The organism is Ruminococcus sp. (assembly GCF_016287535.1).
Taxonomy (GTDB): Bacteria; Bacillota; Clostridia; order Oscillospirales; family Ruminococcaceae; genus Ruminococcus.
On the sequence record NZ_JAEFAJ010000029.1, the window covers coordinates 1 to 43,340 of the forward strand.

Consider the following 43,340-nt stretch of genomic DNA (forward strand, 5'->3'; position numbering starts at 1 on the left):
AAGTTTTCAATATCGCTCCATGAGCAGGTAAAAGAGCCTGCGCCGGGATTCATTGAAACCTGACCCTGACCGTTCTGGTTCCACATTTCGTAGTCATAACCGCCGATGTTTCCTCGTGTCTGCTGGTCAGCAGCGGAAACAACTGCAGGTATGCTTGCCGCGATCACCATTGCGGAAACTGCGCCAGTGATGATCTTTCCGAATCTTTTCGATCTCACTTCGATCACTCCTTCTGAGTTAAATTTTAAGATTAAGTGATCCCTCAGAAAAATGAACGAGCTCGTATGTCTTTCTGTACATAATTATATTATTTAGCCTGTTTGTAATACAAGTCAAAAATTGCGATTGTTTCAAATTTTTGTCAGATATTGCGGTAAAGCTTCCTGCTGCTCATCGAAACACAGGCTTTTTACAGCCTATTCTACTGCGAATGCAAAGGAAACTGCAACAGGAACAACGAGTGCAAGAATTTACCAAAGCAGTCACCATGCTGATATATATTTTATACAAGACGTTTTCATTAAAATATATATTACGGTATAATGCGACAATTAAGCTGCTTTATCTTATTTCTTAATTTAAACTTAAAGAAAACTTGTTTAAGCACATTTCAGCAAAAATCATTTTGTCTGAGTATCATTTTGATCTCAACAGTACAAAATATTACAGAGCGTAGAAATGTCATAAAATATTATGCAAAATATATGATTATCAACTGCAAAAAACAGTGAAAAAACACTATTCTAACAATTACTGAAAAAATCCCATAAATGGCTTGAAATAGCCTTGTAAGTGTGTTATAATGATTAAGTTGCAAATAATAACATAAAACACCTGACAAACAAGCAGAAAAAGTCAGAACTTTATCTTAATTAACAAAGGAACTATGAGGGTGAATTCAATGGAATTTGGAGGAAGTAATGAGAAACACATCAAAAAGGCGTACCGTCGCAGGTATACTGTGCCTTGGTCTGGTATTCCGGACCGCCGCATACCTTCCGGCAAGTGCCGAAGGCAGCGCACAGGTAACTGTTAACGAGGTATGTCCGAAGAACACGGAAAATCAGGCAAACGACGGAAAATTTTACGACTGGATAGAACTTTACAACAGCAGTAAATCGGAAGCTGATATATCAGGGTGGGGACTTTCCGACAAAGATACAGAACCTTTCAAATATGCGTTCCCTTCAGGAACACATATCCCCGCTGAGGGCAGGCTGATAGTCTACTGTGACAGCGATGCCGCTCTCAATGACAGTAAAATCGCGCCATTCGGATTATCGTCATCGGGTGAGACGATAGTTCTTACAGACAAAAACGGCAATACAGCAAGTACGGTAACTTTCGGCGCACTTGCGTCCGATACTTCATACGGACAGTATCCTGACGGCAGCGGAGAATTCTATACGCTCAGATGCACTCCCGGTAAGGCAAACAGCGCACCTGAGGGCAGCGCTGCGGTGCATACTCCTGTTTTCTCACACGACAGCGGCTTCTATGACAGCGAATTCAAGCTTACGCTCACTGCTGACGAAGGCTGCGACATATATTACACAACGGACGGCAGTGATCCGGTATACGGCTCAAAGAAGTATACCGAGCCGCTTTCCATAAAGGATATGTCTGATACTCAGAACCGCCTCAGCGCTCGCACCGACATAGTACCTGACGGTGCCGAGGCTCCCCGTGAGAATGTGGACAAGGCAGCGTTGATCCGCGCAGTTGCCGTGGACAGTGAGGGACGCGCCAGTGAATATGTAACAAAGACATATTTCATAGGAAAAACCAATTCAGGATACAATAAGCAAATGAAGGTCGTTTCTCTCGTTACCGATCCCGCGAACCTCTTTGACGCTCAGAAGGGAATATACTGCCTCGGACGTGTCTATGAGGAGAACAGGGGAGGCGGCGACAGATGGGCGTGGGAAATACCTGCCAATTACAAGATGAGCGGCAGGGACTGGGAACGCCCGGCTATATTCACTATGTTCGAGAACGGTGAAAAGGTCATCGACCAGAACGTGGGTATCCGTATAAAAGGTGCTTTCTCAAGGGCGCTTCCCCAGAAGAGCTTCAATATCTATACCCGTAAGGACTACGGCCTGACTGAATTCGATTATGACTTCTTCTCAGGAAAGGCGGTCAAAGCCAAGAACGGAAAATCCATAAAGAAGTACGACGGCATCGTGCTCAGAAACGGCGGCAACGACAACACCGGCGCTTTCTTCCGCGACAGCATAAATCAGGGACTTGTCACTGACAGAGCTTTTGCGTCTCAGGCTACCACAGAGTGTATACTGTTCCTCGACGGTGAGTTCTGGGGCATCTATCAGATGATGGAAAAGATCAACAAGAGCTATCTCAGCGATCATTACGGCGTCAAGAAAAGCGATATCGCCATGATCGAGAACGGAAGTCTTGAAGAGGGCACGGAAAACGATCTCAGGGACTGGCGTGAGCTCTGCAACGGTGTGGCAAACGGAAATATATCCTTTGAGGAATTCTGCGGCAAGGTCGATCTGCAGGGCTTCATGGACTATTTCGCGGCTCAGATATACTGGGCGAACGCTGACTGGCCGCAGAACAACTACAGTGTATGGCGCTCTGATGTCATAGACGAGAGCAATCCCTATGCTGACGGCAAATGGAGAATGATACTCTTCGATACCGAATCAGGACAGGGACTCTACGGTACGGAGGACAAGGTCTTTTCTGCCGACTGCTACAGGCGTATACGCGAAAACGGCAGCCAGCTGGCAAGGCTGTTCAACGGTCTTCTGAATAATCCGAGCTTTAAGATGAAGTTCGCAAGGACAATGATGGATCTTGCAAACTATAACTTCAACACTGAAAGAACAAACAGCGTCATAAGCTTCTATAAGAACAAGTACAGACAGCAGGTAATGGATACCTTTGAGCGTTTCCATTCACACAGCCTGTCAGGTGAAAACGCCGGAAGACGCTTTGACGGTGATATGCAAACAGTGACCGAATTCTATGCGCAGCGCTATAGCTATGCTGAGCGCACTACGAGATCGGCTATGGGACTTTCCGCTGAGCCTCACAGGCTCACAGTCGTAAACTCCCCCGAAAACGGAAGTATACAGCTGAACACGCTCAGTCTCGGAAAAATAAACAGCTGGAGCGGCAAATACCATTCGGATTACGATATCCATCTTACAGCAGAGCCTGTGGAGGGAAAGACCTTCTCCCACTGGAACCTTAACGGCGCAACGCTCACAGGCGGAGATCAGAATTCGTCATCAATAAAGATCAGGATAGAGTCTGATGTCACAGTAGAAGCGGTTTACGGTTTTTCATCTCAGACGACCACGACCACTACTACTACGTCCAGGACAACGACCACCACATCAAAGACGACTACCACCACATCAAAGACAACAACGGCTTCAACGACAAAGACAACAGCCCCTGTAACGACTGTAACTACTACCGCTCCGAAACCGGGCATCAAGAAGCTCGGCAAGGTGATACAGGCTGAAAGCTTTGATTACAATTCCGGTACAGACAACGAGAACTGCTCAGAGGGCGGAATTGATGTAGCGTATATCGAAAACGGCGAGTATATCGGCTACAAGGATATCGACCTCTCCGGCACAAGGAAGATAGACTTCCGTATCGGTTCAAACGGTGCAAAGGCAGTGCTTGAGATAAGGATCGACAATCCCGGCGGCAAGGTCATCGGTAAAATGGATATCCAGAGCTCAGGAGGCTGGCAGACATGGAACACCCAGACCTGCAATATAGAGGAGACCAGCGGAAAGCACGATGTATACTTTGTATTCAGCGGCGGCGAAGGCTACCTCTACAACGTGAACTGGTGGAGAGCGGACAATCCTGTCAGGGACTACATCATAGGAGACCTGAACGGAGACGGAAAGATCGACGTATATGACCTCTGTGCCATGAAAAAGGCGGTTCTTTCCGGAGAGACAGAGTCTTTCGGATCGGCTGACATAAATGGCGATGACGTTGTAAACAGCGATGATCTTTCACTGCTGAAAAAATTCATCATGGGCGAGATCAAGTCGTTCTGAACAAAATGATACCTGAAAGACACAATAACAAAAACAAACAATAATAAAAACAAACAACACCCGGACTTTTTCTGCTTGCAATATATCAGGGACCGTCTTTCGTATGAGCCGTGAAGGCTTATACGGGACGGTCCCTGTTCTGATTACAAAAAGCGCTCCCTGCACTGTAAGTACAGGGAGCGCTTGAGTTTACGCATATTTATTTCTGTTAATAATCCGTATCATTTTCATTTCTTGTGAGTCTGTCGCTTATGATCATATAAACAAGGCAGCCTGCGCAGGCACCGAGAGTGTTATGCATAAGATCATCTGATTCAAACAGGCCTCTTCCGGTATAATACTGAGTGAACTCGATGAAAAACGAGAAAAAGAATCCGACGATCAGGGCTGAACCTAAACTTCTGAATCTGTCCGACATTATCGGCAGCAGGAATCCGAGTGGGAACAGCATTATAAGATTACCGCCTATCTGACCTGTCCAGTAGGTGAATTCGCCGCTTCTCACCATTGTGCGTACCTCCCATAAAGGTCTGAGTACATGACGGTGCAGGCCGGGCGTCCTGTCGAGAAGAGTTATATCCAGTACGCAATACAGATATATGAGCAGAGTAAGTGTGCATATCCCCTTTACGATCAGCTCGGAGCGGCTGACGTTTTTCAGCTTGTAAAAAAATTTCGGCACGATACTCCCACCTTTCCTGTTTTTGCTTTCCATATAATAGTATACCATAATGACGGCAAAAATGCAAGCAGATGCACTTTTTATCACAGAAGTTTCACGGAACATTTCAGCTCAGTCTTTTCTTGCTGTTCCCGTCACAGGCTGCTGCTGAACGGCAATAAAGTTTCCGCACCGGTTATTCGCTGAAAACAGCATTTATTTACTTCCGGAGAGGCTGCTGTTCGTTTTGCAATTATTGCCTTTGTTTGAACATTTATTGCTTTTTTTGTGTTTAATCTTTACAAATCTTTGATTACGGTGTATAATATATGTAAAATATGATAGGTTATGATGGGGATGATATCCCACTTTAACTAAAAGGAGGAATGAGAGGGCAGAATATCAAAAAACATAAACAAGAGGCAAAAACACACATAAAACTAAGGAGTTGAGAATTTTGAGATTAAAAACACTAAAAAGAGCGATCAGCGGAACAGTATCAGCATTGATGCTCGCAACAGGAATACCCTCTATTCCGGTAGCAATTGCTGCTGACCAGCAGACCAGAGGAAACATCGGCGGTTATGACTATGAGATGTGGAATCAGAACGGAACGGGCAATGCCCAGATGAACCCCAGCGCAGGTTCATTCACTTGCTCATGGAGCAATATCGAAAACTTCCTTGCACGTATGGGCAAGAACTTCGACAGCCAGAAGAAGCCTTACACAGCTTTCGGAAACATCGTATTAACATATGATGTAGAGTATACACCAAGAGGAAACTCATATATGTGTGTATACGGCTGGACAAGGAATCCTCTTATGGAGTATTACATAGTTGAAGGCTGGGGCGACTGGCGTCCGCCCGGAGACGGAGCGGAAAGAAAGGGCTCTGTAACGCTCAACGGAAATACATATGATATCGCAAAGACAATGCGTTACAATCAGCCATCACTTGACGGAACAGCAACATTCCCTCAGTACTGGAGCATCCGTCAGACAAGCGGCTCAAGGAACAACACCCAGAACAATATGAGCGGAACTATCGACGTATCAAAGCACTTTGACGCGTGGTCAAAGGCAGGACTTGATATGTCAGGTACTCTCTATGAGGTATCACTCAATATCGAGGGCTACAGATCCAACGGTTCTGCGAACGTAAAGAAGGTAACAGTTACAACAGGCTCCAATCCCGATCCTGAGGAAGAGACGACCACACAGCCTGTTGTACAGTCCGAGCCTGACGAGGATGGCTACTGGTTCCACGATACATTCGAGAGCGGCGCAGGCAGCTGGTCCGGCAGAGGCGCGGCTTCTGTTGAGGCAAGCGGCAGCAATAAGTATGCAGGCAGCAAGTCACTTGCTGTTACCGGCAGAACAAACTCATGGAACGGTGCGAGCCTCGCGCTTGGCAGTGCTTTCAAGGCAGGTGAGGAGTACAGCTTCTCCGTAAACGCTTGTTATACAGAGGGCTCTTCCGAGTCTCAGGAGTTCAAGCTTTCACTCCAGTATTCTGACGGTTCATCAACAAAGTACGATCAGATCGCACTTGCTTCAGCACCTAAGGGCGAGTGGGTACAGCTGGCAAATACAAGCTATAAGATACCTTCCGGCGCTTCTGATCTTCAGATCTATGTTGAGACTACAGACACCACCGAGAATGTTGACTTCTATATCGACGAGGCTATCGGAGCTCCCAAGGGCACAGAAGTAGACGGCGCAGGCCAGCCCAAGGTACGCAAGGTAACACCCGGCGACCTCAACTTCGATGAGCAGATCGATGCCCTTGACATGATAGTTGCAAGAAAAGGCCTTATCGCAGGCGGCTTCACTGATTCAATGACCCAGAAGGCAGCCGACGTTGACCAGAGCAAGGAATTCGACATAACAGACCTTGTATGCATACAGGAATTTATTCTTGGCAAGATCAAGGAATTCCCTGTAAACAAGCCGGCAGGTCCCGATGTTGACCTCTCCGCACTTGCAAGCAAGTTCGGCAGCGTATCACTGGCAGAGTCATGGAAGAAGGACAATGAGAACAATCCTCTTACCACACAGCGTTTCGGCGCAGACCCCGGCTGGATGGTATATGACGGCAGACTCTATATCTACACAACGAATGACGCATTTGAATACAACGGAAATACTATACAGGAGAACTCCTACGATGTTGGTACTATCAACTGTATCTCATCTGCTGACCTCGTTAACTGGACAGACCACGGCGCTATCCCGGTAGCAGGCAGAAACGGCAGAACAAAGAACGGTGCTGCAAGCTGGGCATCATGCTCATGGGCACCTGACGCTGCATGGAAGATGATCGACGGCAAGCCTAAGTTCTTCCTCTACTTCGCTAACAGCGGCGGCGGTATCGGCGTACTTACAGCCGACAGCCCGACAGGTCCTTGGAAGGATCCTCTCGGCCACGCACTTATTACAGGTCAGTCACCTAACTGCTCAGACGTTGTATGGATGTTCGACCCCGGCGTATACTACGACGAGGCTACAGACGAAGCATACATCTTCTTCGGCGGCGGTGTTGAGAACAGAGACGTTTCCAACCCGAAGACAGGCCGTGTTGCAAAGCTCGGCAAGGACATGATCTCACTGGACGGCAATCCTCAGACAATGCAGACGCCTTATCTCTTTGAGGACTCCAGCGTTATCAAGATAGGCAACACATGGTACTACTCATACTGTGCTAACTGGAATGTTCCCAACGGCACGAATATCAACGGCGTAGGCTTCGGCAACGCAGATATCCTTTACATGACCTCGACCAATCCTCTCGGACCTTGGACATCGAGCCAGCTCAAGGGCAACGTATTCAAGAACACAGGAACACAGGGTATCGACAACGGCGGTAACAACCACCACTCGATAATCTTCTTCAAGGATAAGTACTACGTAGCATACCACTCACGTCAGCAGGAGATGCGTATGAACGGCGGCAAGGACAGAAACTACCGTTCAACTCAGCTCAATGAGTGTACTTACAACTCATCTAACGGCACACTTAGCGCAAGAGGCGATATGACCGGCGTTAAGCAGATCGAGAACCTTGATCCTACAAAGACAGTACGCGCAGCTACAATGGCTAACGAGTCTAAGGGCATAAGCGTATCAGGTGTAGGCGACACAACAGTAGAGTTCAAGAAGGGCGAATGGGCTAAGGTAAGCAAGGTAGACTTCTCCAATGTCAAGGACGGAGTGCTTACAGCCAAGGCTTCTTCAAAGAACGGCGCTATCATCAAGGTAACAGCCGGTTCAAGAACAGGCGACGCTATCAGCTATATCGAGATACCTGCAGGCGGCTCTATGACAGAGATCGAGACAGTGCTTGCGGATATTCCGGGCAGCGCAACTGACATTTACTTCATCGCAAACGGTGATCTCAGCTTTGACAGCTGGACAATGTCATAATTCTTTTCGATGTTGATCTGTGCGGTGCATCTGCACAAAGCGCCGCACAGATTGATATAATTCCAAAAACAGAATTGTAAGGGACAAATCAGAACAGGAAAGCCGTGCTTAGGCAGCACGGCTTTCTTGTTTTTTATATTTGGGAAGGTATACTCTAAAAAATGTGGCAGCCGGTTCAGGCGGCTGCCCATTTATGTAATGAGGAGTAAAAAACTTATTCGGATATATCAGCCTTTGTCGTGACCGATATTGAGCAGGTAGTTCTGTATAGCCAGAACATCTGTAAGTGTGATACCGTTGACTTTTCCGTCAATATCGCCGTTCAGGCGGCCGTTCTCCGAGATCTGGTACTTGTTCGGATTTGACAGGTACTGCATTATAAGTACAGCGTCCGCCATATCGATACTGCCGTCGCAGTTTACATCGCCGCTTATGAGATCAGGGCTGATGTCGGAGTCTGTATTGCCTGAAGGAATGCTTGCAGAATCGTCTTCACTGAGGAGAACATATATCTGAGCGAAGAATATATCATAGATATCGCCGCTGATGCCGTTCTGATTGAAGTCACATTCTGTGCTGATATGTTTCCACACATCGGCAGGCATTTTCACTGATTTTTCGTCATGCTCCGCCGCGACTTCAAATATATAAGCTCCGGCGAGGTCGTAGTCCTTATGGTCAACATTACCGTCCATATTGAGATCAGGAGCAGACTGTCTGCCGGAAAGGACATTTTCATAGTATGTCCTGAAACCGCTCTCGAACAATTCGTTATCGAATTTGAAATAGCTGTTCTCTTCGGGGATAATACCTATATCCTCAGCGCTGCTGCGGAGGTTGTCTCCGATGGAGTATTCACCGGCGTATTTAACGATATCTTCGTAGTAATCGTTATTGAAGTATTCCGGCATAAGGATCATATGAGAAGCGAAGTATTTTTCAAGACCTGATATGAAGGTCGATACCTCATAGGCGTTGTCGTAATATACGAAAGGTCTTGCGTAGAAAACCTTGTCGCAGTTCTTTCTGATATTGTCCGGAAGCTCGATGACGTGAGGACGCGGAGCTGTTGTAAATCCGCCTTCCACGGGAACAACGTAGTTGTCGAGGTAATTGTCGCCGTTGATCTTGAGGTATGTGAAGTCGGTTATATCCACAGCGCCGTCTTCGTTAACGTCGAGGTCTGTGATGTTCTGATCGACCATATCCTCGATAATGTACTGATCTATCCTCAGCTGGTGGGAGAGATCGCTCACCATTCTTGCGAACGAGGTCTCGTTGCTGTCATAGATCATCGGAAGATTTATGCTTCCGCTGAATGACGGGTCGTAGGTTTTCGGGTGGACGTCGCTGTAGCGTATCCTGTTGTTCAGGAGATAATTGCATATAAGGATATATGAGTCATCGTAGCCGATCCTGCCGTCGCTGTTGTAGTCGGCATTGCGGGAGATGCCCGCATTTATTTCATCAGGGATACATATCCCGTTGTCCGTATCATCTTTCTCGTCCGCTGCCATGCAGTAGAGAGAGAGCAGATAGCAGTCTGTAAGATCGGAACTGCCGTCCTTGTTAAGATCGGTCACGAGATCGTTCCGCAGGATATTTTCGATACCGTTTTTCTGTTTCGGATACCTGTCGCTATTCACATGATAATCGAAGTCGGTATTTGTGAAAACAGTAGACATTGAAGCCGTAAGAGCTGACAGGAACGCAGGGATCCTGTGCATATCCATTCGCTCTTCATGGAGTGACACGCCGGACTGCGTGACTGTTGTTGTCACAGACGGTACAGTCACACGTCCTGAAGATGTTACGGCGTTGTTTTTGCTCGCTGTATCGGAACTCTCATTGTTTTTTAAAGTGACAGTGCAGAAAGCGTCGGACTCAGCCGAGCTTGTCACTATATTTTCATTTGCCCGTTTACGGGTATTTTCCGCAGCAGCCTCAGACAACGCCGTTGTGATCTTTGCAGTGTCGTTTGAGTTATATGTGGTTGTTATGCTCTCATTGTCAGAACTGAAAGTGGTAGTTACAGCAGGCGGGATATCCGTGATATCGGACGGAGCAAGGATGTTCCTATCATGCCTTGCAAGACCAGTACCTATCACGGCGGCAGCGCAGCAACCGGCAGCTGCGGCAGCACAGCGCTTAAAGATAATAGCTCTGCGTCTGTCTCTGGCTATCTGTTCGTCACGCCGTCTGAGAATGTTTTTAGTAACTTCATCATAGTCCCGCATACGTAATTCCCTCCTTTTCAAGTTCAACTTTGAGAGCTCGTTTGGCTTGGTATAAAAGGTTAGTGATCTGGCGATTGCTTTTTTTCATGATGATCGCCGTTTCTGCGTTTGAAAAGCCCTCAAGATAGATCAGGCACACCACCTGACGGTATTCGTCCCTGAGCTTTGAGATCGCTCTGTGTATTATGATCTTTCGTTCTTCGGTAATATACTGTTCTTCGACATCCATACTGTCCGAAAGATCTGTACATTCCTCAACGGATACCGTAGTGAAGCCCTTGCGTTTCCTCAGACTGTCAATAGCAAGGTTCCTTGCAATGGAATAGAGCCAGGTTTTGAAAGAGCTCTTTCCGTTGTATCTGGGCTTTTTATAAGCCAGTCTGAAGAAAGTTTCCTCCATCAGTTCTTCAGCTTCTGAAAGGTTATTGGTAAAGCTGTTCAGAAATACAGTGAGCCCGTCCATGTATTCGCGGACAAGTTCGCCCATAGCGGAATCATCACCGGAAAGATAACGGCTGTAGATATTTGCACCATTATCCATGACAGGCTCCTTTCCGAAAATTTCGCCTTCCAATATATTAGACGAAGAAATTTTCTGATTATCTTAGACTTTTCAGAAATTTTTCTGAAAAATTTTGTTTGCAATGCCAAACGATCCCTGACCACGATCTTTTATGCTGCGGATTTGCTCATACTATGTCATAATAATTATACCATGAAATGCGTCAGAAATCAACGTCTGCCGTGAAAAAAGCCAGAGCTCCCAGACCGCCGGGATGGGTACGAAAAAAAAGCTGTCCTTTGAGCAGTGCACATAAGACAGCTTATTATTCAATTCTCAGCTTTCAGCCGGGATATCTCCCTGCTGTAGAGCCGGTAAGTATATTTTTCCGTGACGAGCTTGCTGAAATAGCTTCCGTTCACCTTGCCTGCGCGTATGAGAGCGCCGACAGAATCCGCGCCGTTGACGGCGAGGGTACGGCACAGCTCGTCGGTAAGGGCTTTGCCGAGCCCCTTGTGCTCAGGCTTGATGCCGAGATATAGCAGAATGTAACGCCTGCATTTTTTCTTTGTACGGAGTATCCGCAGCAGCTTTGAGGGCGTGAGACTTCCTCTTGCGGCATTGCCGATATCGGGTATCGACACGAAGAATCCCACAGCTTCTCCTTTGAAGTATGCCATTTTGACCATTGAGAAGTCGGCGATATGCTTCAGCGGAGAGTAAAGCGCCGTGAATTCCTCCTCAGTAATTGGACTGAAGGTCTGAAAGTCGCTGTAAAGCTCCATTATTAGCCTGTATATCTCGCTGAGTACGCAGCTGAAAGTGCTGCGGTCAGGGCTTTTCAGCTCATAGCCCTTCTGTATGAACTGCGGCAGACGCCTGCTGAATTTACCGTCCCTGTACTCCTCCGGTATCCTGCCGAACTGATTTGATATATACTCGCCGCAGCAGCTGAACCTGCAGTTTTCAAGGAGACCGGCATAGTAGTCGGGATTGTAGGGTTCGCCGGTGTAGGGAGCCCCGAAATTGTCTGTCTTTAGCCTGTATCTTATCCAGAAAGAGCAGTCCACAGGGCCAACGAGGGAATCCTTTCCCTCAATGACCGCGATGCTTTCGGCGCAGTCCAGGAGTTTCTCTGCGGCATCGCTGTCGTTTATGCATTCGAAGAATCCGAAGTAAGCGCAGGAGCGGTCCGGATATATGGTCACGGCGCATCGTCCGGCAGTCTGACCGTTTTCGTCTTTCACGATAACAGGGAACACTTTGAAATACCTGCTAAGGATATGCCTGCCTCGCAGCAGAGCCGTCTCCTCGGACTTGTCCTGCATGAGCTCCTTTTTCTTGTATATTTTTGCCGGCAGCGAAAGAAACTCAGATAGTTCCTTTCTGTTGTCCGCGTGGATTATTTTTGCGGTATATTTCATGTTATATCGCCTCATTCATAGTTATCCTGCGTTCAATGACAGTGACCGTGCCCGTGGAACCGTTTATATGCACCCTGTCGCCGTTCCTTACTGATGAGAAAAGCTCTTTCACTCCGACCACAGCGGGCTTTTTCAGTTCACGTGAGATAATAGCGGTATGAGAAAGCAGAGAGCCTCTTTCCGAAACTATCCCTGCCGACCTGCTGAGCAGGAATACCCAGCCGGGGTCTGTCATTTTAGCGACGATTATCTTGCCGTCGCTGTCAAGGTCGGGAGTGAGCTTGTCCACGACGAGGACCTCGCCCTCAGCGTCACCTGAGGAGCAGGGTATCCCCCTGAGGGTATCCCTGCTGACCGCGCTGCCTGCTGAAGCTTCGGCAAGCTGCTTGTCAACGGGCTCGCCGGTAAAGACGAGTCTTGAATACAGCGGCAGCTTTTCAAAGCCCCTGTAGGTCTCACGGCGCTTTTCCACAAGCTCCCTGAGCTCCATATCCCTGTGTTTTACCGCTTCAAACAGCTCCCCGAACCTGAGATAGTAGATATCCTCGGCATTGCCGAGACGACCCTGAGCGCGGAGAGCCTCAGCGGTCTTGTTGATGATCTCACGCACCAGCCCGAATATCCTTCCTCTTGACATACGGGAGCTTTCCCGCAGTTTTATTCCGGCAGCTGCCCGTTTTGCGAACATTTCCGTGAGTAAGCCATGCTCAGGCAGCTTTTCGGTGTTTGACGTTTCACATTCAGCGGCGCTTACGATATTTTCCGCAAGCAGATAAGGCTTCATGCGGTAGGTAACTGTTTCAAGCTTCAGCTCTTCCGGGCATCTGTCGCCGTAGAGCTTGATATACTGTGATATGAGCCTTGCGCCGCTGCTGCACTTTTTAAGTGCCCGTTCAAAGCTCTCCTCGTCTCTTACTGAGCGGAGGTCTTCGAGAGCGCCGCTCTCTGTGAAGCACTTCTTTATATCCGCCAGCATTTTCACGGGCTTCATGCTTTCGATATCCCGGCTGCCCGCTATAAAGAGATTTGTCAGCTCCGGACCCTCCTCGCCGTACTTCCTTGTAAGGCACTTTTTGAGCAGCCCCGTAAAGATAAAGGTATACAGGTCGTTCACAAGAGTTATGTCCCAGTGCTCAGCCAGCTCGTCCCTGAGACCTTCGTACAGTTCAAGGAGAGCCTCCGGGTCATCGGCAGCGGCTATGGCGTCCGAATATTTTTTATAGACATCGCCGAAGTATTCCTCCAGCTCCTTCATGTTCCTGCGGTTTGCGGAGAGGAGCTGAAAGAATGAAGCCGTTACCCTCAGCTTGGTCATTAATCCCGCTTTTTCATTGCTGTGAGTGACTTCCTTATCCCTTACGCCCAGCATTTCCTGCCATACGGGTATTATCTTCCGGCTGAACGGGAGCAGGGTGATTATATCGTACCAGTTGCTTATGCGGTAGTATATCCTTCCGTTTGCGCAATCGGTCATCTTCCGCAGTGAAGCGTCAATGCGCTCGGCAGTGCCGTCGTTTTTGGCAGCTCTTTTCACGCAGCTCCTGAACACCTGATAGTATACCTCGCTGACGAAGCTTACCGTCATTGGCAGGGAGATACCGGGATAGCTCTCGGAGATATTGCTGCTGTCAAGGACGGTCACTGCTTCATCTGAGAGAGAGGTCACAGGTCTTGCCTGCAAAACGTATATCTTTCCGTCACTGACTGCGAACTCTATATCCTGACGTTTGCCGAAGATACCGCATATCTTTTTTGATATATCAATGAGCTCCTTTAGCTGTTCATCGGTGAGAAGGGGAGAATCGTTCTGTCTCTCATAGCAGTAGAGATCGTCGGTGGTATTGTAATAGTAGTGCGTAACGTCCGTCCTGTCCTCCACCACATTGCAGCCGAGACCTCTTCCCACGACGATCACCGTCTCGTTGAGAATGCCCTGAGGGTTGGCGGTAAAGATGACGCCTGAGAGCTCCGACGCTACCATTTTCTGTATTATCACCGTTATATGCGTATCCTCCGGGTCTTTGCCCATACTTATCATGTACTCCTCAGCCGTTTCTGCGGAAGCGAGACATTTCGCAGTGTATTTTTCCAGTTCTGTACCTTTTATGTTAAGGCAGGTGCTGAACTGTCCCGCAAACGACATTGAAGCGCCGTCCTCGCAGTCCGCCGAGGAGCGTACCGAGTAAAGCCCGTTTCTGTCGAAAGGGAAGTCCCTGAGGCTGTCTGCGCTCTGAACACAGACCAGCTCCGGGACATTGAGACCGTTCTCACGCATGATGAAAAGTCTCTGCGCCTTTGTGCCGGTTTTGTATTCCCTGAAATTATTCTCTGTTATCATCATATCATTTTAAACCCGAATCTCTGTGAGGCGATATAGCCTGCAACTGTAGCGAGCATAATGCTCTCCTGTATGTATGTGTATTTTTCCACCTTGTCAACGAGCCTGAACTTTTCCGGCTCGTCCATGAACTCCACGAACTTATAGGTCATCCATGCGGTATTTATGAGCAGAGCTGCCACGGATAACATACTGAGCCTGTACACAAGGAGTATATTCGTTACAATATCAACTATAGTGAGAATGAGTACGAATCTTACCGGCTTTTTGTAGCCGAAGAGCTTTGAGTAGGTAACGTATTCCGTTTCGTCCTTTGGAGCTCTTATCTTTCTTGATATCTCCCAGATAAGCGCCGGGAAATAGAGGGTCATCATCGCGAGGAAGTTTGTGAGAGTAAACGCGGAAAGACCGTACTTTATGCAGGTGAAGGAAATGATATAGATATTCAGTATCATCTGCACCGGATTATGTGTCACCAGCGCCAGCGGCAGACTTTTCTGTATCTTCTTTTTCTGGAAGAACCACAGCGACATGAGAGTGCCGTAGATATAAAGGAACAGGAAGAACAGGAAGTTATTGAGAAAAACGAAGTTGAGCAGTACAGTTACCGCTATAAGCGATGTGATAAATATTGCGAGGTCCTTTTTTGTAACTCTTCCCGAGGGGAGGGGACGGTGTGAAAAGAGGCGGCAGTCCAGCTCATAGTCCTTGAAGTCGTCCGCTATCCTGAGCCAGCACAGAAAGCTGAACACAGTGAAGCCGCCTATGAATTCGGCTAATGATATCCTGAAATCCGTGACTCCGTTATTGAGCAGTACGATGAAGTATATCTCACCGAAAACAATAAAACCGAGAATGAGCCGCGGCAGGAGCGGATACATTTCCTTAAAGTAGATATCGAGTCGTTTCAACATGGTAGTTACCCCCCCTTAGATGTTGCGGCGTATCCTGATAGCATAAAGTATCAGGTTTACAGCCGAATGTGTAAAAAATCCCACAAGAATGTAAAGCCAGTACTGAGCGAAGCTGACGGGGCAGAGAAGACTGAGGCAGAGGACTACTCCGAGGAGTGAGTCGATCTGGTCGATTATATAAAATAATGCGCCTCTAATGCCCTTGTCCGTTTTTCCTGCTGCAATGCCGAGCCTGCGCTTTATGAAGCTGTTCGGCAGCTCAAAGAGAGCGTAAGCCAGTCCGAAGAGCAGTCCTGCGCCGAGATTTACCGCAGGGCTGCTGCCGTGAGCGGCGATGAACTGGTTCTTTTCCGCCAGAGCGGGTACAGAACAGCATACCGCTGTCCAGATCACCTGAGATATGCCGCCGAAGGCGACCATTCCCCAGAATCCCTTCCAGGTCTTGTTGTCACCGAAGAGCCGCCTGCTGTCGTTAAGGCATAACCCTCTGTCGATGGGCTTGTTCAGACCACTGCATACCGGCAGCTTCACGAATATCATGTTCAGCACACCTGCGAATATCACTGACATCAGCGTTGCATAGATCTGTGCTATTTCAGAAGCAAGTCTCATTTTATCAGCGCCAGAGCTTTTGGTATGAGTATGACAGCTTCAGATGCGAAGAAAGCCGCGGATATTATAAGGACTCCGCCTGCAGCCGCGTCTTTGATGAAGCGGTTCTTTTCGCTGATGGTATCATCATATGTATCGATAACACGTTCAATGGCTGTGTTCAGGAACTCTGCCGAAAAAGTGGCTGTAACCAGCGCAAAGAATACGATATACTCCCATACCGCGCAGCGTAGCAGGATATTGAGTATAAGCATGAAAAGGGCGATAGCCGTGTACTCCATGAAGTTCCTTTCGTTTTTATAACATTCTGCGATACCGTGGGCAGCGCATCTTATGCTCTGAAAGATATTTTTGTTTTTCATAAAAGCACCTCCAAAGTGTTTGTCGTTGATTATATTATATTTATCCGGTGCTTCTTTCTCAAGTAATGAATGTCACTTTCTCGGTGACAATTGTCACTTTTTACCCACAGTGAAAAATGATACTGATATCTTACCTGTATATGCGCAGGCTGTTTCGCTTGATTTTTAATGAGCATTGTGGTATACTTAAAAAGTATTATAAATATCCGATTGCGCATGATACAGCTTTTTGCGGCGAAGCTATTGACCAATATTCACTTATGGCAGCCGGAAAAAGCTGACAAGGAGGAAATGATAATGGATTCACAGAAAAAAGCGGTAAACTACGATCCCGGTGTGGAAAAACCTCTGGTATCGGCAGTTATAACTACACATAACAGGATTGATATGCTCAGAAGAGCGATCGGCAGTGTATTATCGCAGGATTACGAAAATCTGGAGCTCGTTGTTGTTGACGATGCTTCATCTGACGATACACAGGAATATATGGAAGCGCTTTCAAAGAAGGATAAACGTGTGAACTATGTCAGGATATCTCCGGAGGATACAAAAGGAGCCAATTATGCAAGGAATACTGGTATAAAAGTGGCAAATGGCGACTTTGTTGCATTTCTTGATGATGATGATGAGTGGCTCCCCAGAAAGGTGAGTGAACAGGTAGCTTTTTTCAGAAGACATCCGGATCATGGAGCCGTATCAGCGGACTGGATAAATGTGTACTGCTTTGAGAAAAAGACATATCAATTCAGGAAGCGCTATACATTCAACCGCGGAAAGAACGAGTATTTCATTACTCCTTATCTGGGCATTACCAGCGGATTGATGGTAAAGAAAAGTGTTCTGGAAAAAGTAGGCGGATTTGATGAAAAGCTGCCGCGAATACACGAGGTGGAACTGGAATACAGGATATGCATGAATTATAAAGCAGGTCATATAAGCAAGCCTCTGTTCAGGTATTATCATTATTTCAACAAAAAAAGCATTTCAAGCAATGTTGACAGTTACATCAAAGCTTTTGAAATGATAAAAGAAAAATATTCTGATGAAATATCACAGTTTACTGAGCAGCAGAAAAAACGGTTCTATGCTGTAGCTATCAAAGAGACAGCTTACAGGTATCTGATAAGCGGTGATAAAAAAATGTACCGGAAAACGATCTCACCGCATCTCAGACTTTACGGAATAACGGAAAGAGCAGTTTATTATTGTTCATATTTCTGTGATTATGATACATTTATAAGGGTAAAAGCATTTCTGAAGAATATGCTTGGAAAATAAAAAAGGGGAATAAATAACCATGCCGGCAGTTAATAGTTTGATTTCGGTTGTTGTACCGGTATATAATGTTGAAAAATATCTCCGTGAAAGTGTTGAAAGTATTCTTGCACAGACATATAAGGAGCTGGAGATCATTCTTGTAGATGACGGTTCTGCTGATGAAAGCGGAAAAATATGTGATGAATATGCGTCTGCGGACAACAGGATCACAGTTATCCATAAAGAGAACGGCGGACTGTCTGATGCAAGGAATACCGGCTTGAAAAATTCTCATGGAAAGTATATATATTTTTTGGACAGCGATGATTTTCTGAGAGCGGATGCACTTGAAAAGCTGGTATGCTTTGCGGAACGGCTGCATTTACAGATCGTTTTTTTTGATGGAACAAATATTTATGAAATTGAAGAAAATGAGCACAGGCGTGATAAATTTGAAAGGCTCCGCGATCACGGAGTTGGATCCGGACCGGCAATGCTTCTGCGTCTTGACAATTACAATGAATATGCAAGCTGTGTTCCGATGCTTTTCCTGAGGTCAGATTATATTGCTGAGAATAAGCTTCACTTTTACAAAGGTATCATGCATGAGGATGAGCTTTTTACAGCTGCTGCCTTTGTGAAAGCCGGAAGAGTCGGACATTTGCATGAACCGCTGTACATAAGGAGAGTTCGTGAAGGCTCAATAATGACAGGAAAGAACTATACAAGGAGCTTTAAAGGCTTTTATGTGTGTACCGTTGAGCTTATCAGGATACTTGACAGTTATCGGGAGATGTGTCCCGGAAAAAGGGCATTGTATGAAAAGACCGCAGAGATCGCAAACTGCGCTCTCATTATGTATGCGATGCTCACAGGAAAGGAAAGAAAAGAGCACAGGAAATACTATGATGCCTTGCGCAGACAGATAATAAAGCATGATTATTTCCGCAGCAGGAAGCTGAAGCTCAAACTTCCTTTTTTTGGCTTGTATATAAAATATATGTCGATTAAATGCGCGGTTAAAGGGATGATAAGATCATTGAGCTGCAAAAAGGCAAAAGCATCAGATAAAAAAACATAATGATACTTTCACTACTTAAAGAACGATCGCATCTGCCAATTATTGCGGTCGGGGATTTCAGCTTTTTACTGATGAAAACTGAGGACATTCAAACAAATTAAACGCAATATTCGATTAGGCTATCGCAAAAAATGACTTGTAAAATTTTTTGTATATGATACAATCAAATTATAGCTATGACTTTATGCGGTCAGGCAATATGAACAGAAACGGAGGACAAAGACCGGATGATAAAAGGTTTTATCAAAAAACTTTCGGCACTGACGGCTGCTGTGTGTATGATAAGCATATCCGCGGGATGCAGCAGTACAAACAGTAATTCCGATGGAAAAACTTCAGCAAAAGAAGCAGAAAAGAGTAAAGCGCTTGTATTTACCGAGAATGTAACTGACACCGCTGACGGCTATGATTACGAGCTGTGGAAGGACAACGGAGATACCACGTTCACCGTTGAGCCCGGCGGCGGCAACTTCTCCTGCGCGTGGAGCAATATCAACAACGCTCTGTTCAGACGCGGAAAGAAGTACGACTGCACCCAGACCTACGATGAAATGGGAAATATATCGATCGATTACGGTGTAGATTATCAGCCTGACGGAAATTCGTATATGTGCGTTTACGGCTGGACAAGAGAGCCTCTTATAGAGTATTATATAGTAGAATCATGGGGAACATGGCGTCCGCCCGGAGCACCTATGGCGCTGGGCACAGTAAAGGTAGACGGCGCGGTATATGATATCTACAAGACCACAAGAGTTGAACAGCCTTCCATAGATGATATCCAGACCTTTGACCAGTACTGGAGCGTAAGGCAGGAAAAGCCGAAGCCCAACGGTACGAAGATAGAGGGTACCATATCCGTATCCAAGCACTTTGACGCATGGAAGAAGTGCGGGCTCGAACTTGGCAAGATGTACGAGGTAGCTCTCAATATTGAGGGATACCAGTCGCAGGGCAAGGCGACCATCTACAAAAACGAGCTCAGGGTAGAGGGAACATACGCCGAAGCTGATGATATCGAAGTCGATGTGGACAATGATGCGATAGCAAAGATGAACTCCGTTGACAACAGCACTCCAGAGGAAGTAGGCTATTTTGAGATCGGTTTTGAAAAGGGCGTTGAGAACTGGATAACAAGAGGCGGACCTCTTGTAACAGTTGACAAGGAGAACGCTTTTGCGGGCAAGCAGTGCCTGGCGGTAAGCGGAAGGACCGATAACTGGAACGGTGCGGCGATAATGCTCAGCAGTGATACCTACAAGCCCGGCGAGGCATACAGTTTCAAGGCGAAGGTAATGCAGAACAGCGGCGAAGAGGTCACGATGAAGATGACCATGCAGTACAATATGGACGGCGAGAAGTATGACGAGGTGGCGCTTGCCCCTGCAAAGAGCGGCGAGTGGATAACCCTTGAGAATCCCGCATACGTTATCCCGGAGGGGGCTGAGAAGCTCCAGCTTTATATCGAGTCACCCGACAGTCTTACAGACTTTTATGTAGACGAAGTATCGGGCGGCGCAAAGCAGGATTAATTTCCGGCTGCTGAAAAAAACAAAGTCATAGTATTTCATATCGTGAAATACTATGACTTTTTTATATTCTGTCGTTTCAGCCATATTCCCGCGGCTGAGGGCATAACTCAGAGCCCCTTGAACTGTATCTTTGTGTACTTGGGCAGCTTTTCCGCAACTTCCTGACGTTTTTGCTGATCCATGAAGAAACCGCCCTGAACATCGGCTATTTCGTCGCAGTGTACGCCTCGTCCTTCTTCTGTAGTACGGTCGCGTTCGAGACCGTTTTCAGCGATAACGAACTTCCATTTGCCGTCCTCGGTCTTGACGAGGTCGCCGCCGGCGCCGCAGACTGTACATTCTATGGGGTATCTCAGACCGCCCCACTGTGTATCGCCGAGGCACAGGCTGTTGCTGTGGCAGTTCGGACACCAGCCGGTATCGGGGTCTCCCAGCCACTTGCGCTCTTCCGGAGGAGTATTGAGGGCTTTCATTACATTTTCGCCTATTTCTCTTGCGCGGGCGAGCTTTTCTTCAAAGAGGAGCACCTGCGCCGGAGCCGGAACTCCTGTAGCCATATACATATCAACTACCTTGAAGCTGTTAGTAACAGTAGTTATCTGCATACATTCAAGGCTGAGGGACTGCCATGAACGGGTCGAGCCGCCCACCGCGATAAGTGCGCCTACACGGTCATGGGACTGTATAGCGCCTATTTTCTGAAGGAAGGCAGTTTCGTAAGCGAGATTTCTGTGCATGAATTTAAGGAACAGGGAGGAAGGCATAAGGGCATATGTAGGAGCTGAGAAGATAACAGCGTCCTGATCGAGCATGACCTGCATTATCCTGTCCTTGTCGTCCTTGTCTGCAAGGGCACAGCCTGTGTTCTTGCCCATTGACATACCCATGGTACATGAGGTGCAGCCTGTGCAGTCGAGAAGGTTAAAATCCCTGAGATTTATCATGGTCACTTCTGCACCCTGCTCCTGACAGACGAGGAGAGCTTCCTTCAGCAGTATCTCACTGTTGCTGTTTTTGCGGCCTGCGGTGATACCCATAACTTTAAATTTCATAGTAAACTCCTTTTTTGGTGCTGAACGCCGTATTTCAATACGGTGTTCATGGGTGGGGAACGTAAGGTTTAATTCTTGTTTTTGATTATCAGATTAATAAGTGAAAATAAAAAAATGATGAAATTAATATGATCGTGAGCCGGTGCGGAATGAGTTTTCCATAAATAAAAGACCAGGGACAGAGATCATACTGATAATAAAAAGAATCAAAAGAGCATAATTGATCTTTTTATGTTATTATGCATATTGCATTCTCCGTAACAGAAAAGTGCGGTAAAATGAAAAAACAGGGTTTTTTCAGAAAATGCAGGATTCCCCTTCTCCTGAGTGCTTGTTCAAGCGGTCATACAGTCGGTAAAAATGTTTTTTCCTCCTTCTGGAATTTTATGTTGCATTTCCGGCTGTTATACTTATCAGCGTTCCGAAGGGAGCTGAAAGGCATAAAGCCGCGGAAAAACATACTGATGTCTGATTATGTTTTATTTTTTTGAGTATACCAGTGTATATATTGCATGATTTCACCCATTTTTTTAATTATACCCTATTTTATGCGAAAAATCAATCGCTAAATAATACAATTATTTGCATGAAAAATTGTATGTGTTGAAACTTGAAATGTTCAAATTTATATGATAATATTATTCTTATAAGCGTGTAAAGTGATAATTTTTCCGGCGGCAGGCAAAAATGTGAGAAATTGCCTGTATACCGCAGATAACGGCGGATTTCCTCCGCTGCGGCCGGCTGGACCACGAAAACCGGAATTATAATGAAAAATAACGTAATACAGAGCTTTTCTGCTGTATTTTAACGGATCCGCAGGTATGGATAAATACCTGCGGATTTTTTTGCCCTGAAAACGAAAAATAAATGATTTTATTGAATGTGTACATAAAACGCTGGTAAAATTTGTATCATATTTAGCGATTGAAACTATTGACAGATCGGCTTAACTGTTATATACTGTTTATAGAACACATAAACAGTTGAGCTCGGAATGTGTCACCGAAAGGAGGAATCATATTGAAAATCTATCAGAATTCAAGTGAACCCATATATAAACAGATAGCTTCACAGCTCAGGGAGGAGATACTCTCCGGAAGGCTGAAGGCGGGGGATCCGCTGCCGTCTATAAGAGTTCTTGCCCAGAATCTGAAAATAAGCGTTATAACTACGATGAAGGCGTATGATGAGCTTTCGGAGGAGGGGCTTGTAACTGCTTCAAAGGGAAAAGGCTATTTTGTGAATGCCCAGGATAAGAAAATGCTTGAGGAGCAGTTCATGCGACAGCTTGAAGTTGATCTTACAAATGCCATACATTCGGCAAAAATAGCAGGGCTCGGACTTGACGAGGTGTGCGGCATACTCAGAACATTGTGGCTTATAGATTAATAATGGAAAGGTGGATTATAAATGGAAAATGTACTTAAAATAAACAATATCATGAAAAAATACAGCGGTTTTACTCTCGGCGAAATTAATACTGAGATTCCGGCAGGTTTTTCCACAGCTCTCATAGGTGCTAACGGTGCCGGAAAAACTACTCTCATAGACGTTATATGCGGAGTTACAGGCATGGATTCCGGAAATACCGTGTATTTCGGCGGAAAAGAGGGCATTGACAGCTCCGCGGTAAGGAACAGGATAGGCTACTGCTCGTCGGCTAATTTCTTCCCCTTTGACTGGAAGCTGAAAAATATCCGGACTTCTATGGAAACTGCCTTTGACGGCTTCAGCAGGGAGAAATTCGCAGGGCTCTGCAAAAGGTTCAAGCTGGGTGACCCTGATGAAAAAAAGCAGAAAACTCTGTTTAAAATGTCCGACGGAAACCGCATGAGAGCGTACCTTGCGGCTGTTCTTGCAAGAGATACAAAGCTGCTCGTACTGGACGAGCCCGCTTCCTCACTCGACCCCCTCGCCCGTGATATGCTCTGCGATCTGTTCAGAGAGTACATTGCCGACGGCAACGGGGACAGGAGCGTAATTTTCTCGACACATAATATCGCGGATATGGAAAATGCCACGGACTATGCGGTATTTATGGCTGACGGAAAGATAACTGAGCAGGGCTTTGTAGAGGACCTGAAAGAGAAATACGTACTTGTTCACGGTGAAGCCGACAAGGCTGAGGAGGCAAGAAAGCTGATGCTGTCCTTTAACGGCAGCAGCACTAATTTCGAGGGCATCGCCCCTGCGGAGAATACGGTACTGCTGTCAAAGCTCGACACAGCCATAGAAAAGCCTACCTTGCAGCAGCTCAGCGTCGGCATACTGAGAAAGGCGGAGAAAGATGGAGAATAACATTTCGGATATCACTTATGCAAAGGCATACCGTATATACCGCGGCAGGGGCTTTGCGGAAAATGCGGCAAAGTATTCTCTTCTGATGCTGGGACTGTTTTTGATGAGTATGCTTTTGTTAAGCACTATCTCTTATCTGAGCGGAGAGGGCTTTTCCGATTCGGACGCCGCCGATACCTTTGTGCCGGTGTGGGGCGGCATGACAGCGATGCTGCGTATGTTCCAGTACTTTGAGAAAAACTCGCCGGGAGGAAAATTCTTCCGGACGGTAAAGGGCGGCTTCGATACCTTTGTCAGAGCGGATATAATGAACGCAGCCGAGTGTATACTGACAACACTTGTCTTTTTTGCGGCTGCGGCGCTCCTTGAAGCAGCAGGTCTGATAAGGCTGGAATACGGTATAAACAGCTGCATATCCGCGTTTATATTCACAATGCTCTTTGTTGCAGTCTCAATGCTTATAAAGCTTATGGGAAACAGGGTGCTTGCCGGTGTCTGCTTTGGAACGGTTTTCCTGATCATGATCGGTGCAGAGAGTGCAGTTATGAGCCTTACCGGCGGTAAGATAGGCGCTCCGCATATAGCCGTGGCTGCGGCTGCTGCGGTGATCCTGCCGGTCTCACTCAGGGCTGTACATACCAATTACAGGAAGAAATACTGGGATAATTAGGGAGGTTAGCTATGAAGGATTTCGGAAGGGCAGTAAAGATGTATATTATATCATCTTTCAGCATGATATTGCTTGTTTTCGGTCTGGGTACTGCCATAATGGCGCTTTCGGCTATGGCGGCTGACCCGGCGAAAAGAGGCGATAAGGATTATTGGGATATGCTGGGCGTCATGGGGCTGATGCACTGTATGCTGATAGTAATTTTTTTCTTGGGGAACGTAAAAATATCACGCTATAAATTTTTCGGCTCGCTGCCGCAGGCTAAGACGCTCTTTACCTTAGTGCCGGCGGCAGTTATGGGGGCGCTCTGCATAGTAATGGATATATCCGCCTTCACTATAGCAATGGTAAGATGCGGAGCGGACACAGCAGCTGACCTCCTCATCATTGATTCTGCGGATACTGTCATTGCCTGCCTGCTGAATGCGACGATGCAAAAGCAGAAGAACAGGTTCATTACGGTAGCTCTGGGACTTCTTTTCATAATCTTTATAGATCAGGTGCCGGTGCTGAAAAGAATGGAACTGTCAAATTACGGCTTCGGTCTTTCGCTGCCTCAGGCGGCAGCTGCGGCGGCGGCGATATATATCGCAGGCTTCCTGCTGGTATTCCTTGCCATGAAGCTGTGGTGGGAGAAGTCCGGAAGGAACTATAACAATGCAGCCGTTCATCAGAACATTCTGACGCTCGACAGGTAAAAAGCTGTCCCTGCAAGACGCAGGGACAGTTTTTTGTCCGCAGAAAATCACATTTCTTTGACTTTATCCGCAGACTGTGTTATAATAGGTAAAATGATGTATGAGAACGGAGGTGAACGGTATGTCAGTAAAGGGTGCGGCTAAGGAACGTACCAGTAACAGACTCAAAGAGCCAAAACAGTATAATGTGATAATGATAAACGATGATTTCACAACTATGGAATTCGTTGTGGGTGTATTGATAGATGTTTTCCATAAGGACGAGCTGACCGCAAGGGCTATTATGATGAATATCCATAAAAACGGTCAGGCTGTGGTTGGAAAGTACCCCTATGACATTGCTGTCACCAAAACAAGAGTCGCTCTTGAAAGAGCTAAGGAACACGGATTTCCGCTCAGGATCACCGTGGAGGAGGCTTGAAATGGATCTGTCAAAGGAAGCGCTTGATATCCTTTATCAAGCAATGGAATACGCAAAGAAAAGAAATTATGAATTCGTTACCCCTGAGCTTATACTGCTGATGATGCTGAGAGACAGGGTGTTCACAGAAGCGTTTGAGGAGTGCGGCGGCAACGCGGCTATGCTTGAGGACTACCTGAAGGAGTACGCGGAGGAGTATATGGACAAGGCTGAGGTGGAGATGCCGGAGCTCTCCGACGGCGTGAACATGCTCATGAACTATGCCGCGAAAAGCGCCTACAGCAGCGGCTCACAGAAGGTACATCTGAGACATATAATCCACGGTCTGTGGAACCTTGACGACTGCTACGCCATATACTTCATGGAGAAGCAGGGCATAGCAGAGGCTGATCTGCTTCAGGAAATGGCTGAGATAGAGGAGTACGAAAAGGTAAACGAGACCGGCGAGAGCAGGACAGGCGACCCTGAGGAAAGTCAGAGCGGCTGGCGGCTCTATGCACCCTGCCTGAATGATACCCTGAAGGACGCTAATCCCCTTATCGGAAGGGAAGCCGAACTGGACAGGACTATTCAGATACTGTGCAGGAAGGAAAAGAACAATCCCATACATATCGGTGAGCCCGGCGTCGGAAAAACTGCCATAACCTACGGGCTGGTCCGGCTCATAAACAGCGGAAAGGTCCCGGAGCCTCTTGCGGGGGCAAGGGTGTTCGCACTGGACCTCGGCGGTATGCTGGCAGGTACTCAGTACAGGGGAGACTTTGAAAAACGCTTCAAGAAGGTGCTTGCCGAGATATGCAGGGAAGAGAAGCCCATAATCTATATAGATGAGATACATAATCTCTCCGGGGCAGGCGCTGTGGGGGAAGGCTCCTTCGACGCCTCGAATATGCTGAAGCCATACCTTTCTGACGGCCGTATACGCTTTATAGGCGCTACGACTTTCGAGGAGTACAAGAAGTATTTCGAGAAGAACAAGAGCCTTGTGAGACGCTTTCAGAATGTGGAGATAAAAGAGCCTACAGAAGCGGAAACAGTTGAGATACTCGACGGGCTGAAAAGCAAATACGAAGAGTACCACGGCGTAAAGTACGCCAAGGGCGTTCTCAGGTATGCTGTGTGCATGAGCGCGAAGTATATAAACGAAAGATTTCTCCCGGACAAGGCTATCGACCTTGTTGACGAGGCGGGGGCGTATGTAAAGCTGCACCCTGCGAAGGGAAATATAAAAATAGTCGATAAGAACATTATCAATCAGGTGCTGACAACTATTTGCAGAGTGCCGGTCGAGACAGTGGCTGCTGACGACACTTCGGGACTTGCCGAGCTTGAAAACAAGCTTAAAGCTCAGATATTCGGACAGGACGAGGCTGTGGGACAGGTCGTGAACGCTGTGAAGTTCTCGAAAGCCGGTCTTCTCGATGAGAACAAGCCCCTTGCAAGCCTGCTGTTCGTGGGACCTACAGGAGTGGGAAAGACCGAGATAGCAAAGAGACTTGCGGCTGAGCTGGGGGTTAAGCTCATACGCTTTGATATGAGCGAATACGGCGAGAAACACGCTGTCGCTAAGCTTATCGGTTCTCCGGCAGGCTATGTGGGCTATGAGGACGGCGGCCTGCTTACGGAAGCTGTGAGAAAAAGTCCGTCATCGGTACTCCTCCTTGACGAGATAGAAAAGGCTCACGGCGATATATACAATGTGCTGCTGCAGGTCATGGACTATGCGACACTTACCGACAATCAGGGCAGAAAAGCCGATTTCAGGAACGTCATCATAATCATGACTTCAAATGCTGGCGCGAACCGTATAGGAAAAAGCACTATCGGATTCCGGAGCGGAAGCCTCGACAGCGGAGTGATAATGGAGGCTGTAAAGCAGACCTTCCAGCCGGAATTCAGAAACAGGCTCAATAAGATAGTCGTGTTCAACGGAATGGACGACGCAATGGCTGAAAGGGTCGTGGACAAGAAGCTGGGAGAGCTCTCGGCACAGCTTGCCGCGAAGAAGATAGAGCTTACGGCAGACAGCAATGCCAGGGAGCTTGTGAAGGAAAAAGGCATCAGCCGTGAATTCGGCGCAAGAGAGGTCGACCGGGTGATAAGGAATGAGATAAAGCCTCTCTTCGTGGACGAGATTCTTTTCGGCAAGCTCAAAAGGGGCGGAAGTATATTGCTCTCCGCGGAAAATGGTAATTTTATTATCTCACTTAGTAAAAACAAACGCGAAAAACAGAGCAAAAAATGACTTGACTTTTCGATTGTAACAATTTTATAATGTATTTGAGTTAATGTACGATCAGGCAATACTGTAATATAGAAGGGTATATAAATATTTGGGCGGTTTATTGCTGGTATGACGTTCGTAATTGCTTATTATGCCACAGATACGAATTCGGTCAGGACAAAGACAAGCGCCGTAAACGGCGTTACTGACAGAATTTGTATTTGTGGTTACGGGGAGTTATGCAAACGTCCGGCAGTTCCCGACCGCCAAAAAGTTATTTACCCATTTGATATTTTACGGTATTGCCTTTATTTTTTTTCAGGAGGGACGTAATAATGGAGCTGATATGGAAAAAATATGCTGCAGCCATGACCGCGGCTGTATGCCTGCTCATGCCGCTGGCAGATACGCCGCCGGCTGCAGCGGAAAATACCGGAGCGTCCGGCTTCGGTTCAGACGCCGGTATTACAGGCTTCTGGGATATGCAGGATCAGGAGGAGACAGAAGAGGAGATATCCTATCCCACTGATACTCCAGAGCCTTCCGAAGAGGACCTGAAAGCTGACCGTATAACCGGACAGCGCGATGGCATTGTCTATAACATATATAAAAAGAGCGGGGAAAACGGTAGTTTTACCTACGCAAACGGTGATCAGAACGGATTCAGCGCAAGCTGGTCAGGTATGGAAGAGCTGAAGATCGAAAAGGGAAAGCTCTTCAAAAAGCCTGTTTCAGTTTCTGATATGAAAAGCCTTTCTCTGGACTATAAAGCTTCGATAGGCGGTTTTTCCGGCGATCGGCTCGATATCGGCGCAAGGTGTCAGATAGGCTATGACGGCTGCTTTATGTATGTGATCGACCATTTCGGCAGCTTCGTACCTGATGAGGATATGACTGAGCTGCCGGACTGCGAATACTACGGTATCACCTATAAGGTTTACAAGAGGGAGTTCACCGAAAATAAGGAGGGCAGCCTGCTGCTGCATCAGGATTACTATTTCGTATGCCTGAGGGATATCGCTGATATCAGCTCAGGTAATGACCTTGTATCCTCTGTTATGATAAAGGAGCTCGCAGACTCAATAAGCATGGATTACCGTATACCGCCTTTCCTCAGCTTTTGCTTCTATGCTGATACCTACGGGGCTGACGCTGATATCGAGGTAAAGTATATACAGTTCAATAATAAGATGAGCACCGCGATCGAGGGAATGCGGCAGTGGAATACAAATGTGTGGGGAAAAACGGAACAGGATCCCGAAAAGATCACGTGTACGCTTTACCCTGATGAAAACGGATACTATTATTACAACAGCGGCAGCTACATCAGGAATAACGGTGATTTCATCAATCTCGAAAGCGGTACGGTCATAACTGTTGCCGATGATTTCGGAAGCGGAGACAAAAGATCACTGAATGTGAAATGCAGCAGGGATTATTTCAGGTTTGAGCAGCCGGAACGGTTTTCAGCGCTTATCGGCGACGTGGGTGAGCCCTTCGTAAATAAAATGACCGATTCATCGCAGGGTTTCGGCTTCGGACCTCTGTTTTATCCGGATGAGTATTATTATGATTCGGATATATCATATGATATCAGCATTGACGTGTATAACTGCAGCGACGAGGAAGCTGAGTTTTCACTGGAAACAGGTCTGCCCTTCAGCGGATTCGGTTCTTCAGACACGGAGCAGGCGAAAAAAGAGGATTACGAAGGAAACGTGATCTGCAAAAAAACGGTAAAGCCCCATGAGTGGACAACGATCTCAAATCCGTGCTACGCTATGCCTAAGGCTCTGCTCGGAAATCTGCTGCTGTATACGAATGACGAGATCGAATACTATGTTGACAACATTATCGTTAAAGATACTGAAAATACTTCAAAGGTCAGGGGGGATATCAACGGCGACGGAGTTCTCGATTCGCTCGACCTTATACAGTACCGCAGGTCTTTCCTGACAAACGGCAATACACGCAGGCTGCCGCGCCGTGCGGATATCGACGGTGACGGGAATGTCTATCTGAACGATGTTGTGCTGCTGAAAAGGTTCCTGCTCGGCATAGACAGGGAGTTCGGGGAAGAACAGCATATTAAAGCTGACATCACGGAAAGCGGTGAAAAGAATGGCTGCTTCTATGAGAGCTCCGTTAAGGACGGAACGGGAGAGCTCGTTTATGACATCGGCGAAAACGGCACTTTTGACTGCACGGTATACGCTGCGGAACGCGCTTCCTTTGAATGCGGCACCGTGCCTGAGGAGGACATCAGTCTCAGTGAGATAAAGTCGCTTTATCATGTTTACGAGGCTGAGATACTGAGCGACGACGGATACCTTTTCGGAATCCACGGTACATTCGCTGATTCTCCGGACGAGTTCTACATTATCGAGGACAGCGTCCAGGATGACCGCCTTGCCGGAGTCAAGAACTGGCAGGGTAAGTTCAGCGAAGGATATTATTACAGATACTACATTATAAACAAGTTCAGGGATACGCCTGAGGGAAGAGTAAGCTACGACGAGTACTGGTGCGTGATGGACAATTACCGCTCATACACTCAGGGTATCTGCAACCTGAGAGGTCAGATAAATATCCTCAGCCATATCAGAAATCTGGAGGATATCTTCGGTGCCGGACTTATGGGCAGAAAGCTTGGAAGCATAAGCGCGTACGTGAGCGGAAGCCATATGTACAGTCCTTCATTCAAGGTCTCAAGAAATGAACTGTTCATTGAAAAATAAATTTCAGCTATTATTGATGTGATTTATATTAACTGATCGTGAAAAGCCTGCTTTGTTGATTACTGACAATTCAGGCTTTGTTTTTTTGTGCAATTAAACGGTTGACATTGTCATTAAATTACTATCCCGCAAGAAAAAATTGACTTATTTTCACTTATTATTTATTGCGGCGTGCTTGTCATTTATTGCGATTATTTCAAGGTAATGCGTTGTTTTTGCCTATTTTCAGCCTTATACAAAATGTATAAATCCGCAATATCTGGTCAATGAGTATAGCATTGACAAAAAATGGCTTGCAATAATATGGTTAGAATAATATAATAATATTCAGATATATATAACGAGCTCGTTCACGGGGATTACTGAATCACTACTTAATTCATTAACTTTATAAATCCGGCAAGACTATTCAAAGGAGTGATCGAAGTGAAGCTGAAAAAATTCAAGAGAATCATCAGCGGTACAGTTTCCGCAATGATGATCGCAGCAAGCATACCCGCAGTTGCTTCTGCCGCTGACCAGCAGACACGAGGAAACATCGGCGGTTATGACTACGAAATGTGGAACCAGAACGGTCAGGGTCAGGTTTCAATGAATCCCGGCGCAGGCTCTTTTACCTGCTCATGGAGCAATATTGAAAACTTCCTGGCGCGTATGGGAAAGAATTTCGACAGTCAGAAGCAGAACTACAAAGCATTTGGAAATATCGTACTTACCTATGATGTAGAGTACACACCAAGAGGAAATTCGTATATGTGCGTATACGGATGGACGAGAAATCCTCTTATGGAATACTACATCGTTGAAGGCTGGGGCGACTGGCGTCCACCCGGAGACGGTGCAGAGAGAAAAGGCAATGTTACCTTAAACGGAAATTCTTACGAGATCGCAAAAACAATGCGTTACAATCAGCCTTCTCTCGACGGAACAGCAACTTTCCCGCAGTACTGGAGCATTCGTTCAACAAGCGGTTCAGCAAATAATCAGACAAACTACATGAAGGGTACTATAGATGTATCCAAGCACTTTGACGCATGGGCTCAGGCTGGTCTCGATATGTCCGGTACTCTTTATGAAGTATCTCTCAATATCGAGGGCTACAGATCAAACGGTTCCGCTAACGTAAAGAGCGTTACAGTAAGCACAGGCGGTGCTGACAGCGGCAACGCAGGCGGCGGCTTTGATATGGGCGGCGGCAACGACTGGAATCAGGGCGGCAACGACTGGAACCAGGGCGGCTTTGATTTCGGCAACATGGGCGGCAACAACGGCGGCTTCGACTTCAGCCAGTTCGGCGGTCAGGGCAATAATGACTGGAACCAGGGTGGACAGGACTGGAGCCAGGGCGGCTTTGATTTCAGCAACATGGGCGGAAACAACGGAGGCTTCGACTTCAGCCAGTTCGGCGGTCAGGGCAATAATGACTGGAATCAGGGCGGTAATAACGGCGGTTTCGACTGGAATAACGGTCAGCAGAACAATGACTGGAACAGCTGGGGCGGCAATAACGACTGGAATAACTGGAGCAGCAACGACTGGAGCCAGGGCGGTAATAACGGCGGCTTCGACTGGAATAACGGCCAGCAGAACAACGGCTGGGACAACTGGAACAACGGTCAGCAGAACAATAACTGGAACAATAACCAGAATGATAACGGCGCCTGGTATAACTGGGGCGTAAATGACTGGAACAATAATAACGGTCAGCAGCAGAACACCGACTGGAACAACTGGAACCAGGGCGGCAACAACGGCGGCTTCGACTGGAACCAGGGCGGCAACAACGGCGGCTTCGACTGGAACCAGGGCGGCAATAATGGCGGCTTTGACTGGAACCAGGGCGGCAACAACGGCGGCTTTGACTGGAACCAGGGCGGCAACAACGGCGGCTTCGACTGGAGTCAGGGCGGCAACAACGGCGGCTTTGACTGGAGCCAGGGCGGCAACAACGGCGGCTTCGACTGGAGTCAGGGCGGCAATAATGGCGGCTTTGACTGGAGTCAGGGCGGTAACAACGGCGGCTTCGACTGGAGCCAGGGCGGCAACAACGGCGGCTTCGACTGGAGCCAGGGCGGCAATAATGGCGGCTTTGACTTCGGAAATATGGGCGGCGGAAACGACGCAAACATCGACTGGAACGGCATGGCCGGCGGTTTCAATAACGGCGGCGGAAATATCGGTTCAGATCCCGGCAACGGCGGAAACGCTCAGTCAGGTCTCAATGCTAAGATAAGAATGGATATGCCTACTTCGGTTCCCGGCGGCGTTGAAAAGAGCGGTGCCTGCAAGGTCGAAAAGAAAACTTACAACTGTAAATATACAGGCGGACAGAAGAGCTGCAATGTAATTCTTCCTCCCAACTACAGCGCAAGCAAGCAGTACCCCGTAATGTACGTTCTCCACGGCATCGGCGGTGACGAGAACAGCATGGTAAGCGGTATGGGCGTTCAGGAGCTTCTGGCAGGTCTTATCGCCAAGGGCGAGGCAGAGGAAATGATCATCGTTCTCCCAAGCCAGTACACAAGCAAGAACGGCAACGGCGGCGGTGGCTTCGGCATCAATCAGGAGACCTGCGAGGCTTATGACAACTTCCTCTATGATATCTCAGACAGCCTTATTCCTTTCATTGAGTCAAACTACTCAGTAAAGACAGGCAGAGAGAACAGAGCTATCACAGGATTCTCAATGGGCGGACGTGAAGCTATCTACATCGGTCTTATGCGTCCTGACCTCTTCGGTTATGTCGGCGGCGCCTGCCCGGCTCCCGGTATAACTCCCGGCAAGGATATGTTCATGGAGCATCCCGGCTGTATGCAGGAGAGCGAAATGAAGTTCAGGAACATAGGTCCGGAGCCTGCTGTATTTATGATTACAGGCGGCACTAACGACTCAGTCGTAGGTACATTCCCGCAGCAGTACAGCGAGATCCTCACAAGAAACGGCGTTGAGCACGTATATCAGTCCATCCCAGGCGGCGGACACGGTGCGGACTCTGTAAAGCCGCATCTCTATACATTTATGAGATACGCTTTCAAGTAAGACAAACTTTCAGGGTATAATTCTGCTGTTCTGCAATGAACAGTATACGGCAGTTATGAGAGGCTGCCAAAAAAAAAAGAAACATGAATTGAATATACTTGAAAATCAGCTTTTTGCTCCGGCTCAAAGCTGATTTTCTTTTTTCAGGAGCGCGGCTATTGACATTTCGGCGATAATGTTGTATGATATAACCCGTGGGGCTAAAGCCGCCTTTAAATTAATAAAAAGGAATGAATTCAGATGAAGAGCAGCATTATCAAAAGCTCAGCAGCTATAGTTCCGGTAAACAGAGGGATAATGATATGAGGGATATCGCTGTAGCTGTAACTTTATACAACAATGAAAAGGAAATTATCGGATTTGCCGGCAGCCTGCTGAAGCAAAGCATCGCTGACCGTATCCAGCTTCTGGTGACCTGCAATGCCTGCAAGGACCCCGAAAGCTTCAGGAAGGAACTGCTTGAAGTCCTTCCGTCAGCACTCGTATACGAGCCCGGCAGTAATCTGGGATACCTTAACGGCTGTTTATACGGCGTAAGGGAATCCGGACAGGATTATTCATGGGTAATGGTATCCAATACGGACATTGAATTCAAGGAGACGAATTTCTTTGAAAAAATAACCGGGAATGTCCGCGATGATGTATGGTGCGTAAGCCCTGATATAGTATTGTCGGCAACAGGCGTGCATCAGAATCCCTTCCTTGCTGAACGCCCGTCAAAGAAAAAGATCATGATATGGAAAACCGCTTTTTCCAACCGCTTTTTATACAGGCTCTACTTCAAGCTCAGCGACCTGAAGCCCAGAAAGCCTCAGAACGGCGCTATGAAGAGCAGATACGTCTATGCTGTTCACGGAAGCTGTTTCATGTTCAGAAAGGAATGTGTTGAAAAGATACTGCCCGTCTGCAAAAATATCTTTATGTACGGCGAGGAACTACTGGTCGGAGAAATAATACGCCAGAACGGCAAAAAAGCCCTTTTCAACGCCTCGGTCGGCATTATCCATAACGAGAACCAGGTAACCGGCACTATCGGAATGGACCGCAAGCAGAAATGGTTCAAGAACTCGTTCAGATACCTGACAGCAAACTATTTCAATAAATAAAAAGCAACAAGCCCTGCGGCAGTGCCGCAGGGCTTTCGCTATTCCGCCGCCTTTCCCCTGAGAGTGACAATACTCACGTGATAGGTGACAAATCGCCATGATAAAGTGACAGATGACACGTTCCAAAACCTCATGAAGTATGATATCATAATGACAGTGAAGGACACGAAAGACAAAATAAACGAAAAGGAGGTAAATCAGGGGTTGAAAATGTCTGCGGGGCTTTCACAGGAGATATAAAAATACTTATTAAAGATGGAGGTTGTTTATTATGAAAAAGAATTCCAAGAAAATGTTTGCATTATTACTGGGAGCACTGGCTCTGCAAAGCGGACTCACAGCAGTTTCGGCAAGCGCTGAGACAATAACACGTGAAACCGCACTGAAAACAGGTTATTACGAAGATCTGGCTCCTGAACTTTCAGATGACGATACGGACGATCTTTCCTTATTCAGAAAGGGCGGCGACCTTGGCTTAAAGCCGCAGCTCAGCGGCGATCCTATCATGACTCCTCCCGCAACAGCTGAAAAAGGCTACTACGCACTGATAGTTACAGGAAAAAAACTCCAAAAGGGTGACATTGGAGAAATAGTCAGCGGTAAAGAAAAGATCAGGGACGACGAAAGATTCACTACTACAGGCGAAATGATAGCATCGTGGTACAAGAAAATAGACGAAGGTCTCAAAAACGGTCCTGTTCTTTTCTGTACCGGAATCACCGAAAGTGACGCAGAGCTGCTGAACTCGATAATCTGCGGGGACTATGATACCGTTATCATAGATACCAGAAATCCCAACAGATCAATATCCGTAAGCCTTACCAACGACAAGACCGCTTATATACTAAAGTACGGCGAGTCTGTTGAGCTGGGAGTTACCGCAAAAGGCGGCGCAGGCGGCTATACCTACCAGTGGTATAAGGACGGCAGGGCTGTAAGCGGAGCCACTTCTTCAGCATACACCGCTACCGAAGTCGGAAAGTATACCTGCAGAGTAACTGACAAGATAGGTCTCAGAGCCACATCAAAGGCTGTGAATATAGTATCCACACTGTCCTTCACAAAGCTCCCGGAGGATATACATATCGCACAGGGCGGAAGCGGAGAGCTGTCCGTAGAAATATCCGGCGGACTTGCCCCGTATACCTATCAGTGGTATAAGGACGGCGAAGCGATAGCTGATTCAAACTCTGCCACCTGTACTGTTACAGCGGCAGGAAAGTACAACTGCAAGGTAACGGATTCACTCGGTCAGGAGATAACAGGAAGATACGGCACCGTTTACATCGCTGAGAAGCTTGCCCTCTCAACAGATCTCAGCGAAAAGGAGATAATGCCCGCAAGCGGAATCGTACTCCGTGTCGGCGCAAAGGGCGGCTACGGAACATATACCTATCAGTGGTACAGGAACGGCGAGCTCCTTGCCACAACAAAGGGTCCGAGCATAGGCACTTCACTGGAAGGCAGCTATTACTGTATCGTTACCGACGAATCAGGTCAGTCTGTAAAGAGCAGGACCTGCGCTGTGATCGAGAAGATCGTTATTACATCACAGCCTCAGTCCCAGACTGTAGCCAACGGAAAGTCGGCAACGCTCTCCGTTGCGGTCAATGGCGGTAAGGCTCCTTATACCTACCAGTGGTACAAGGCAGGCACAGCCATAAGCGGTGCCACATCAAGGACCTACAACGCCTCTGTTTCAGGTTCTTACTACTGCGTTATCAAGGATAATTCAGGTCAGAGCATTTCCACAAATACAGCTTCTGTAACTATAGCCTCTGCTATAAACATCACATCACAGACTCAGAATTATCCTGTACTCTCATCAAACGGCACAGCTACACTTAGTGTGACAGCAAGCGGCGGATACGGTACTCTTACTTATCAGTGGTACAAGAGCGGAGTTCTTATCAGCGGTGCAACAAAATCAACATATACAGCTACAGCAGAAGGTACATACTACTGCACAGTAAAGGACAGCATCGCTCAGCTCAAGAGCACAAACAATATCATCGTAGTTAAAAAGCTGGCTGTCTCTTCACAGTCAGGCAATGTTACTATCAACAGCGGCAGAAGCACTTCACTTACAGTCACACCAACAGGCGGAAAAGGTCCATACAAGTATCAGTGGTTCAAGAACGGCACAAGTATAAGCGGAGCTACATCATACATATACACTACATCGGAAGCAGGCACTTACCGCTGCAGGATCACGGATCAATCAAATCAGACAGTATATTCCTCAAACGCAACAGTTACGGTACTGAGCTTCCGTATAACATCACAGCCCAAGAGCGGAGTCATCGCTTCTGACAGGGGCTACAAGCTCTCAGTAGGCGTAACAGGCGGAAAGGCTCCTTATAAGTACACATGGAGGAAAGACGGCGGCTATGTAGGCGGTGAGGCTAACCTCACAGTATACGAGTCAGGCAAATACTACTGCACTATCGTTGACGCAGACGGCAAGACCCTCACAAGCGATACAGTTACACTCACAAAGGATTACCTCAGATTTACAAACACATTCCCCACATACGCAAAGCGTGAAGGCAGCTATTATCACCTCAGCGCCAAGGCGGCAGGCGGCTCAGGCAATTATTATTACTACTACTGGCAGAAAATGGCAGCAGGAACTAATGAGTGGGTATACACAGACTGTCACGACGCTGACCTCTATGTATATGCAGGCACATCGAAAGGCGACATCTACAGATGCTGCATTACCTGCGAGCGTTCTTACGAACCCGGATACGCTTACCTCTGGGGACCGAGAATATATATAGCAGATCCTATGAGCCTGAAAACAAGCTCAAGCTTCGGCAGCTCGACAGGTATTCTTACAGTAAATGGTTCTGAAGGCTTCGGTCCCTATACAGTAAAATGGTATAAGAGGACAGCAGAGGATAAGTATAACTACAAGTCCGCAAAGCTCGTATCTTCCTATTCAACAAGTGAAATTTATACTATCTACTATTCTGTACGCAAGAGCAACACAACATCGGGAAAATATACAGAGGAGTACTACGCAGGATATTACAGCGGCTGGAAAACACGCTATGTAGATAACTACGATCTGTACACCTGTGAAATAACAGACGCAACAGGAACAACGGTTAAAACAGCAGAATTCACTGTATGCAGAGGCTACTTCAATTAATATCACATCATAAAGAGGACCCCTTTTTCAAAAGGGGTCCTCTTTATCAATGTATACTGTTTCTCTGTCACTGCTTATCAGCAGGCTTGTCACCGCTGACTGCATTTTCGTTTTTTTCAGTTGCTTCCGAGGTAACGAGCTCATTCATCTGCTCCGCTCTCTTCTGCAGCCTTTTCTTATCACGCTTATTCGACAGTCCGGAGAAGAACCTGATCAGTCTGCGGATGATCAGTATTATGAGTCCCACAAGAAGCAGATAAGGAAGCAGCCTTATCAGGACAAACAGGAGATTTTCAAGGAAATACAGGAAGCTGTCCCATGTTCTTGAAACCGTATTCCTGAACCGCTGACCAAACGTATCGGTGCGCTCAACAACCGGCTTTTCAGTATATTCGCGTACTTCATTCAGAGTGAGATATACATATGAATACGCAACATCATTCTCAATATTGTTCATGCGAGTTTTTATCTTGGCGATCTCTATCTGAATATTTGTAAGCTCGTTTTCAACCTCTATCGCATCCTGTTCACTCTTCAGCTCGGAAAGGATATCAAGGTATCTCTTCTCCTTGGCTTCATATATGCTGAGAGTGGTTTTTAGGTCTGAATATTCTGTGGTCAGATTCTGGACCGACGCATTCTTGCTGCGCATATCCCCTATGGCTTCAGCGTCCCTGCAGAAGCTCTCATAATCGGCGCTGGGTATACGTATCACCGCACTGAGGTTTTTCCATTTCTGTTCATCTGAATACTGCCATTTGCTCGTACTGCCGCCGTCATTGTAGTTTTCGCGTTCAAGGAAGCCGTTATACCGGTTTATAAGGTCGTGTATCCTGTATACAGCATCGTCAAAGTCCAAAACATCTATGCTCATATCACACGAATAAATGAGCATCTGTTTATCTATCGCCTTAACTTCAGACTGCTTGTAGCTTAAAGAGCTCGCCTCTCCGTTTTCATCAGCTTCATAATCTGCTTTTATATAGTCTTCACCGGAATAAGCTTCATCTGAGCTCTTGCTCTGTACGGAAAATGATGCGGTATTATCCTTTGCTGCATTCTTTGGTGAACCGCAGGACGTCAGCATTATAGTTCCTGCCAGAGCAATTGAAAAAAGTGCCTTTTTCATTTGAATTCCTCCTCTTACCGGCTGGTTTATATATATAATATCATTTTTCTTGTAACAAGTCAATGAATTAATCATAACAAATCATTGAATTTCGTTTACAAATAATAAAAATATACTCAATGACCGATGAGCTTTATTCGTTCTACAAAAAAGAAAACCGTCTGCTGACGGCTGTCGCAAGCCTTCATCAGACGGTTTATTATCATTATGAAGCATGAGTAGTATTACTGTTGTATATATTAAAATGATAAATTCTGTATGCTATCATATCTGTTTCGTTTTTTATGTTGAGTTTGTCCATATCCTGTACGGATCAGTGTTTTTCAAATTATCAAAGCTGATACTTAATTTTACAATAGAGCATTCAGCAATCAGTGATACTAAAGAATCATCTGCTATAATACTGCTTTCATATCCGTTAAATCAATATTCTTCAAATGCTTATAGTTAATATCCCATTCACCGTGGTTTGCTCTGATAATCCCTTTCCCACCTATATTTATATCTTTTTGTAATTTTTTGTTATGCTACTCTGCTTTAATTATGTATTGCTATCTTTTCACAGGAAGAGACCGGAAGTGCTTCCAGATATGTTATCCCGTCACGCTTCGCTACGACTTCCTCTGCAAGTACGGAGACCTTAGCCACCGTTATTCCGACCGCCATCTCGACAAGAGATTCAAGAGCCTTCATTGATTCGCCTGTGTAGATTATATCATCTACTATCAGTACCCTCTTGCCCTTTATGCTGTCTATATCATCGGGGTCAAGATAAAACTTCAGCTCATTTCCGGCTGTACCTGCCCCGTCTTTAGTAGCAGTCAGACAACGCTTTGCCGACTTCCGGGCAACTACATAGCTCTTTCCGCTCTGCCTTGACATTTCATAAGAAAGAGGTATTCCCTTCAGCTCCGCGGTAAGTATAACATCAAAGCCGGGCGACTTGTCGAGGAGTCGTTTTGCATTTTCCATCGTTACCTCAACGTCGCTGAACATCACGCTTCCCGCAACGCCTATCCTGTCGCTTTCAGCGCAATTCTCAAGCCTTCTGTTCAGCTCGGCTACTTTAAGGTCATACTTCTCTGACGCCTTGGCTGTCTTCAGAGCGAGGAACCGGCTCCGGAAAGCTTTTGTTTCTTTCATGGGCTCAGGCTCCTGCACCAGAAACTCATATCCGTTTTTCTCTACGATATTCTTTATATCGTATTCCATTTTTATAGGGATACCAAGCTCGGTACACTTATCGATTATGTCCTTTATCCACTCAAATTCAAGCGGCGTGGCGTCTTCGCCTATTTCGCTTCCTATTACCACCCAGCTGTATTCCCTGCCGAACGCATTCACGAATTCGTCAAGGTGAACCGGATCGATATGTTCAAGCACCGGCTGATATACGACACAGGCTGTAATTTTATGATCCTTTGTCTTTTCGATAAGCTCCGGTATACGCTTGGTACAGCTGTTTCGGTCTACGGTGCAGGAGATGACCACATTCCGCAGATCAATGTCCGGAGAAAGGAAACTGATGTCTATTCCGCTCGGACGCTTCGTCACGAGCTGGTAGGTATCAACACAGTTGTTCTTTCGTCGTTTCAGATCGTTCGCCGCTATGATCTGTCTAATGACATTTTCCTGCCATTCAGGTTTCCAGCAGCCGAAATCTGACATATATGTAAGGAACCAGTCTATCGGGTTCTCACTCTCTATATTGAACAGTTCGGGAATATCATTTCCCGCAGCATCTTTCCTGAGCTTGTACGGTCCACGGAAAACGGGCTTCCTGTAGCTGTCCGTGACCTCAAAATGCTCCACCACCTTTTTGCTGAAGCAGTACGGACAGTTTATCGGGCAGCCGATAACCGGACTGTACACCTTCGTGTTCAGGTGAGTATCGTGATTTATATCCTTCAGGACACGCTTCAGAGCGACCTGATGTCCGTCATAGTAGACACGAAGCTTCTGTATCTGGTCAAGGATCACAGAACTCATGTTTTTGTATTCCTCAAGCTCTTCTCTGACAGGATATATCTCTACTCTCATTTTATTATAGTCGTAACCCTTAAAATTGATGTAGAAAATATTCATAAGCCTGTTTACGATCTCAGGCTTTTCGAGCATTGTGATTATGCCCGCCGACGGCGCGTCGGTGTAATAGTCTTCAATTCTCAGCATAAAACATCTTGCCTTTCAGTATTCCTTTTTAATATCCCGCTGTCAGACAGCTTACAGGAAAGCTGACTTAAAAGCGCATTATTCTCTTTTTCCCTGCCGCACCGCCGTCTTCACTGCCGAAGCGTACTTAAACGGTGAACGGCTCTACTCCGGTATATCAGGATCGCCGCCTGATAACAGCAGTAAGAAGGAACTGTTCCCTGTTACCGCTTCCGGACGATCATTCTCATTAACTTTTGCTGATACGATGATGTCAACGAGGATAGATGCAGACTCTGCCCATGAAATCGGATCAAAGTTTTTGCACGAATGAACTGGAATGACTGAATACTAAAACCTGATTGATGCAAGATATAATAATAAAGATGTTTTGTAACAGAAAGTGTTGAAGTCGAGTCAGAAGCTACAGAGGTATAACGCACATCGAGCATATACCCTAAATCTATCCACAGAAAGAAGCATACCTTACCAGATCCTTATTCTCACCTGCAGATGAGCTTATCACAGAAGAACTGGTCCGGCCTTATGCTTCAGAATACCGGTCCTGTCATGATTCCGCCGCTTTATACGTAAATACATTTTATCAGAAGCAGCTTTACCGCAGCAGGACGATAACATATGGCACTTTGATTATTTGAAGCTACCGCCTTACGGCTATTTTACTATATTTAAAGCCCCAATTATAAATATAGCGGTCTTTTACTGTCAAAGAATTAAACATTTTATCAACCCCAAAAATACCATTATATATATTATACCACATTAATTCTTATTTTGCGAGTGTTTTTTGCAAAAAAATTCCATTTTGGCGTATTTTTATTAACATTGTATAGGTTAAACGGCTTATGTACCCTGAAATAAGTATATTAATCACGTTAAAATGCCTGAATGCGGTTAAATGATAATACCTATCCTGTATTTATCGCCTTTTTTTTCGTTGCATTTCAGAAAAAATAAGCCGGGGCAATTTGTCCCGGCTTTCTGTATACAATGTAAATAAAATAAAGCATTATCGTCATTTCAGTAAATTAATAATATTGCTATGCCGAGTCTGAAATCAGTTCCGCTCCTTACTTTGTAAGCGCGATGACCTTTTCATAAGCAGGCTTAGGCTGATAACCATTTGTGAACAGGAGCGGATTCTGTGATGATCTCCAGCTTACGCTGTCCTGTGTTCCCCAGATGGTGACCGCAGGGATCTGTGCGGAATTAGCCATAGCAAGCTTGAATATCTTCTCATAGAGATCTGCCTGTTCAGATGTATTGTTGCAGGTAATATCAAGCTCTGTGATCTGTACTTCAAGTCCTGTGCTGAGGAACTTCTTGAGAGCTGTCTCATAAGTATTCGCATCAGGATAAGATGTATCAAGATGTGACTGCATACCGATACCGTCGATATAGCCAAGCTGCTTGAGCTTCATAGCCATGTTGTAGATATCGTTTGTCTTTGCGGGGATATACTCGTTATAATCGTTGAGGTAAAGCTTGCAGCCTGCGGGAGCATACTGTCTTGCAAACTTGAATGCGTTTATAACGAAGCTGTCATCGCCGTAAACTCTTACCCAGTTGGAGTTGTCCGCGCCTCTCATTCCGCCGCCGTCATTGAGGAAGAGCTCGTTGCAGACGTCGTATGAATATACTTCAAGTCTCGGATACTGCTCCTTGAGAGCTGCGAATGTATTCTTTATCATGCTTTCGAGACGCTGATCCATTATATCCTTTGATACGTATGCGCCGTTCTGTGAGAAGTTCTCACGGAAGAACCAGTCAGGAGTCTGGCTGTACCATACAAATGTATGACCACGGAGCGCGATTCCGTTCTCTTCACAGAACTTCAGAGTCTGAGCTGCTCTGCTGAGGCTGATCTGTGTATTTACATTATTGCCTCTCTGCTGACAAGCTGACTGATCGAGGATACTGTCAGGCTTCAGCTCATTCTCAGGAGTAATAGAGCTGTAATTCTTCTTGAGGAATTCAGCGCCGCTGCCAAGCTCGTGCGGGCTTACAGAAGTACCTATCTTGAAGTAGTTAGCAAACGCATTCTTGAAGCCGTCGCCCTGTGAACTTGTATTATTGTTCTGCTGCTGACCGTTGTTCCAGTTGTTCCAGTCATTATTCTGCTGCTGACCGTTGTTCCAGTTGTTCCAGTCGTTATTCTGCTGCTGACCGTTATTCCAGTTGTTCCAGTCGTTATTCTGCTGCTGACCGTTATTCCAGTTTTTCCAGTCTTT

Annotated in this window: 27 protein-coding genes and 1 pseudogene; 15 read left to right on the forward strand and 13 right to left on the reverse strand. The window is 46.5% G+C overall.

Annotated elements, in window-relative coordinates:
* Positions 1–218 (reverse strand): annotated as a pseudogene (locus QZZ36_RS10415) (1,4-beta-xylanase); the annotation flags it as partial.
* A 702-nt stretch (positions 219–920) separates the two neighbouring features.
* Here QZZ36_RS10415 and QZZ36_RS10420 point away from each other — a divergent pair.
* Positions 921–4,058 carry a CotH kinase family protein gene (locus tag QZZ36_RS10420; RefSeq protein WP_295081184.1) on the forward strand — a complete coding sequence of 1,046 codons (3,138 nt, stop codon included), beginning with the start codon at positions 921–923 and terminating at the stop codon, positions 4,056–4,058.
* Positions 4,059–4,266: 208 nt separating this feature from the next.
* Here QZZ36_RS10420 and QZZ36_RS10425 read toward each other — a convergent pair whose 3' ends face one another.
* Positions 4,267–4,740, reverse strand: a complete 474-nt coding sequence (locus QZZ36_RS10425) for a VanZ family protein (protein WP_295081186.1) — start codon at positions 4,738–4,740, stop codon at positions 4,267–4,269.
* A 436-nt stretch (positions 4,741–5,176) separates the two neighbouring features.
* On the opposite strand from QZZ36_RS10425, the gene QZZ36_RS10430 reads away from it, so the two are divergent.
* Positions 5,177–8,143 (forward strand): glycoside hydrolase family 11 protein, encoded by a 2,967-nt coding sequence (locus QZZ36_RS10430; RefSeq protein ID WP_295081188.1) that lies wholly within the window; start codon positions 5,177–5,179, stop codon positions 8,141–8,143.
* A gap of 227 nt (positions 8,144–8,370) precedes the next feature.
* On the opposite strand, the gene QZZ36_RS10435 is transcribed toward QZZ36_RS10430, so the two are convergent.
* From QZZ36_RS10435 to QZZ36_RS10465, 7 genes are all read right to left on the reverse strand, one after another.
* Entirely contained in the window at positions 8,371–10,380 is a 2,010-nt protein-coding gene (locus QZZ36_RS10435) for a dockerin type I repeat-containing protein (protein WP_295081190.1), read from the reverse strand.
* Positions 10,367–10,921: an RNA polymerase sigma factor gene (locus QZZ36_RS10440; RefSeq protein WP_295081192.1), complete on the reverse strand. Its 555-nt coding sequence runs from the start codon at positions 10,919–10,921 to the stop codon at positions 10,367–10,369. Before QZZ36_RS10440 ends, QZZ36_RS10435 begins: the two co-directional genes overlap by 14 nt.
* A gap of 290 nt (positions 10,922–11,211) precedes the next feature.
* Positions 11,212–12,306, reverse strand: coding sequence for a hypothetical protein (locus tag QZZ36_RS10445; RefSeq protein ID WP_295081195.1), 1,095 nt, complete (start codon positions 12,304–12,306; stop codon positions 11,212–11,214).
* A gap of 1 nt (position 12,307) precedes the next feature.
* The gene (locus QZZ36_RS10450; protein ID WP_295081197.1) at positions 12,308–14,647 is read right to left on the reverse strand and encodes a PEP/pyruvate-binding domain-containing protein; all 2,340 of its coding nucleotides are present in this window, start codon (positions 14,645–14,647) and stop codon (positions 12,308–12,310) included.
* Positions 14,644–15,558, reverse strand: coding sequence for a UbiA family prenyltransferase (locus QZZ36_RS10455; RefSeq protein WP_295081200.1), 915 nt, complete (start codon positions 15,556–15,558; stop codon positions 14,644–14,646). Before QZZ36_RS10455 ends, QZZ36_RS10450 begins: the two co-directional genes overlap by 4 nt.
* 15 nt (positions 15,559–15,573) lie before the next feature.
* Positions 15,574–16,170 (reverse strand): CDP-archaeol synthase, encoded by a 597-nt coding sequence (locus QZZ36_RS10460; protein ID WP_295081202.1) that lies wholly within the window; start codon positions 16,168–16,170, stop codon positions 15,574–15,576.
* Positions 16,167–16,532, reverse strand: coding sequence for a diacylglycerol kinase (locus tag QZZ36_RS10465; RefSeq protein WP_295081204.1), 366 nt, complete (start codon positions 16,530–16,532; stop codon positions 16,167–16,169). The genes QZZ36_RS10460 and QZZ36_RS10465 overlap by 4 nt, the downstream gene beginning before the upstream one ends.
* A gap of 297 nt (positions 16,533–16,829) precedes the next feature.
* Between QZZ36_RS10465 and QZZ36_RS10470 the strand changes: the two genes are divergently transcribed.
* The 3 genes from QZZ36_RS10470 (at position 16,830) to QZZ36_RS10480 (ending at position 20,402) form a co-directional block, all read left to right on the forward strand.
* Entirely contained in the window at positions 16,830–17,810 is a 981-nt protein-coding gene (locus QZZ36_RS10470) for a glycosyltransferase family A protein (RefSeq protein ID WP_295081206.1), read from the forward strand.
* Positions 17,811–17,829: 19 nt separating this feature from the next.
* Complete coding sequence (locus QZZ36_RS10475; protein ID WP_295081208.1) at positions 17,830–18,870, forward strand: glycosyltransferase; 1,041 nt, start codon at positions 17,830–17,832, stop codon at positions 18,868–18,870.
* Between the two features lie 227 nt (positions 18,871–19,097).
* Positions 19,098–20,402: a glycoside hydrolase family 11 protein gene (locus QZZ36_RS10480; RefSeq protein ID WP_295081210.1), complete on the forward strand. Its 1,305-nt coding sequence runs from the start codon at positions 19,098–19,100 to the stop codon at positions 20,400–20,402.
* A gap of 107 nt (positions 20,403–20,509) precedes the next feature.
* Here QZZ36_RS10480 and QZZ36_RS10485 read toward each other — a convergent pair whose 3' ends face one another.
* Positions 20,510–21,454 (reverse strand): flavodoxin family protein, encoded by a 945-nt coding sequence (locus QZZ36_RS10485; protein ID WP_295081212.1) that lies wholly within the window; start codon positions 21,452–21,454, stop codon positions 20,510–20,512.
* 1,023 nt (positions 21,455–22,477) lie between these two features.
* Here QZZ36_RS10485 and QZZ36_RS10490 point away from each other — a divergent pair.
* From QZZ36_RS10490 to QZZ36_RS10535, 10 genes are all read left to right on the forward strand, one after another.
* Positions 22,478–22,846, forward strand: a complete 369-nt coding sequence (locus QZZ36_RS10490; RefSeq protein ID WP_295081214.1) for a GntR family transcriptional regulator — start codon at positions 22,478–22,480, stop codon at positions 22,844–22,846.
* A 21-nt stretch (positions 22,847–22,867) separates the two neighbouring features.
* A complete protein-coding gene (locus QZZ36_RS10495) occupies positions 22,868–23,755 on the forward strand; it encodes an ABC transporter ATP-binding protein (protein WP_295081217.1) in 888 nt (295 codons plus the stop codon).
* Positions 23,745–24,425 carry a hypothetical protein gene (locus QZZ36_RS10500; protein ID WP_295081220.1) on the forward strand — a complete coding sequence of 227 codons (681 nt, stop codon included), beginning with the start codon at positions 23,745–23,747 and terminating at the stop codon, positions 24,423–24,425. The genes QZZ36_RS10495 and QZZ36_RS10500 overlap by 11 nt, the downstream gene beginning before the upstream one ends.
* Before the next feature lie 11 nt (positions 24,426–24,436).
* Entirely contained in the window at positions 24,437–25,123 is a 687-nt protein-coding gene (locus QZZ36_RS10505; RefSeq protein ID WP_295081222.1) for a hypothetical protein, read from the forward strand.
* A 121-nt stretch (positions 25,124–25,244) separates the two neighbouring features.
* Positions 25,245–25,544, forward strand: a complete 300-nt coding sequence (locus QZZ36_RS10510) for an ATP-dependent Clp protease adaptor ClpS (RefSeq protein WP_295081224.1) — start codon at positions 25,245–25,247, stop codon at positions 25,542–25,544.
* Between the two features lies 1 nt (position 25,545).
* Complete coding sequence (locus QZZ36_RS10515) at positions 25,546–27,789, forward strand: AAA family ATPase (protein ID WP_295081226.1); 2,244 nt, start codon at positions 25,546–25,548, stop codon at positions 27,787–27,789.
* A gap of 314 nt (positions 27,790–28,103) precedes the next feature.
* The gene (locus QZZ36_RS10520; protein WP_295081227.1) at positions 28,104–30,506 is read left to right on the forward strand and encodes a dockerin type I repeat-containing protein; all 2,403 of its coding nucleotides are present in this window, start codon (positions 28,104–28,106) and stop codon (positions 30,504–30,506) included.
* 426 nt (positions 30,507–30,932) lie between these two features.
* A complete protein-coding gene (locus QZZ36_RS10525; RefSeq protein WP_295081228.1) occupies positions 30,933–33,545 on the forward strand; it encodes a glycoside hydrolase family 11 protein in 2,613 nt (870 codons plus the stop codon).
* Positions 33,546–33,847: 302 nt separating this feature from the next.
* The gene (locus tag QZZ36_RS10530; protein WP_295081230.1) at positions 33,848–34,651 is read left to right on the forward strand and encodes a hypothetical protein; all 804 of its coding nucleotides are present in this window, start codon (positions 33,848–33,850) and stop codon (positions 34,649–34,651) included.
* A 271-nt stretch (positions 34,652–34,922) separates the two neighbouring features.
* Positions 34,923–37,808, forward strand: coding sequence for an immunoglobulin domain-containing protein (locus QZZ36_RS10535; RefSeq protein ID WP_295081232.1), 2,886 nt, complete (start codon positions 34,923–34,925; stop codon positions 37,806–37,808).
* A gap of 67 nt (positions 37,809–37,875) precedes the next feature.
* Here QZZ36_RS10535 and QZZ36_RS10540 read toward each other — a convergent pair whose 3' ends face one another.
* From QZZ36_RS10540 to QZZ36_RS10550, 3 genes are all read right to left on the reverse strand, one after another.
* Positions 37,876–38,937, reverse strand: coding sequence for a DUF4349 domain-containing protein (locus tag QZZ36_RS10540; protein WP_295081233.1), 1,062 nt, complete (start codon positions 38,935–38,937; stop codon positions 37,876–37,878).
* Between the two features lie 537 nt (positions 38,938–39,474).
* Positions 39,475–41,109 carry a DUF5131 family protein gene (locus tag QZZ36_RS10545; RefSeq protein ID WP_295081235.1) on the reverse strand — a complete coding sequence of 545 codons (1,635 nt, stop codon included), beginning with the start codon at positions 41,107–41,109 and terminating at the stop codon, positions 39,475–39,477.
* Between the two features lie 1,070 nt (positions 41,110–42,179).
* The coding region (locus QZZ36_RS10550) for an endo-1,4-beta-xylanase (RefSeq protein WP_295081236.1) at positions 42,180–43,340 on the reverse strand (1,161 nt) is incomplete at its 5' end.

Excerpts from the sequence above, each read along its gene's own strand:
- QZZ36_RS10420 (WP_295081184.1), top strand. The coding sequence starts at position 921 with ATGAGAAACACATCAAAAAGGCGTACCGTCGCAGGTATACTGTGCCTT.
- QZZ36_RS10435 (WP_295081190.1), bottom strand. The coding sequence starts at position 10,380 with ATGCGGGACTATGATGAAGTTACTAAAAACATTCTCAGACGGCGTGAC.
- QZZ36_RS10440 (WP_295081192.1), bottom strand. The coding sequence starts at position 10,921 with ATGGATAATGGTGCAAATATCTACAGCCGTTATCTTTCCGGTGATGAT.
- QZZ36_RS10445 (WP_295081195.1), bottom strand. The coding sequence starts at position 12,306 with ATGAAATATACCGCAAAAATAATCCACGCGGACAACAGAAAGGAACTA.
- QZZ36_RS10450 (WP_295081197.1), bottom strand. The coding sequence starts at position 14,647 with ATGATGATAACAGAGAATAATTTCAGGGAATACAAAACCGGCACAAAG.
- QZZ36_RS10455 (WP_295081200.1), bottom strand. The coding sequence starts at position 15,558 with ATGTTGAAACGACTCGATATCTACTTTAAGGAAATGTATCCGCTCCTG.
- QZZ36_RS10460 (WP_295081202.1), bottom strand. The coding sequence starts at position 16,170 with ATGAGACTTGCTTCTGAAATAGCACAGATCTATGCAACGCTGATGTCA.
- QZZ36_RS10465 (WP_295081204.1), bottom strand. The coding sequence starts at position 16,532 with ATGAAAAACAAAAATATCTTTCAGAGCATAAGATGCGCTGCCCACGGT.
- QZZ36_RS10470 (WP_295081206.1), top strand. The coding sequence starts at position 16,830 with ATGGATTCACAGAAAAAAGCGGTAAACTACGATCCCGGTGTGGAAAAA.
- QZZ36_RS10475 (WP_295081208.1), top strand. The coding sequence starts at position 17,830 with ATGCCGGCAGTTAATAGTTTGATTTCGGTTGTTGTACCGGTATATAAT.
- QZZ36_RS10480 (WP_295081210.1), top strand. The coding sequence starts at position 19,098 with ATGATAAAAGGTTTTATCAAAAAACTTTCGGCACTGACGGCTGCTGTG.
- QZZ36_RS10485 (WP_295081212.1), bottom strand. The coding sequence starts at position 21,454 with ATGAAATTTAAAGTTATGGGTATCACCGCAGGCCGCAAAAACAGCAAC.
- QZZ36_RS10495 (WP_295081217.1), top strand. The coding sequence starts at position 22,868 with ATGGAAAATGTACTTAAAATAAACAATATCATGAAAAAATACAGCGGT.
- QZZ36_RS10500 (WP_295081220.1), top strand. The coding sequence starts at position 23,745 with ATGGAGAATAACATTTCGGATATCACTTATGCAAAGGCATACCGTATA.
- QZZ36_RS10505 (WP_295081222.1), top strand. The coding sequence starts at position 24,437 with ATGAAGGATTTCGGAAGGGCAGTAAAGATGTATATTATATCATCTTTC.
- QZZ36_RS10510 (WP_295081224.1), top strand. The coding sequence starts at position 25,245 with ATGTCAGTAAAGGGTGCGGCTAAGGAACGTACCAGTAACAGACTCAAA.
- QZZ36_RS10515 (WP_295081226.1), top strand. The coding sequence starts at position 25,546 with ATGGATCTGTCAAAGGAAGCGCTTGATATCCTTTATCAAGCAATGGAA.
- QZZ36_RS10520 (WP_295081227.1), top strand. The coding sequence starts at position 28,104 with ATGGAGCTGATATGGAAAAAATATGCTGCAGCCATGACCGCGGCTGTA.
- QZZ36_RS10530 (WP_295081230.1), top strand. The coding sequence starts at position 33,848 with ATGAGGGATATCGCTGTAGCTGTAACTTTATACAACAATGAAAAGGAA.
- QZZ36_RS10535 (WP_295081232.1), top strand. The coding sequence starts at position 34,923 with ATGAAAAAGAATTCCAAGAAAATGTTTGCATTATTACTGGGAGCACTG.
- QZZ36_RS10540 (WP_295081233.1), bottom strand. The coding sequence starts at position 38,937 with ATGAAAAAGGCACTTTTTTCAATTGCTCTGGCAGGAACTATAATGCTG.
- QZZ36_RS10545 (WP_295081235.1), bottom strand. The coding sequence starts at position 41,109 with ATGCTGAGAATTGAAGACTATTACACCGACGCGCCGTCGGCGGGCATA.